This window comes from Janthinobacterium sp. MP5059B (genome assembly GCF_001758645.1).
Taxonomy (GTDB): Bacteria; Pseudomonadota; Gammaproteobacteria; order Burkholderiales; family Burkholderiaceae_D; genus Janthinobacterium; species Janthinobacterium lividum.
This window is the reverse complement of record NZ_LRHX01000004.1, coordinates 226,820-283,871: the sequence shown is the minus strand read 5'-3', so window position 1 is coordinate 283,871 and position 57,052 is coordinate 226,820. Positions and strand designations below refer to the sequence as shown.

Below are 57,052 nucleotides of genomic sequence, written 5' to 3'. Positions count from 1 at the left end.
AATCGCCGACATCACCAACCAGTATGTCGATGAAAACAAACCGTGGATCCTGGCCAAGGACGCGGACAAGACGGCCGAACTGCACGACGTGTGCACCACGGCCCTGATCCTGTTCCGCCAGCTGACGATCCTGCTGTCGCCGGTCCTGCCGGGCGTGGCCAAGAACGTGGCCTCGTTCCTCAACGACGCCGAGTTTACCTGGGCCGACACGCAAGTGTTCGGCGACGCCGTCTCGAATAGCATGCTGGGCCGTACCATCGGCGCCTACAGCCACTTGATGACGCGCATGGATGCGAAGATGATCGAAGCGCTGTTTGACGCGCCGCAAGCGGCCGCTGCCATCGCCGCACCGGCTGGCGACGCCGCGAACGACGCCGCAGCGGTCGCTGAAACACCGGCCTCCGCCATCGAGGATCTTGCGCCCGAAATCAAGATCGACGACTTCCTCAAGGTCGACTTGCGCATCGCCAAGATCGTCAACTGCGAGCTGGTGCATGGCTCCGACAAGCTGCTGCGCCTGACCCTGGATGCGGGCGAAGGCCGCTTGCGCAATGTCTTCTCCGGCATCCGTTCGGCTTACCAGCCGGAAGAGCTGGTCGGCAAGCTGACGGTGCTGGTGGCCAATCTGGCGCCGCGCAAGATGAAGTTCGGCATTTCGGAAGGCATGGTCATGGCCGCCTCCGCCGCCGACGAAAAGGCGAATCCGGGCATCTACATCCTGAACCCGTGGCCAGGCGCCGAACCTGGCATGCGCATCCGCTAAGCCCCCCACAAGGACCGATGATGAATATCGTGGTGCGCGAAGCAACGAATGCCGATGCACAGCTGATGGCCGAGCTGACCCGCGCCGCGTGGGCCGGCAAGGTGGCAGCCTCGTCCAGTGGACACCACGAGACGGCCCAGCAGGTGGAAGAGCAATTGCGCCACGGCGGCGGCTTTCTGTTGCTGATCGACGACATTCCCGCCGGTTCGCTGCGCTGGATGCCGCTCGACAGCGACCCCGCCATCTGGAAGATTTCGCGCATGGGCGTGCTGCCCGCCTACCGGGGCAGCCACGTTTCGCAGCACTTGCTGGAAGCCATCATTCATCACGGACTGTCGTGCCAGGCCGAGGAATTGCGCCTGGCCGTGCGGCGCGACCAGCGCAAGCTGATCGATTTTTATGCGGCCTTCGAATTCGACCTGGCCGAAGAACTGGAATATTCGCACGCCAACCCCGCCGAACCGGCACCGATGGTGATGCGGCGTTTGTTGCGTTATTGATTTTTAGCAATTTCGCCCCTGGACTTGCCGATACAACAACCCGCCAAGCGGCACGGCGCGGTAAAATACGGCCGGCTGACCTTACCGATAAGACACTCAGAAGAGAATATGAAACTGCCTGCAAAACACAACAACTACGTATCCGACCACACCTTGTTCATCGCTGAGCTGAAGGCCAAGAATCCTGGCATGGAAGCGGGCCAGCAAGCGGGCCGCGCCCTGCTGTGGGACAAGCCGGCCGTCAGCATCGATGAGCAGGAACGCCAGCTGGCGTCGGCCGTCAAGCAACAGGCTTACGTTTACCAGAACAAGAACTAAGATCTGGAACCGGCACGATGTTGCCTGAAGAGTCTGCAGTCACGCCGGAAGCCGATGCTCCCGGCGCCGGCGCAGTCATCGAGTCGCCCGAACCTGTCGCTGAAGGCGACGGCAGCGGCGACCCTGCAACAAAGGTAACGGACGCGGCGCCCGCCGCCGACCCGCTGGGCATCGCCCGCCTGTATGGCGAGCCGATGATGCGCATGCCGACGGATTTGTACATTCCGCCGGACGCGCTGGAAATCTTCCTCGAAGCCTTCGAAGGCCCGCTCGACTTGCTGCTCTACCTGATCCGCAAGCAAAACTTCAACATTCTCGATATTCCGATGGCGCAGGTAACCCTGCAATATCTGAAATATGTCGACCAGATCCGCGTGCGCAACCTGGAACTGGCCGCAGAATACCTGTTGATGGCCGCCATGCTGATCGAAATCAAGTCGCGCATGCTCTTGCCTTCGCGCAAGAGCGACGTTGAGGAAGATGGCGGCGACCCCCGTGCCGAACTGGTGCGCCGCCTGCTCGAGTACGAGCAGATCAAGCTGGCCGCCTACGACCTGAATGCCATCCCGCAGTTCGAGCGCGATTTCGTGCGCACGCAGATCTTCATCGAGCAAAGCCTGACGCCCACCTGGCCCGACGTGGAACCGGTGGATTTGCAGCAGGCGTGGCTCGACGTGCTGAAACGCGCCAAGCTGACCCAGCATCACCGCATCAGCCGCCAGGAACTGTCCGTGCGCGAGCACATGTCGAGCATCCTGCGCCACTTGCAATCGTCGCGCTTCGTCGAATTCAGCGAGCTGTTCGACATTGCCGGCGGCGTGCCCGTAGTGGTGGTCAACTTCGTGGCCCTGCTGGAACTGGCCAAGGAAACCCTGATCGAAATCACGCAGGCAGAACCGTTTGCCCCCATCTACGTCCGGCTGGCGTATTCGCCCGCCTGATATCCTTCCCTTTGTCACTGACCACCGTACAACGGGGTTTTAGCGAAAGCAATCCATGAAAATTATTTCCGACATCGAAGAATTGCGCGACCAGCTCAGCGGACAGCTGCGCACGGCGTTCGTCCCCACCATGGGCAACCTGCACGAAGGCCATCTGTCGCTGATGCGTCTGGCGCGCAAGCATGGCGACCCCGTCGTCGCCTCGATCTTCGTGAACCGCCTGCAATTCGGCCCGAACGAAGACTTCGAGAAATATCCGCGCACCATGGCGGCCGACATCGCCAAGCTGGAAAAGGAAGGCGTGTACGTGCTGTTCGCGCCCACGGAAAAGGAACTGTACCCGGAGCCGCAGGAATACCGCGTGCGTCCGCCCGATGACCTCGGCAATACCCTGGAAGGGGAATTTCGCCCCGGCTTCTTCGAAGGCGTATGCACGGTCGTCACCAAGCTGTTCTCGTGCGTGGGTCCGCGCGTGGCCGTGTTCGGCAAGAAGGATTACCAGCAACTGATGATCATCCGCAACATGGCGCGCCAGTTCGCGCTGCCGACGGAAATCATCGCCGCCGAAACCTACCGCGCAGACGATGGCCTGGCCTTATCGTCGCGCAATATGTATCTGTCTGAAAGTGAACGGGCGGAAGCGCCGGAACTGTTCAAGGGCCTTAATTTCGTCGCCGAGGAAGTGCGCAAGGGTAACCTGGCCGTCGCTGAACTGGAACAGGCCAGCATGCAGCTATTGAACAGCCGCGGCTGGAAATCGGACTACATCGCCGTGCGCAAGCGCGCCAACCTGCAGGCGCCAAACGCCGCCGAACTGGCCGCCGGCGAACCGCTGGTGGTGCTGGCTGCCGCCAAGCTGGGCCAGACCAGACTCATCGACAACCTGGAAATTTAAGCGCCATCTCCAAGCGTCACCTCGACGGGGCCATTCGGCCCCGTTGCTTTTTCTTACTTCTCCATCCCCACCAGCTTGAGTTCCGCAAACAGCGGCTTGTTGCTGCCGCGTGCCGCTTGCAACATGTCATAGCTGGCCGCATCGAGCACGATTTCCTCTCCCGCCCACAGCTTGCGCTGGTGCGCAGGCAGCCTCAGGCTGCGCAGGATGGCCCGGACCTGGGCCGGATCGGCCGCCAGCAGGCGGATGGCGCGCGCATGGCGCTGCGTGCCCGTGAGTATCGGCAAGCCGCCCTCCGGGCCATTCTGGCTCAGGCTGACATAATCATGGCCGCCCACGCGGTGCAGATATGCATGCCGGCCATCAGCTTCGACAGGCAACGGCGCGGCCGGTTCCTGCATTTCGACAGACGCGACAGGCGCAACGGCGGTTTGTTCAAGGCTCACGCCACAGGCCGCCAACAGGGCCGTGCTCAGGGCAAAAAATAATACGGGTGCTCGGCGCATCGTGCGCTCCTTCTTGTCGGGGTCGGGGACAGAGGTGGAATACTGCAGCGATCATGGGCCAAATTATTTGACGTGTAAAGTTAACTTTAGGAAATATTTCATTCCTTTGCGCAATGACTTATGCTCGGCGGGATCTTGCCTGTCCATATCAACCTGGCCGAGAACAATTGTTAATGAAATTTGCACACTGAAACCATCATCACCATCTTTATCCATGAACCAATAAAGATCACAATGGCTGCACTGGCTCGCAGCGATAGCATGCGGGCTTCCCACCACGACAGGAGAGCAGCCATGAACACCACATCCCCCCCCGCCAAGGTCGCCATCGTCACAGGTGCTTCGCGCGGCATCGGCGCGGCCATCGCCCGCCGCCTGGCACGCGACGGCATGCAGGTCGTCATCAATTACGCCAGCGGCAAGGATGCGGCGGATGAGCTGGTGGCGGCCATCGTGGCCGGCGGCGACGCCGCCATCGCCGTCCAGGCCAACGTGGCTGATGCGGGCGAGGTGCAAGCGCTGTTCGATGCAGCAGAAGCAGCTTTTGGCGGCGTCGACGTATTGGTCAACAACGCCGGCATCATGCCGCCCATGCTGCCGGCCCTGGCCGACACGGACGACGCCACCTTCGACAGCCTGTTCGCCATCAACGTCAAGGGCAGCTTCAACACCATGCGCCAGGCGGCGACGCGCTTGCGCCACGGCGGCAGCGTGGTCAACTTCTCCACCAGCGTGATTGGCCTGGCCCTGCCCGGCTATGCCGTCTACGGCGCCACCAAGGCGGCCATCGAGACGATGACGAATATCTTTGCCAAGGAATTACGCGGCAAGAACATCACCGTCAATGCCATCGCCCCCGGCCCCACGGCCACCGCCCTGTTCTTGAACGGCAAGACGGAAGACACGATACAGCGCATGGGCAAGATGGCGCCCCTGGAACGGCTGGGCACGCCGGACGACATCGCCGCCGCCGTGGCTTTCCTGGCAGGACCGGATGGCCGCTGGGTGAATGGACAAACGTTACGCGCGAATGGCGGTCTGGTCTGAGTTTTTTGCGGACAAAAAAAACGCTGCCAATTCGCACTGGCAGCGTTTTTTTTGATAACGGTCAAACCTGGATTAAGCGCCGGCTTTTTCCAGCTTCTCGAAAATCTTGTTCAGCTTTTCATCGAGGGTCGCGGCCGTGAACGGCTTGACGACATAACCGCTGGCGCCAGCTTGCGCGGCGGCGATGATGTTTTCTTTTTTCGCTTCGGCGGTCACCATCAGCACGGGCAGCTTGGCCAGTGCCGGATCGGCGCGGATATGCTGCAGCATCGTCAGGCCATCCATGTTTGGCATGTTCCAGTCCGAAACGACGAAATCGTACGATTCCGCGCGCAGCTTGGCCAGGCCCATCACGCCGTCTTCCGCCTCATCGACGTTGGCATAACCCAGTTCCTTCAACAGATTCCGGACAATGCGGCGCATCGTCGAAAAATCGTCAACGACTAAAAATTTCATCTTTGGATCAGCCATGAATAACTCCGTTGTTTCTGTAGCGGTTTGTTAATAATATCGACATGAATGCCGACATTATGGTCGACACTACGGCAGCAAGTTGTAGGATAGCATTTTCGTTGCTTTTAGGCGAACAAACTTGCCTCAGATCATATAAAACGTGGCTTACACGCGCAAAGCACGCATGCCATGCGCAGCCAGGTGTCCCAGCACCATGCCAGGCAGCGCCGTCAAAGCGCCGACCTCATGCGTAGCACCGACAGCGATCGCCTCGCGCGGCATGCCGAACACCACGCAACTGGCTTCATCCTGCGCAAAATTATACGCTCCTGCGGCCTTCATCTCCAACATGCCTTGCGCGCCATCCTTGCCCATGCCGGTGAGGATCACGCCGACGGCATTTTTACCGGCCGATTGCGCGGCCGAACGGAACAGCACATCAACCGACGGGCGGTGGCGGTTCACCGGCTCGCCCTGGTCGATCTTGGTCATGTAATTGGCGCCGCTGCGCGTCAGGGTCAGGTGCGAATGGCCGGGCGCGATATAGGCGTGGCCCGGCAGTACCCGTTCGCCGCCTGCCGCTTCCTGCACCGAGATCTTGCACAGCGAATCGAGGCGGCGCGCAAACGAGCGTGTAAAGCCTTCCGGCATGTGCTGCGTGATCAGGATGCCGGGGCAATCGGAAGGCATCTGCATGAGAAATTCGCGGATCGCTTCCGTGCCGCCTGTGGACGCGCCCACGATGATCAGCTTTTCGCTCGACGTCAATGGGCTGCGCAGCGCAGGCAGCGGTGCAGCCACCTTGTCGCTGGCCGACGGCAGGGTGCGCGCGCGGATGCGCGCCTTCGAGGCGGCGCGGATCTTGTCGGCGATCATGTCCGTGTACTCGCGCATGCCGCTCTGGATGGAGATCTTCGGCTTGGTGACGAAATCGACGGCGCCCAGTTCCAGCGCGCGCATGGTGATTTCCGAACCGCGTTCGGTCAGCGACGACACCATCAATACCGGCATCGGACGCAAGCGCATCAGCTTTTCCAGGAAATCGAGGCCATCCATCTTCGGCATCTCGACGTCGAGGGTCAGCACGTCGGGGTTGGTCTGCTTGATCATCTCGCGTGCCACCAGCGGATCGGGCGCCGCGCCCACCACTTCCATGTCGGGCTGGCTGTTCACGATTTCCGTCATCACGCTGCGGATCAGCGCCGAATCATCCACGATCAATACTTTGATCTTCATAGTTATCCTTCCAGGCCTTGCGGCCCTTCTTCTTTATTAAATTAGTACACCGGACAAAACCATCGCAGGCCGCAAAGAACGGCGCGCAGCAGGCTTGCTCTGGCGTTATCAGAACAGTTCGACCTCGCCGCCCACCGGCGCAACTTTCAAACGGCTGGCGTAATCGAGTTCGCGGCGTACCAGCGTATCGTTATGCGTCTGCATCAGCTTTTTCACCAGCACCTTGCCGCTGCGGGGGAAAAAATACACCTTGCGCGGGTGGATGTCGTTCAGGTCTTCCGCCACCACGCGCATCTTTTCCGCCTTCAGGTAATTGATGACGAAGGCCGCATTGCGTTCGCCCACGTTGATCGCCGTGAAGCCGCGCAGCACGGCGCCGCCGCCGAACACTTTCGCTTCCATGTTCTCGCGCCGCGCACCGGCCTTCAGCAAATCGTTGATCAGGATTTCCATGGCGTAGGTGCCATAGCGCATCGACGCGGAAATCGGGCTATTCGGATCGCTGCCGCCATCGGGCAGCATGAAATGGTTCATGCCGCCCAGGCCCGTGACGCGGTCGCGGATGCAGGCCGAGACGCAGGAGCCGAGCACGGTGACGATCAGCATGTCCTTGTTGGTAAAGTAATACTCACCAGGCAAGATCTTGGCGGCGTCACAATTGAACGTCCTGTCGTAATAGACGTTAGTGGCAAATTGCTCTTTGGATTCCAGGCTCATATTTCACTCTCATGTACGATGCGACGATGCCTTGGGCGCGGCGCCCCGAGGCTGATCGAGCTCATAGACTGTTTTACCGCGCAGCTTCAATGAATCCGACACGTACAGGAAATTCTCCGAATGGCCCGCGAACAGCAGGGCATCCGACTTCATCAATGGCACAAAGCGCGACAGGATCTTGCGCTGCGTCGCCTTGTCAAAATAAATCATCACGTTGCGGCAGAAGATGACGTCGAACTGGCCCGTCAATGGCCAGCTGTCGGCCAGCAGGTTGAGCGGCTTGAAAGTGATCATCTGGCGCAGTTCCGGGCGCACCCGCACCTGTCCCTCGCGATCGCCCTTGCCGCGCAAGAAAAAGCGCCGCGCACGGTCGGCCGGCATCTTGTCGAGCCGGTCCAGGTTGTAGACGCCATTGGCGGCCGTGGCCAGCACGTTCGTGTCGATGTCCGTGGCGATGATGGTGACCGGCGGCGTGAGCGTATTGAACGCCTCGCACACCGTCATGGCGATCGAATACGGCTCCTCGCCGGTGGAACTGGCCGAACACCAGATGGTGATCGGCCCGCTCAGTTTTTTCACATGCTCGGCCAGCAGCGGGAAGTGATGCGCCTCGCGGAAGAACGACGTCAGGTTGGTCGTCAGCGCATTCGTGAACGCTTCCCACTCGTCGCCCATGCGGCCAGCTTCCAGGTCGTCCAGGTAACGGACGAACGAGGAAATGCCGGTCGCGCGCAGGCGCCGCGCCAGGCGGCTGTAGACCATCTCCTGCTTGCTGTCGGCCAGCGCGATGCCGGCCCGCTTGTAAATCATGGCGCGGACCCGTTCGAAGTCCTTGCCAGTGAAATCAAATTCCTTGACCGAATCCGTTTTAGTTTGCGGCATTTTGTTTTTACCTCTCTATGACTACTCTGACCAATGCCTTTGCAAGTATAACTAGCGGGACCGGGTTGGCGTCAGAACTCTTCCCAATCGTCGCCGCCGGCCGCCGCCAGCTTTTTCGCGGGCGGTGGCGTGCCGGCTTGCGCCGTCGTTGCCAACCGCCGTGTCGTTGCCGCCACGCTCGGCGCCGGCCGCGCCGCCGCCTTGACTACTGGCGCGGGCACGGGCATGGCCGCCTGCGCCGCGCTCTCGCCATCGAGCTTGAAGATGCTGACGGCGTCGGCCAGTTTCTGCGCCTGGTCCTGCATGCTTTCAGCCGCCGCCGCCGCCTCCTCGACCAGCGCCGCGTTTTGCTGCGTCATCTGGTCCATCTGCGCGATGGCCTGGTTGACCTCTTCGATGCCGTGGCTCTGTTCCTGCGTTGCCGCCGTGATCTCGCCCATGATGTCGGCTACCTGCCTGATCGACGTGACGATCAGGCCCATGGTCTGCCCCGCCTCGTCCACCAGGCGGCTGCCGGCATCGACCTTGTCGACCGAGTCGCCGATCAGGCCCTTGATCTCTTTCGCCGCGCCAGCCGAGCGTTGCGCCAGATTGCGCACTTCCGACGCCACCACCGCAAAGCCCCGTCCCTGCTCGCCTGCGCGCGCCGCTTCGACGGCCGCATTCAAGGCCAGGATGTTCGTCTGGAACGCGATGCCGTCGATGACGCCGATAATGTCGACGATCTTGCGCGAACTATCCTTGATGGAACCCATGGTATCGACCACTTGCGCCACCACCTTGCCGCCCTGCTCCGCCACCGACGATGCCGACACGGCCAGCTGGTTGGCCTGGCGCGCATTGTCCGCGTTCTGCTTCACGGTCGACGTCAGCTCTTCCATCGACGATGCCGTCTCTTCGAGCGAACTGGCCTGCGTTTCCGTGCGCGCCGACAGGTCCGCATTGCCGCTGGCGATCTCGCGCGACGCCACGGTGATGGTGTCCGTCCCATTGCGCACGTCGCTGACCGTCTGCACCAGGCTTTCGTTCATGTCCTTGAGCGCCTGCTGCAGCGCGCTCGTTTCATCCTTGCCTTCGACCACCACGCGCGACGTCAGCTCGCCGGCAGCGACCTTCTGCGCCACGGCCAGTGCGCCAGACAGCGGCACCGTGATCGAGCGCGTGATGAAGATGGCGCACCAGGCGCCGATCGCCACCGCCGCGCCGCCCAGGATGAACAGTACCGTCATCAGGCGCGCATCGGCCGCCAGCGAGTCGTCCATGAAGCTTTGCTGCGCCACGTGCTGCAGGTCGAGCAGCTTGTTGATATCGGCCAGCGTCGTCTTGTTCAAGGGGTCGATGCGGGTGGCAATCACCTTCGCCGCGCCCTCGCTGTTAAACGCCAGCACCTGTCCCATCGCTTCCTTGAAGGCCGCATCGACGTCGCCGTCGACCTTGGCGATATTGGCCAGCAGCGCCTTCTCGCCCTCGGACAGGCCCAGGCTGGACAGCTTGCCGCGCGCGCCGTCGTACAGCTTGCGCTGCTCGCGCACCTTGCCCTCTTCCGCCTGCATCAGCCCCACATCGCCCTGCAGGCCGATATTGCGCATGGCGATACCGGTTTCCAGCATCGCGCTTTTCATCAGCGATGCCTGCGTATTCTTTTCGCTTGCCAGCTCCAGGCCCGTGAGCAACTGGGCCTTGTTACGGTAATTCAGTGCATTCGCCGAAACGATCACTACCACCAGGATGGCGAGGATGCTGCCAAAACCTATCCCCAGCCGGGTGCCTATCTTGAAATCGCGCAAACTCATTACAGTCTCCAATATTTATGTGAACGGCGCCCGTTCAACCGGACGGCGCCGTGTTGTGGCCTGGTCTCTGACGGACCTTGCAGCCTGCCGGCGCGCCTCTGCTCGCGCCGGTACATGCATATCTGTAGTGATTCTTTGCGTGCCAAAACGGCGGCGCACCGGGCGCCGCCTTGCTGCCATGCGGCCGTTTAAGCCGCCAGCTTGTCGATCAGGCCCATCTCGCTGCTCGACATCAGCTTGTCGATGTCGACCAGGATCAGCATGCGCTCGTCGATGGTGCCCAGGCCGATCATGTAGTCGGTCGAGAAGGCGGTGCCCATTTCCGGCGCCGGTTTCACCTGCTCCGGCGTCAGGGTGGTGACGTCGGAAACGCTGTCGACCACCATGCCGACGATGCGGCCGCCGATGTTCAGGATGATCACCACCGTGAACTGGTCGTACACGGGCGTGCCCAGGTTGAACTTGATGCGCATGTCGACCACGGGAATGATGATGCCGCGCAGGTTGATCACGCCCTTGATGAATTCAGGCGCGTTGGCGATGCGGGTGACCGCTTCGTAACCACGGATTTCCTGGACCTTCAGGATATCGATGCCGTACTCTTCGGAGCCCAGCGTAAAGGCCAGGAATTCACGGCCGGCGATGTCCTTGCCGTCGCCCGCATTGCTTCCGGATGTTTGTTGAGTATCTGACATGGTGCGTTTTCCTATCTTTATCTATCGGTATTACGAAAAAATGGACTCGTCGGCCAGCTGGCGAGAGGAACGGATCAGGGCGGCGACATCGAGAATCAGCGACACGCCGCCATCGCCCAGGATGGTGGCGCCGGAAATGCCCACCACCTTACGGTAATTCGATTCGAGGTTTTTCACCACGACTTGCTGCTGCCCCACCAGGTCGTCGACGAACAGGGCCGCCTTGCGCCCTTCCGTCTCGAGGATCACGCAGATGCCTTCCGAGGGACTGGTAAAGCGCGGCGCGATGTCGAACATCTGGTACAGCGGAATCAAAGGCAGGTATTCGCCGCGCACCTTCACCACCTGGCCTTTACCGCTGATGTCCTTGATATCCTCAACGGCCGGCTGCAGGGATTCGATGACAAAGCCCAGCGGCAAAATATACACTTCGTCGCCGACTCTGATCGACATGCCGTCCAGGATGGCCAGGGTCAGCGGCAGCGAGATGGAAATCGTCGTGCCGAAGCCCTTCGCCGAACGGATATCGACGACGCCGCCCATGGCGCTGATATTGCGCTTGACGACATCCATGCCCACGCCGCGGCCCGACACGTCGGTGACCGCTTCGGCGGTGGAAAAGCCGGGCGCGAAGATCAGCTGCCACACGTCGGCATCGCTCATCGTCTCGGATACGTCCAGGCCCTGCTGCGCGGCCTTGGCCAGGATGCGCTCGCGGTTCAATCCCGCGCCGTCATCGGACACTTCGATGATGATGTTGCCGCCCTGGTGGCTGGCCGAGAGGAACAAACGGCCCGCTTCGGTCTTGCCGGCGGCCACGCGGGCGGCCGGCATTTCCACGCCATGGTCGATACTGTTGCGCACCAGGTGCGTGAGCGGGTCGACGATGCGCTCGATGAGGCCCTTGTCCAGTTCCGTGGCGGCGCCATTCGTGATGAAATCGACCTTCTTGCCCAGTTTCGTCGCCAGGTCGCGCACCATGCGCGGGAAGCGCGAAAAGACGAAATCCATCGGCATCATGCGGATCGACATCACCGCTTCCTGCAAGTCGCGCGTATTGCGCGTCAGGTGGCTGACGCTGTCGAGCAGCTTTTCATGCAGCATCGGGTCGAGCGCGCTGGCGCGCTGCTCGATCATCGCCTGCGTGATCACCAGTTCGCCCACCAGGTTGATCAGCTGGTCGACTTTCTCGATCGAGACGCGGATCGACGACGATTCGGCGCCGGCCTTGTCGCCCTCTTTCTTGGCCGGTTTCTTTTCCTGCTCCGCTTCGGCCACGGCGCTGGCCACGACCGGCGCGGCGGCAGCGCTGGCGTTGCCCGCCTTGGCCGCGTCGGCGCGAATCTGCTCCAGGGGCTGGAAAAAACCATAGCCCTGTTCGGCGTCGCTCTGCACGCCGGCGGCGGCGCGGATATCCTCGAGCGGCTGGAAGAAGCCATAGCCAGGATCGGCTTGACCCTGCGCACCAGGCGCGCCTGGCAGCGGGTCGAAGAAGCCGTAGCCCTGGGCTTTTTCCTGCGCCGCGCGGGCCGCATCGGCTTCGCCTGGCGCCAGTGGCGGCGCCTGCGTGATCACCATGTCGTCCGGGTTGAGCACGAACGAGCAGATGGCCAGGATATCATCCAGGCTTTCATGCGTCGTCACTTCCAGCACCTTGCGCGCGTCGGGCAAGGTCGACACGGCAACGTCGCCCAGCAAGCCCAGTTCGGCCGCCAGCGCATCGACTTCGCGCGGCTCCATTGCCGGCAGTTCCAGGCGGATGCGATGGCCGCCGGCATGGCTGACGGCGGCCTTTTCCGCCGTATGGAAGGCTGGCGCGACGGGCGTGAGCGCGGCCACGGGCACATCCTGCGAAAACGACTGCAGCATCATGCGCACATTGGCCACGGCATCCTGGTCGACGGCGCTGCCCAGGCGATGGCCGTCGAGCTGCATCTTGAGGATATCCTTGGCCGCCAAAAAGGCGTCGACGTGTTCCGCCGTCAGAGCCATCTGGCCCTGGCGGATACGGTCGAGCAGCGACTCGAGGATGTGCGTCACCTCGCTCATGTCGGAGAGGCCGAACGTCGATGCGCCGCCCTTGATCGAATGGGCGGTGCGGAAAATGGCATTCAGGTCTTCGGCGTCGGGCGCCGCAATATCAACGGCCAGCAGCAGCCGTTCTTTTTCAGCCAGCAGTTCTTCGGCCTCATCGAAAAAGACCTGAAAAAACTGGCTAATATCGATGGTCATAGGGTGACTCCGTCAATTGCATCGTTGTGCTGCGCGGCTGGCATCAGCCGATCACCTTCTTGACCACTTCGATCAGGCGTTGCGGATCGAAAGGCTTGACCAGCCAGCCATTGGCGCCGGCGGCACGTCCCTTCGACTTCATCTCGTCCGACGACTCCGTCGTCAGCATCAGGATGGGTACCTTCTGGTAGGTCGGCAGTTCGCGCAGCAGCTTGATCAGCTCCAGGCCATCCATGCGCGGCATGTTCTGGTCCGTCAATACCAGGTCCACGGTTTGCAGCTTGGCTTTTTCCAGTCCATCCTGGCCGTCGACGGCCTCCACCACCTGGTAACCGGCGGCTTTCAGGCTGAACGCCACCATCTGGCGCAATGAGCTGGAATCGTCCACTGCAAGTATCGTTTTGGCCATCTTTGCTCCCACTTATTCCGGGCATCCTGCCCGAGTATTTGATTAATCAATCCATGCAATCACAAGCGTTCCGCACTGGCATGCTAGAACAGCTCGATGTCGCCACTTTCCAAATGCTGTTGACTGACAGCCTTGCGCAGCACGCTGCGCAACTCCAGGCTTTGAATCGCCAGCGCCATGCTGACCCGCCCCAGCAGGGCGACAATTTCTTCATTGTCGCTCTCCGGCAACATCTCCGCGCCATGCTCGCCCAGGGTTCCGAGGAACTCCCGCAAGCCCGTCACGCGCTTCAAGGTGCGCTCGATCAGCTGGCTGGTCATGTCCTGGAACTGCAGGCTGGTGATGGCGGCATTCACATAGCCCCCCACCTCATCCTGCAATGCCAGCAATTTTTCCCGCTGCTGCTCGGCTGGAATACCGCCGTCGAGCAACAGGGCGATGGTATCTTGCTGCGCAGCAACGGCTGCGTGTATCGCCATGAAATTGAAGGACAGCTTCTCGATCGCCTCTTCCAGCAAGATGCCGGTCTGCACCAGGTCGGTTTCCACCTCCGTCAAGTGCTTGCGGCCATGGTCCGACACGCCAGACAGCAGGCGCTTTACATGCGAGCCAAGTATTTTCTTTCTTGTCATAAAGGTCTCATTGTTTCAATACACCACGCGTCGACAGCCTTGCGTGTTATTTTTTCGCCGCTACCGGGCTGGGGGCTGGTGCCGCCGCGGGGGGCGCACCGGCCGCCAGCCCGGAGGCGACAGCGGCGGAAGCGGCATCGGTCACCGGCAGCTCGATCGCCGAGCCATCGCGCAGGACATTTTCCTCCGTGCGTTTGTTCATGACGATGATGCTGATGCGCCGGTTGATCGGATTGAAGGGGTCGAGCTTGTCCAGGTGGGCGGCCGAGCCCAGTCCCACCACGCGCAATACTTTCTCTTCCTTCATGCCGCCAATCACCAGTTCGCGCCGTGACGCATTCGCGCGGTCGGCCGACAATTCCCAGTTGCTGTAGCCGGCATCGCTCATGTAGGGCGTCGAATCCGTATGGCCGGACAGGCCGATGCGGTTCGGCACTTCATTGAGCACGAAGCCGATGGCGTGCAGGATTTCCTTGGTGTACGGTTGCAGATTCGCATTGGCGAGCGCAAACATCGGACGGTTCTGCTCGTCAACGATCTGGATGCGCAAGCCTTCGCTGGTGATATCGAGCAGCAGCTGGTTCTTGTATTTTTTCAGCAGGGGATTGGCGTCGATGGTCGCTTCGATGCGCGCCTTGAGCGCCTGCAGGCGCTTGCCCTCCTCGCGTTCGAGCGCGGCCTTGGCGGAATTGAGGTCGAACGATTTGCGCTGCTGCTCTTCCTGCGCCTTGCGCACTTGTCCATCCTGGCGCGACAGGTCCTGGCCGCCGCCCTGGATGACGGAATTGCTTTCGCCGCTGCCGGAACCGCCCGCCATCGCCACTTTCAAGGGCGTCTTGAAGAATTCGGAAATGCCGTTCAAGTCGCCCTTCGAGGTGGAGCCCAGCAGCCACATCAGCAGGAAGAAGGCCATCATGGCCGTGACAAAGTCGGCGTAGGCGATTTTCCACGCCCCGCCATGGTGTCCGCCAGCCGTCTTCTTGATACGCTTGACGATAATCGGGCGCATGCCTTCATCGGCCATGGCGTCCCCCTTCCGTGTGCTGCAAATGACTCATGGTGTCCAGGCGTATATTCACTGCTTACTTCGTTTTCGATTTCTTGATGTGGTCTTCCAGCTCATTGAACGTCGGGCGCTCGGTCGAGAACAGCACCTTGCGGCCGAACTCCACGGCCAGCGCCGGCGCATAGCCGTTCAGGCTGGCCAGCAGGGTCACTTTCACGCACTGGAACATCTTGCTCGACTCTTCCAGCTTCTGCTCCAGCAGGCTGGCCAGCGGGCCGACGAAGCCATAGGCCAGCAAGATGCCGAGGAAGGTGCCGACCAGCGCGTGCGCGATCAGCATGCCCAGCTCGGCTGGCGGGATGCCCACCGATTCCATCGTGTGCACCACGCCCATCACGGCGGCGACGATACCGAAAGCGGGCAAGCCGTCACCCACCTTGGCGATCACGTGGGCCGGCACGGCGCCTTCGTGATGGTGCGTCTCGATTTCGTTGTCCATCAGATTTTCGATCTGGAACGCATCCATATTGCCCGATACCATCAGGCGCAGGTAATCGGTCATGAATTCGATGATATGGTGGTCGGCCAGCACGGCCGGATACTTGGAAAACAGCGGGCTTTCTTCGGGCTTGTCGATATCGCCTTCGATCGACATCAAGCCTTCCTTGCGCACCTTGCTGAGCACTTCAAACAGCAGCGACATCAGTTCCATGTACAGCTCTTTGGTATAGCGCGAACCCTTGAACAGGCTGGGCAAGGCGGCGATCGTTGCCTTGATGGCCTTGTTATTGTTACCAACAAGGAAGGCGCCCAGGGCGGCGCCGCCGATCATCAGCAACTCCAGCGGCTGGAACAGCGCCGCCAGATGGCCGCCGGCCATTGCGAAGCCGCCAAAGACCGAGGCGCAGACGATGATGTATCCGATTATGACTAACAAGTGCCCTGACTCCCAATAATGGCCGGTGCTGTGTGCCCGGCATGTTCAAACCTGTTCCTGTCTTCTGGCGGCAGCGCCGCCGGCGGAGACAGCGGCAAAAAAAAGCAACCGGAAGTTAATTGAAATGCGCTGCTTTTCAATGCAATTCCGAGAAAATGCCGTGTGGAACTACAATAACGTGAGATTGCCCCACGGGCAAGCAAATAACGCAGACAATTGCTTAAAAGCACCATATGTAAAGTAAAGGGCCACCCTCTGTGGCGGCGATGGTCTTATCGGGTTCGCGTGCCGCAATCTGGAATTCGTAACTAAGAAGCATGCTACCGGGCAACATTTCCCTTTCCGCCTTGCTCCACAGGGCCCCCATCGCCGCCGGCGACAGGTAGGCAAACACGGCGTCGTAGCGGCCGAAATCGAGCGCCTCGTAGTCGCCGCGCAGGAAGCGCGCGCGGCTGCCCGCCAGCCATGCGCGCAAGCGGCTTGCCAGCCACGGCAGCGGCGCCAGCTCGATGCCGGAAAACTGCCCGTCGGGGCGGCGCCGCGCCAGATCGAGCACCAGGCCGCCCAGGCCGCTGCCGATATCGATCAGCCGCACGCCGGGACGGCCCGCGATCAGCTCCGCCACCGCCTGCCACACCTTCGACCCCGACGGGTAAAACGGCACTTGCGTGCGGAACGTGGACCAGTACAGGCTCAGCAGGAAAACAAAGGCGACCAGAAACACGGCCGGGGGCAAATCGAGCCAGCTGGCCGCCAGCAAGGCGGGCGCAAACAGCAGGCCGATGGCACACCACCAGCGCGCCAGTCCCGCGCGCCACGTGATGACAGCCGCCAGCACGCCCTGCACCAGCGCCACGGCCGGCAGCGACATGGCCATGCCCGCGCGTGCCAAACCATATACCAATAGCAACATCAAGGGAAAGGCCAGCACCTGGATCAGGATGGCCTTGAGCGCGGGCGCGCGCAGGATCTGTTGCAGCATGGAATAACCAAAGGAGGAAAACGCCAGTGTAAGCGAAAGCAGCATGAAAAAGCCGGAGTGCGGTCAGGCGACCGGCTCCGGCTTGCTCTCTGTCTTATCTATGTACGGCTCAGGCAACCACGCCCGGCACGGCAGCGGCCGCTTCATCGCGCGCTTTCTTGGTCTTGCCGGCACGCGAAGGCATGTGGCACAGGCCGCACACATAATCGGCGTTCAGGTCGAGGCAGTTGACGACAAACTTGCCGCCGCACTTGCCGCAGGGCGCCATGTCCAGCATCTTGCTGCTGAAAAAGCGCACCAGGGTCCAGGCCCGCGTCAGCGACAGCAGCGGCTCTTCGCCCGCTTCAGGTGGCATTTGCTCCAGATACAGTTTATAGGCTTTCATCACGGCTTCGATGCCCGTGGCGCCGGCGTGGTCGACGAGGAATTTATGGATATTGATGAACAACGAGGAATGGATATTCGGTTGCCAGGTAATGAACCAGTCGGTGGAAAACGGCAGCATGCCCTTGGGCGGCGAAACGCCCTTCAATTCCTTGTACAGATTCAGCAGGCGTTCGCGCGACAGCGAGACTTCCGTCTCCAGCAGTTGCAAACGGGCGCCCAGCTGTATCAATTCGATGGCCAGCTGGATTTCCTGCGCTTCCGATACGACACTTTTTTTGGCCATGCTGTGTACTCCACTACTGACTGATACTGACTGATACTGCCTAACAAGGTTGCCAGAAAAATGTTCAGGGCAAGGCGCGTTGCCGACGACAGTACGAATGTACGGCGAGGCAATGCAACACCGCCATGGACGTTTTGATGGGAACCTTAGGCGATTTCTTCGACGCCCTGGCCGGCCATCAGGATGGCAGCATGCGACTGGGCCAGCGAGCGGTCTTTATTGTAGTTCGTCAACATGCCCAGGATGGCGCTGTCGTCGAAGCGGAAGCGGGCCAGCATCATGTTGCCGCCAGCCAGTTTCAGGATCTGCGCATTGCTCATGCCTTCGATCAGTTCGGCGATTTCGGCGGCAATGCCCAAACGGAAGATGGCCGTTACTTTGTCCGCACGAATCATTTGCTGGGCCAGCATCAGGTAGCTCAGGTTAGCGTCGCGAATCTCAGCCATCATGTCGTTAGCAGTCATTTCCATCTCCTCAATCCGTTGAATTCAGCTGGCGTTGTGTGTTGCCAGTGAGATACATTCTGCAGGAGCAACATTAAACGCAACAGAGGCGTAGCGCTGTATTTTTGGTCGGGGAATAGCGGATGGGATCGTAGGTGTTTGTCTGACAAACACTGCTCGATCATGGTCGCACGCCAGCAACGGCGCGGATGTGGGAGGTTGGCCCTGTACCGGATTTGCCCGACTTTTGGCCTGTAAAAAATATCACTTTTTTACAACAACTTGATAAGAATCAAGCCTGTCTACTGAGATAACGGCCGCCCTGGCAGGAACTTTAGGGCTTTTTTAAAAAATATTTAAAATATTTCCAGCGCTGCCCTGACCGATTACCGGCGTTCATGTATGTGTTGTCGGCGGCGAATCGCAGAACTTTAGGGTTTTTTGAAAATATTTTTAAAAATCGTGATTTCTTTCGTTGACGCCCCACAAGCGGGCATTTTTCGCCGTCTTTCCATGCCCGGAACCGCGCTTCGCGGCAAGGATTTGCTACACTGCCACTTCCGCGTGATACTTTAAGCCTCAAGCAATATCATGCCATCCAGACAAGTATCAATATGAAAGCCACCATGATTTCTCGACAAGACTGCAGCGCGCGCGATCTCGATGATCCTCTCGCGCCCCTGCGCCAGCAATTCGATTTGCCGCAGGGCGTGATTTACCTCGACGGCAATTCCCTGGGTGCGCGGCCGAAGGCGGCGCTGGCCCGCGCCCAGCACGTCATCACGGCAGAATGGGGCACGGACCTGATCCGCAGCTGGAATACGGCCGGCTGGTTCGACCTGCCCAAGCGCCTGGGCGATCGCCTGGCTCCGCTGCTGGGCGCCGCCACGGGCGAAGTGGTGATCACCGACACCACCTCCGTCAACCTGTTCAAGGCCCTGGCCGCCGCCCTGCAGATGCAAGCCGGCGATCCTGCGCAGGCCGCGCGCAGAATCATCGTCAGCGAACGCAGCAATTTCCCCACCGACCTGTACATGGCGCAAGGCCTGGCCGCCTGGCTCGACCGCGGCTACCAGCTGCGCCTGGTCGACAGCCCCGACGAACTGGCGCAAGCCATCGATGCCGATTGCGCCGTCGCCATGCTCACGCACGTCAATTACCGTACGGGCTACCAGCACGACATGGCCGCCATCAGCAGCCATTGCCACGCGCAGGGCGCGCTGGCGCTGTGGGACCTGGCCCATTCGGCCGGCGCCGTGCCGCTGGACCTGAACGGCGCCGGCGCCGACCTGGCCGTCGGCTGCACCTATAAATACCTGAATGGCGGTCCCGGCTCGCCCGCCTTCATCTGGGTGCCGGAAAAACACCAGGCGCGCTTCCGCCAGCCTTTGTCCGGCTGGTGGGGCCACGCCACGCCGTTCGCCATGGAGCCGGGCTTCGCGCCCGCCGACGGCATCGCCCGCGCCCTGTGCGGCACGCAGCCGATACTCTCGCTGGCCCTCGTCGAATGCGGCCTCGATATCTTTGCGCAAACGAGCATGGAAGCCATCCGCCGCAAGTCGCTGGCCCTGACTGACCTGTTCATCGCGCTGGTGGAACAGCGCTGCGCCAGCCATCCGCTGGGCCTCGTCACCCCGCGCGAGCATGCGCGGCGCGGCAGCCAGGTCAGCTTCACGCACCCGCACGGCTATGCCGTGATGCAGGCGCTGATCGCGCGCGGCGTGATCGGCGACTACCGCGAACCGGCCATCATGCGCTTTGGCTTCACGCCCCTGTACACGAGCTTTGCCGACGTGTGGGATGCCGTGGAAATCCTGCGCGACATCCTCGACACACTAGCCTACGACATCGCCGCCAAGCGCGATGCGGTCACCTGAGCCATCCCATGAGCGACGACAAGAATATGAACAAGGAAAACACCAGCGGCTGCCCCATGCATGCCGGCGGCCAGGATGCGCAGTGGCACGGCGCGCAGATGGATTTCAGCGAATCTATGAGCTACGGCAACTACCTGGCGCTGGACCGCATCCTCACGGCCCAGCATCCGCTGTCGCCGAACCACAACGAGATGCTGTTCATCGTGCAGCACCAGACGAGCGAATTGTGGATGAAGCTGATGCTGCACGAGATGCACGCCGTGCGCGCCAACCTGCAAAGCGGCGACCTGGCGCCCGCCTTCAAAATGCTGGCCCGCGTGGCGCGCATCATGGACCAGCTGGTGCATGCCTGGGACGTGCTGGCCACCATGACGCCGCCCGAATACACGGCCATCCGCCCCTACCTGGGCGCCTCGTCCGGCTTCCAGTCCTTCCAGTACCGCGAAATCGAATTCATCCTGGGGAACAAGAACGCCGCCCTGCTCAACGTGCATACGACGGCGCCGGAAAACTACAAAGTGCTCGACGCCGCCCTGCGCGCGCCATCCGTCTACGATGAGTCGATCAAGCTGCTGGCGCGCAGCGGCTTGCCCATCTCCGCCGAGCGGCTGAACGCCGACTGGACCCTGCCGACAACCTCCGACGCGTCGGTAAAGGCGGCGTGGCTGGAAGTCTACCGCGACCCGTCGAAACACTGGGCCCTGTACGAACTGGCCGAAAAGCTGGTCGACCTGGAAACGGCCTTCCGCTTCTGGCGCTTCCGCCATGTGACGACGGTCGAGCGCATCATCGGCTTCAAGACGGGCACGGGCGGCACGGCGGGCGTGAGCTATTTGCGCAAGATGCTCGACGTGGTATTGTTCCCGGAGTTGTTCGCCTTGCGTACCGAACTTTAAGGAGCATCGATGTCGCCTCTCGTCCTGACCCTGGCCGGCCTGTGGAATTCCGGGCCGCAGCACTGGCAAACCCATTGGGAAGCGCGCCACCCGCAATGGTCGCGCGTGCCGCACCGGGAATGGCAGACGCCGGACAAGGACGAATGGGTGGCGGAACTCGATCGCGCCATCGCCGCCTGCGAGCGCCCACCCGTGCTGGCCGCCCACAGCCTGGCTTGCACGCTGGTGGCCCATTGGGCGGCCAGCGGCTCGCCGCACAAGATCGCCGGCGCCTTCCTCGTCGCTCCCAGCGATGTGGAAGCGCCCTCCTACCCATCCGGCACGACGGGCTTTGCGCCGATGCCGCTGCAAGCCTTGCCGTTTCCCAGCCTGGTGGTGGCCAGCGGCGATGATCCCTACGTCAGCTTCGCGCGGGCACGCGCGTTTGCCGCCGCCTGGGGCAGCGATTTCACCATGATCGGCGACGCCGGCCATATCAACGGCGACGCCGGCTACGGCCCCTGGCCGGACGGCGAACAGCTGCTGCTGGATTTTTGCGCCGCGCACCAGCCTTGAACCAGGGCGCGCACGATAGGGGCGTATTTGCCCACAAGTAAGAACGCAGGCAGAATCGTGGCCTTTCCATTGCGGCGCCCCGGCGCCAGCCCCACGATGAAACGTCTGCTTCTGCCCTTGCTGCTCTGCTCCGCCCTCGCCCACGGCGCGCCCTTTTATGAAGGCAAGAACCTCGCCCATCCTGCCATCAGCGCCTCGCAGGACAGCGGCCTCGATATCGCCTTCCTCAAGGAAAAAGAAGGCGTCAACGGCTATTACTGCGAGTGCAAGAGCGGCAGCGCGAAACCCATTTTGCTCGACCAGTTCGGCAACGCCGTCATCCGCTCCGTCTTCTACGCGTCACTGGACCAGGAGACGGACGACAGCGTGCAAACCATGCTGGTGCTGCTGCGCCAGGGCGACAAGAACGGCTTGCGCGCCTACCGCTACCATCGCAGCTCCGGCAAATACCGGCGCCTCGATGGCTTGCAGCCAGCCTTGAACCGCATCGTGGCGCAAAGCAGTGCTCCCAACGCGGGCCAGGTCAAGGCCGCGCTGGCCAAGCTGGCGCCGATGGACTACAGCGTCCCGCGCGGCAAGAGCGGCAATGCGGACTTCGACGCCATCGACCATACGCAAGGCACCATCGTCGGCTACTACAGCGATGACGGCAAGCCCGTGGCCAGTGCCGGCAAGGACGCCATCACCTACAAGAAAACCTTCCAGAAGAAAGGCGAGCGTTTTCTCACCGCCAGCTACACCCTGTACAGCGATGCGGGCGCGGGCATCCTGCCCAACTACCGCCTGTGGCAAGTGACGTGGGAAACGGCGCCAAAGCAATTCACCGGCAGCGCAGATGGCCCGTCCGTCATCTACAGCCTGGCCTGGGACGACGGCTCGGTGGTCGAGCGGGGCGAGTACGTGAAAGGCAAGCGCCAGGGACTGTGGGTACGCGAAGGCATGCACGAAGGCAGCGAAAAGGGCCATTACGTCAACGGCCTGCAGGAAGGCATGTGGTACTTCAATTATCCCAGGCAGAGCGAGAGCGGCATATACCGGGCCGGCAAGCGCGAAGGCCGCTGGACCGTCGTCAACTATGCCGATGCAGAGGAAGTGACGGGCTTCGACACCTATGCGGGCGGCCAGCTGAACGGCCCGCACGAACGCAGCATGGGCGGCAAGCTGCAAACGCGCGGCAACTACGTAAACGGCACGCGCCATGGCGCGTGGATCACGGAAGACGGCGACGGCAGCTTTATCGACGGCTTGCGCGACGGGCCGTGGAAGCTCAAGCTCAAGGACAAGGTCACGCAAAGCGTCACTTTCGTGCAAGGCAAAAAACAGGGCGAGGCCCTCGACAAGGATGCGCAAGGCGCGCTGCGCGTGCGCGACCATTACCAGGCGGGCGTGCTCGATGGCAGCCGCACCCGCTATCTGGGCCCGGCCGGCAAGGAATACGTGGTCTACACGGCTACCTACCACAACGGCCAGCTCGATGGGCGCGAACAGGCGTTCGACGACAGCGGCAAGATCCTGCGCCTCGATACCCTATGGGACAACGGCAAGAAGCAGGGCCTGGACGCGCGCTACTACCCGAACGGCAAGCCGGAACGCCTGGCTGTCATCGACCAGGGCCGCCTGCTCACGCACCTGCGCGAGTACTATGAGGACGGCCAGCTGCTCAACGACATCCACCGCTGCACCTTCAAGGAGTACGGCAGCACGCGCGACGACGTATGCGAGTACCACCACATGTACTACCCGGACGGCAAGCCGCAGTATTACTATGCATTCCAGTACGGCCAGCGCCAGGAAGGCTATTCGAACTACCCGAACGGCAAGCGCAAGGACGAACTGCTGGTCGACCGCGCCGCCGACACCTCCGTCGTCAACGCCTATTACGAAAGCGGCCAGCTCAAATGCACGGAGCCGCGCAGCGGCCACAGCACGCGCACGGTGAATGGCCAGACCATGATCAGCTATGGCTCGGCCGACCGCGACGGCGACAATATCTGCTACCACCCGAACGGCAAGGTGGCCAGCATCTACACCTTCCGCAAGCGCGTGCTCGTGGAGTGCGGCAAGCGCTACGACGACACGGGCAAGCAGACGTTCCCCGGGCCGGAAGGCTGCCCGCCCCCCAGGAAGGTGGACTACCCGATAGGACTATGACAATGACGCAAACAAGACAGCCGCAGCGCATCCAGAATCCTGAGCGCATCGACGCCGCGGCGATCCGCGCCGCCATCGCCAGCGGCCAGCAGGTGCTGGTGCAGTTCGATACCCTGGCCGAGCCGGGGCCGCTGCTGGCCGACCTCGACGCCCTGGCCGTCACCTGCGGCACGGCGCTGACCATCCGCATCTACGGCTATGACCCGAGGGTGTTCGATGCCCGCATCCTGCGCGCGCTGCCGCATGTGGCCAGCCTGTCCATCGATTGCCACCGGCAAGCCATCCATCTGGAAGTGCTGGGCGAGCTGCGGCATCTGAAGCGCCTGAGCCTGGGCGTCTACCAGCTGGCGGAGGGCGACATCCTGCAGCTGGATAATTTGCGCGGCCTCGAATACCTGAACCTGGGCGAATCGGCCAAGAACAATATCGACCTGGCGCCCCTGCGCCACTACGCGCAGCTGGCCAGCCTGGTCCTCGAAGGCCACAGCAAGCATATCGACACCCTGGCCGGCCTGCCGGCGCTGCACGAGCTGTCGCTGTACCGCATCAAGAACAAGGTGCCGCTGGATTTCATCTCGGCGATGGACCGCCTGGACAGGCTGCTGCTGCAATTGGGCGGCCGCGAATCGCTCGCCCACATCGAGGCGCCGCTGTTGAAGAAACTGGAAGTGATACGCGTGCGCGGCCTGGAAACGCTGGGCGACATCGGCCGCTTCCCGCTGCTGCAGGCGCTATGGGTGGAGGACCAGATCAAGCTGCGGCAGATCGTGCTGGGGGCCAATCCCGTGCTCGAACGCCTGGACCTGCACACCTGCAAGACACTCGACAGCCTGCCCGGCCTCGCCGCCCTGCCCGCACTGCGCCAGCTGTCGGCATCCGAGACCATGCTCGACGTCGACGCACTGCTGCAGGATATGCCCGCGTCGCTCACGCACGTGCGCCTGCGCACGGGCAAAAAAACACGCGACGACGCCATCGCGGCGCAGCTGGCGCAACTGGGCTACGACAGCGCGCGCGCAGTATTGACCTAGCGGACCTGGCGGCTGGCTACCAGCTTGCGCTGCCACAGCGCCACGTCGATCATCACGCCATCTGCGCCCGTGTTGCGGATGTAGACCCTGTAGCTGCCCTGCCCCATGTCACCATCGAGGTAGGCCGTGCGTTCGTTTCGCTGCAGCCTGGCGCCCTTGGCCAGCTGGCGGTAGCGCTCGACCACCGTGTCGAAGCTGGCATAGCTGCGCAGCGCCACTTCCAGGTCGCGCGGAGGGCGGCCTTCGGCATGGTCCAGCACATTGTTCTGTTTCTTGCCCTTCAGCGTGAGCGGATAGGCAAACACGCCGGCGCCGGCCGACGTCAGCACCGTGGATTTATCGAGCAGCAGCGGCAGCAGCGCCGGCGGATACGCGGGCGGCAGCTGGGCGCGGTTCCAGCCCGGCAAGGCCGGCTGCGCCAGCACATATTCGACGCTGGCGATCTTCTGCCCGTCGGCGCCCGCTTCCTTGTCGCCCGCGATCAGCGCCAGCATGGGCGGCAATTGCCGGGCCCAGGCCAGCAAGGGCGCCGCATCCCCGACCAGCATGCCCTTGCGGTGGAACACCGTCAGCACCGCATTCGGATCGGGATTGCAGACTTTCGCCAACGGCTGCCCCTCCAGGCGGCAATGCCCGTTGACCAGGCCAAAGGCGATGATGGCGCCGCGCTTGTCGAGCAGCATGGCGCCGCGTTCGCGGCCCTGCTTGCGGTCATTCATCGAGGCCAGCAACTGGCGGCTATCGGCCAGCACGCTGCGCGTGGCGTCGCGCTTTTCGCTGATCGCTTCAAGCGCCTGCGCCAGCAGCAGTTCATCGTCTTCCGTGTAGCTGCCGCGCGCGTAACCGAAGAAATCGAACAGGGCGGCGCGCACTTGCGGGTCTTCGCTCAGGCGCGGCAAGGGGCCGCCTGTCAACAGGGAGGACAGGCTTTTCCCGGCCGGCGCCGAGGGTGCAGCCGTGGCGCGGGCAGGCTGGGAAAGGACGCAAGCCGCTGCCAGCAAGGCGCCGCCCAAGGTGCGGTAATTCGAAAAAATGATATGCATGATTCTGTCTGTCGGTGATTTGACCGCGATTCCGGCCACGCATGGCGCGCCGGCGATTCTAGCATGGCGCCAGTCCCCATGCGGTGCGGCTGGCGGACGGCGCGTGTGCCGGCGCGGCTGTTATGATGGCCGCAATGACGATACCAACCCACGCCTCGCCCCTGCTTGTCCTCCTGCCCGGCATGGATGGCACGGCACGGCTATTCCACCGTTTTGACGCCGCCTTGCGCGCCCAGGCCGCCATCGACACCCAAGCCATCGCCTATCCGGCCGCGCCACTCGATTACGCGGCGCTGGAAGCATTCGTGCGCGAGCGCTTGCCGCGGGACCGCCCCTTCGTCGTGCTGGCCGAATCGTTTTCGGGCCCGCTGGGCGCCGCCCTGCGCGCCGAGCCGCCGCCTGGCATGCGCGCCCTGGTCCTGTGCAGTTCATTTGTGCGCAATCCGCGCCCGATGCTGGCGCCGCTGCGCCACCTGCTCGGCCTTGGTCGTCCTTTGGCCTTGGCCACTGCCCGGCTTCGCCCTGCGCCAGGCGCTACTGGCGCCCTGCTCCACGCCGCAGTTGCAGGATGAACTGGCAGCGGCGCTGGCGCAAGTGCCGCCCAGCGTGCTGCGCCAGCGCCTGCGCGCCGTGCTGGAAACAGACGCCTCGCGCAGCTTCGCGCGCGGCACCTTGCCCGTGCTGTATCTGCGCGCCCGCCACGACCGCCTGGTGCCGCCCGCGAACGCCGTGCAGATACTGCGCCTGGCACCCGACGCGCAACTGGCCGACATCGCCGCGCCGCACATGCTGCTACAGGCGGCGCCGGAAGCGGCGGCCGTCGCCGTCACCGCCTTTCTCGCGGGCCTGTCAGCCGCGCAGGTATCCGCTTAAACGCGCGCTGGCCAGCACGGCCAGCCAGCTCACGCCGCCCGACAACACGCTGAAGTAGATGGCCCGCAGCGGATGCTGGGGCAGCAGATACGCGAGCACGGCTGCACTCAGCAGACCGCACAGCGCAGGCTTCCACCAGCCGGGCGGCAGCAGCGCCAGCAGCAGATTCGTGCCCGCATACACGTAAAACACCAGCAGCAGGGCCAGGCCACCGGCCACGCCGGGCGAGCCCAGGCTGCCAAACAGCTGCGTGTACAAATAAAACCCTAGCCAGCTCAATGCGATAAACAGCAGGCAGCCCAGCGCATGCGCGCCCAGGCCGGCCATCAGGCGAATCACGGTTGCTTGAGTACAGGAATGAAGCGGTGGCCGCAGGCATGGCACATGAAGGTACGCGCATACTTGTCCTGCAAGGCGGCGGCCTCCTTGTCCCAATTGGCGACGAAGGTCGTTTGCGACAAGGCGATGGAGGCGATGCCCCCTGCCACGAAGATCCAGAACAGGCCATTCGCGCCGGCCTGGTAAAAGACGACGGCGGCGATGACAAAAATGATCACCCCCAACACGATCAGCCCTGCCTTCTGGTGGGTCTGCATCGTCGGCCCTGCGGCCTGGCGCGACAGCAAGGTCTGGCTGCGCGTACGCGCATGGCCGTGGATGAAATCGCCATCGATCCTGCCCGACATATGGGTAGAGGTGCCGGAGATGCCGGAGGCATGCACCATGGAGAGGCGTTGAACGTTGGAACTGTCACATGCCGGGCAATGCGCCATTGCTTTTTCCATAAAATAAAATAATCGCGCACTGTAGCATAAAAAAAAGCCGGCCCTTTCACGCAGAAAGGGCCGGCTTGCTTACGTCGACAGCCAGGCGTTTACTTCGCCGAATTGAGCAGCAATTCGTTGAGGCGTTTCACGAAGCTGGCCGGGTCGGCCAGCGAACCGCCTTCGGCCAGCATGGCCTGGTCGAACAGGATGTTGGCCCAGTCGCCGAACTTGCCGCCTTCGGCATCTTCGTATTTCAGGCGCGTCACCAGCGGGTGGTTCGGGTTGATTTCCAAAATCGGCTTCGATTCCGGCGCGCTCTGGCCAGCGGCTTTGAGCATGCGCAGCAGGTTGCCCGACAATTCGTTTTCATCGGCCACCAGGCAGGCTGGCGAATCGGTCAGGCGGAACGTCACGCGCACGTCCTTGGCCTTGTCGGCCAGCACGGTCTTCATCTTGCCCACCAGGTCGGCGTACGAGGTTTCCGTTTCTTCGTGCTCTTTCTTTTCCGCTTCGTCTTCCAGCGCGCCCAGGTCCAGGCCGCCTTTTGCGACGGAGACCAGTTCCTTGCCTTCGAAGTCCTGGATAAACGACAGCATCCATTCATCGACGCGGTCGGTCAGCAGCAGCACTTCGACGCCCTTCTTGCGGAAGATTTCCAGGTGCGGGCTGTTCTTGGCGGCGGCGTAGTTGTCGGCCGTGACGTAGTAAATCTTGTCCTGGCCTTCCTTCATGCGCGCCACGTAGTCGGCGAACGAAGTGATTTGCTCGTCGCTGTCGTTGGCCGTCGACGCAAAGCGCAGCAGCTTGGCCAGGCGTTCCTTGTTGGCCGCGTCTTCGCCGATGCCTTCCTTCAGCACCTGGCCGAATTCCTTCCAGAAGACGGCGTACTTGTCCTTCTTGTCCTGCTCGTCGGCGTTCGCCAGTTCTTCCAGCATGCCCAGCACGCGCTTGGTCGAGCCTTCGCGGATCACCTTGACGTCGCGCGACTCCTGCAGGATTTCACGCGACACGTTCAGCGGCAGGTCGGCCGAGTCGATCACCCCGCGCACGAAGCGCAGGTAGGTCGGCATCAGCTGCTCGGCATCGTCCATGATGAAGACGCGCTTGACGTACAGCTTGATGCCGCCGCGCTTGTTGCGGTCCCACATGTCGAACGGCGCCTTGGCCGGGATGTACAGCAGCTGCGTGTACTCGCTGCGGCCTTCCACGCGGTTGTGCGTGTGCGTCAGCGGCGACTGGAAGTCGTGCGACACGTGCTTGTAGAATTCGTCGTACTGTTCCGGCGTGATGTCGGCCTTGTTGCGGGCCCACAGGGCGCTGGCCTGGTTGACGGTTTCGAATTCGTCCTTCAGGACGGTTTCTTTTTTCTCGTCGTCCCACTCTTCCTTCTGCATCACGATCGGCAGCGAGATATGGTCCGAGTATTTGCGGATGATGGACTTGATCTTCCAGCTCGACAGCAATTCGTCCTCGCCTTCGCGCAGGTGCAGGATGATGTCCGTGCCGCGCGACGGCTTGTCGATCGATTCGATGCTGTAATCGCCTTCGCCGGCCGATTCCCAGCGCACGCCTTCGGAAGCGTCCACGCCGGCGCGGCGCGTTTCGACGGTGATCTTGTCGGCGACGATGAAGCCCGAATAGAAGCCCACGCCGAACTGGCCGATCAGGGCCGCATCCTGCTGCTGGTCGCCCGACAGCTTGCCGAAGAATTCCTTGGTGCCCGACTTGGCGATGGTGCCCAGGTGCGAGATCGCCTCGTCACGGGTCATGCCGATGCCGTTGTCGGAAATGGTGATGGTGCGCGCATCCTTGTCGAAGCTGACCTTGATCTTCAATTCGTGATCGTTGCCGTACAGGGCGTCGTTATCGATCGCTTCAAAGCGCAATTTGTCGGCCGCGTCGGACGCGTTCGAGATCAATTCGCGCAGGAAGATCTCCTTGTTCGAGTACAGGGAATGGATCATCAGGTGCAGCATTTGCTTCACTTCGGTCTGAAAACCCAGGGTTTGCTTTTCGGAGACAGCCATTTTTACCTCATAGTCTTGTGGATGGGACGGATTCTACGGAGTTGGGGATGGTACAAGCGATTTCAAGAGCCCCCGGCAAATGTGCTGTTTTAACCCAGTGCGCGGGCGAAAAACGCCCAGATGCGCTCGTCCTGCACCGTGGCCAGGTTCAGGCGCATGCGGGTCGATGGCAGCTGGCGCGGCGAAAACAGGCTGCCCGGCGCCAGCACCAGCCCCTCGGCCAGCGCCTTCTCGGCCAGGACATTCGTGTCGCAGCCCGCATCGGCCCACACGAACATGCCGGCCGGTGCGGGATCGAAACGCAAGCCCGCCTGTTCGACCTTGCGGTACGTACACTCGCGCACCTTGTCGAGCCGCGCGCGCAGGCGCTCCGCATGCTTGCGGTACAGCCCCTGCGAGAGGATCTTATACACGACGCGTTCGCCGATGTCGCTGGTGGTCAAGGTGGCCAGCATCTTGCGGTCGGCCAGGCGCTGCGCCCGCTCCGGCGACGTGGCGATGAAGCCCACGCGCAGGTTCGCCGCCAGGCTCTTGGAAAAGCCGCCCAGGTAAATCACGCGGCGCAACTGGTCCAGCGCGGCCAGGCGCGTGGCCGGCTGCACCAGACCGGCTGCGCCCGGGTGCATGTCGCAATAGATGTCATCCTCGACGATGAGGAAATCGTGCTGTTCGGCCAGGCGCAGCACCTGGAACGCCTTGGCTGCCGACAGCGAGGTCGAACTGGGGTTGTGCAGCACCGAGTTGATCACGTACAGCTTGGGACGGTGCAGCGCCGCCAGCTCGGCCAGCACGGCGATATCGGGGCCGTCACCCAGGCGCGGGATGCCGATGACGTTCATGCCCATGGCGGCAAAGGCGCCGAACATCAGCCAGTACGCGGGATCGTCGACGAAAATGGTGTCGCCGGGGCGGGCGAACTCGCGCGCCACCAGGTCCAGCGCCTGCATCACGCCCACCGTGGTGACGATCTGCTCGGGCGGACAGGCGATTTCCAGTCCCGCCAGTTTCAGTTGCAACTGCTGGCGCAGGGGCAGGAAACCCTGCGGCGTGCCGTAGCCCAGCAGCAAACTGCCAGGCTGGCGGCTGACGTCGCGCAAGGCGCGCGCCACCAGGTCGCCATCGAGCCACTCGGCAGGCAGCATGCCGGTGCCGGGCGCGGGGATGGCCGGCGTCTGGCGGAACATGTTACGGATCAGCCACACCACGTCCATCGGCTGCGCCACCGCGTCCTGCGCGCCAGCGGGCGGCGCCGGCGTATTCAGGGGCGAGCGCTCGCGCACGAAAAAGCCGGCGCCGCGCCGCGATTCCAGGTAGCCGCGCGCCACCAGCTTGTCGTAGCTGGCCACCACCGTGGCGCACGACACGTCCAGGCTGGCGGCGCACTGGCGGATCGAGGGCATGCGCGCGCCGCCGCGCAGCAGCTTGTCGTCGATGCGCGCCGCCAGCGAGCGCGTGATCTGGTCGATCAGGGTTTCGCCCGAGGCGCGCGACAACAAGGGAAGTGTATTGCTCATATGACCATGACAGTATGTGGAATTATGCGTGAAAGTGTATTTGTACTGTATTGCTATTGAGCCCTAGGATAGCAGTACCGGGCGCATTCATCCACATCTGCCCGTCTTTATTCCACGCCACCCGCACCAGGACAGCCATGCCATCGCACGCCACCACCTCCCCCAGTTCCCTCCCGCGCCTCGGCGCCGACCGCACAGGCCTGTTGCTGGGCTTGATCGCCGTCGCCCTCTTCAGCCTGACCCTGCCCTTTACGCGGCTGGCCGTGGCCGAACTCGACCCCACTTTTGTCGCCCTGGGCCGCGCCCTGGTGGCCGCCGCCCTGGCCGGCCTGTGGCTATGGCAGCAGCGCGCGCCTATGCCTCGCCGCGAACAGTGGCTGCCGCTGGCGCTCGTGTCGCTGGGCTGCGTGCTGGGTTTTCCCTGGCTGACCTCAATCGCCATGCGCAGCCTGCCCGCCTCGCACGGCGCCGTGCTGGTGGGCATTCTGCCACTGGCCACCGCCGTGTTTGCAGTGCTGCGCGGCAAGGAGCGCCCATCGCCGGGTTTCTGGCTGATGGCCCTGCTCGGCACGGCGCTGGTGGTGGCCTTCGCGCTGCGCCAGGGCGGCGGCAGCTTCCACCTGGCCGACTGGCTGATCTTTGCCGCCGTCCTGCTGGCTGCACTCGGCTATGCCGAAGGGGGGCGCCTGGCGCAAGCGATGCCGGGCCAGCATGTAATTTCCTGGGCCCTGCTGCTGGCCGTGCCTTTTGTCTTGCCCGTGGTACTGTGGAACGCCTGGCCGCAGCGCGCGCTGATGGCGCAGGCCAGCGGCGCGGCCTGGCTGGGCTTTGCCTACATTTCCGTGTTTTCCATGTTTATCGGCTTCTTTTTCTGGTACCGGGGCATGGCACTGGGCGGCGTGGCGCGCGTGGGACAAACGCAGCTGCTGCAGCCCTTCCTCACCCTGGTGGGCGCGGCCGTGCTGCTGAACGAGCCGTTGACGGGCGAAAGCCTGCTGTTTGCCGGCGCCGTGATCGCCGTGGTAGGCATAGGACGCAAGCTGAAGTAAAGTGCCTTGACGCCCATTTGCAACGCCGTTGCGCGTGCGGATGGGCAGAGCAGCGTGCAAGCCGTACAATACCGCAGCACCATGGCGACGCCTATCCGGCGCCGCTTGCGCACGCACCGCCACAAGCGGGCCAACAAATCCAGCCGGCGCAGCTCGGCATCTTCTGTGAGACTCGTATGAAAATTGAAAATCCGAATCCGATCCAATGGCGCTTTGCCGAACGCGCGGAACAGCTGCAAAGCTCGTTCATCCGCGAAATCCTGAAGATCACGCAGCGTCCCGAGATCATCTCGTTTGCTGGCGGCCTGCCCTCGCCCGCCACCTTCCCCGTGGAAGAAATGAAGACCGCCTTCGACAAGGTCCTGTCGAACAATGGCAAAGTGGCCCTGCAATACGGCCCGACCGACGGCTACCTGCCGCTGCGCCAGTGGATCGCCGACTCGCTCTCCAGCAACGGCAGCACCATCATGCCGGAACAGGTGCTGATGACGTCCGGCTCGCAGCAGGCGCTGGACTTGCTGGGCAAGGTCCTGATCGACGAAGGCAGCAAGGTACTGGTGGAAACCCCCAGCTACCTGGGCGCCCTGCAGGCGTTTTCCGTCTACCGTCCCGAATTCGTTTCCGTCGACACCGATGACGAAGGCCTGGTGCCGTCGTCGGTCAACCCCGTCGCCGATGGCGCGCGCCTGCTGTACGCACTGCCGAACTTCCAGAACCCGACGGGACGCAGCCTGTCCGTGGCGCGCCGCGTGGAGCTGGTGGAAACCTGCGCCCGCCACGGCCTGCCGCTGATCGAGGATGATCCGTACGGCGCCCTGAGCTACAGCGGCGAGCCGTATCCAAAGATGATCAACATGAATCCGGACGGCGTGATCTACATGGGTTCGTTCTCGAAAGTGCTCACGCCGGGCATCCGCCTCGGCTACGTGGTGGCGCCGATGCCGCTGGTGCGCCGCCTGGAACTGGCCAAGCAGGCGGCCGACCTGCACACGTCGCAGCTGACGCAGATGGTCGTGCATGAAGTGATCAAGGATGGCTTCCTGGACCGCCATATCCCCAGCATCCGCAGCCTGTACGGCAACCAGTGCCAGGCCATGCTGTCGGCGCTGGAAGAGCACTTCCCGGCCGGCGTTACGTGGACCAGACCGGAAGGCGGCATGTTCATCTGGGTCACCCTGCCGAAGCACATCGACGCGATGACATTGCTCGATGAAGCCATCGCCAACAAGGTCGCCTTCGTGCCGGGCGCGCCGTTCTACGCGAACACGCCGGAAACGCACACCTTGCGCCTGTCATTCGTGACGGTGCCGCCGGAACGCATCCGCGAAGGCATCGCCATCCTGGGCAAACTGATCGCCGCAAAAATGTAACTCGCCTCTTCACGCCCCGCTGCCGCGGGGCGTGTCACTGCTGCCCCCAGCGCCAAGGGGTACGCATCTTTTCCGCTAAAAACCGCCTTCACGATGGCAACTTCGTGTATTTATTCATAAAAATATTAAAATAATAATATTTTACCGCCTCGTGCACCATCGATTTTTCCACCCAAAAAATTAGCAAAGCGGTATGATTTGACCGCTGTATCCGATTTGAACCCAGTCAGCATCACTTAAAGTGCAGCAAACGCTGGCATCGCAAAGTACATCGAGAAGGCCGGAAGCAATGAGTCCAGGCAGTGTGGAGCATTCCCAGAGGCGCAACGCCGCCATTTTGATTGTCGATGATGCGCCGGCCAACCTTGAGCTGCTGCGCAAGCTGATGAGCGAACAGGGTTATCAAACCTATGTCGCCACGTCCGGCGAGCGGGCGCTGGCGATCGCCCAGCGCGCCCACCCGGACCTGATCCTGCTCGACGTGCTGATGCCGGACATGGACGGCATCGAAACGTGCCGCCGCCTCAAGCAGCATCCGCTGACGCAGCGCATTCCCGTCATCTTCATGAGCGCCAAGACGGAAACGGAAGACGTGGTGGCCGGCTTCGACTGCGGCGCCGTCGACTACATCAGCAAGCCGCTGCGCATGGCCGAAGTGTGCGCGCGCGTACGCGCCCAGCTGCAGATCCGCAGCAACAATGAAAACCAGCAGGAACAGGCCGAGCGCCTGCGCACCATCGTCAACAACATGGCCGAGGGCTTGCTGATCATCGAAGCCGATGGCCGCATCCAGTACACCAACCCGGCTTGCGACCAGTACCTGGGCTACCGCGAAAACGAACTGGCCGGACGCTCCATCGGCGAACTGCTCAGCCCCCTGGTGACGCAGGAATACCTCGATTACTTCGCCATGTACGCGGCCAATCCCGAGAAGGCGCACAACCACGGCACGCGCGAAGTGGCGATCCGCCACCGTAACGGCGAGACACTGTGCATGGACCTGACCCTGACGCCCATGTATCTGCGCCAGCCCCTGTATATCGGCCTGCTGCACGACATCACGCACCACAAGCAGTCGGAAGATGCCTTGCAGCGCGCCGCCTACCTCGATCCGCTGACAAAAATCGCCAACCGCCGGCATTTCGACAGCTTCCTGGAAAAGGAATGGCAGCGCGCCGTGCGCGGCGGCGGCGCCCTGTCGCTGGTGGTGCTCGACGTCGACCACTTCAAGCTGTACAACGACAGCCTGGGCCACCCGGCCGGCGACAGTTGCCTGCAGCAGGTGGCGCAGGCCATCGCCTCGCACGCCGCCCGCCCGGGCGACCTGGCGGCCCGCTACGGCGGCGAGGAATTCGTCCTGCTGTTCGCCGACACGGATGCCGAAAGCGCCCTGCACCTGGCCGAAGCCATCCGCGTGCACATCGAGGCACTGCAATTGCCGCACCCCCGATCTGGCACCTCGCCATGGATCACCGTCAGCATCGGCGTGGCGACCATCCACCCGCACCAGCTGGACGACCGCAAGGTGCTGTTCGTCGCCGCCGACCGCGCCCTGTACGTGGCCAAGGAAGAGGGGCGCAACCAGGTGCGCGCCACGCAGTCGGGCAGCACGGCCTGGGAAACGGTCAAGGCGCTCGTTTTACGTTAGAACTTTCTCGACACGCTCAGTTTCGCATTGCGCCCCACGCCCGTCACGGCTTCACTCAGGTACGGCATGTAGTTGCGGTTGAAGACATTATCGACCGTCAAGCGTACTTCCGTGCCGCGCCACACTCCCTGCCTGCCATGCCACGAAGCGAACAGGGTGTGCAGCGCATAGCCTTTCGATGGCGGCAGGCGGTAGACATTCCCCACCGGCAGGACGCGGTCCTGTTTCGCCACGAAGCGGCCCTGCCAGCCGATGCTGGCCCCGAGGTCGGGCATGCGCCAGCCCAGGCCCGCCATCAATTTATCCGGCGCGATGGTCGACACGGGTTCGTCCTGGCCCCACGGGTCGCGCTGGGAACCGGTGCGCGTGCCGCGCTGCTTCGACAACGAAGCGCTGGCAAACAGGCGCGGCGAGTTGTAGTAGGACTCGACTTCCACGCCCTGCGTGTGGAAACCGGCCAGATTGCGGTAGGACGACAGGGCTGGCGGCACCTTGCCCGATCCCGGCACATAGCCTTCGATCAGGATGCCCAGGCGCGGGCCGATATTGTCGCTGACCTTGTTGCGGTACGCCGTCAGGCGCAGCTGCACGTCGTCGCGCTCCATGAATACGTTCTGCCGGTGCAGCATGACGCCCGTGCGCACGGCCGTCACCCGCTCGACGGCCAGGTCGCGGCTGGTGCCCGGCGTCGATGAACCGAGCCTGGACGACACATAGTATTCGTTCGAATACATCTCGTCGATCGTCGGCGCGCGCCAGGTGCGGCTCAAGTCGCCGAACAGCGCCACGCTGCCCGACGCCTTCCAGAACAGGCCCAGGCGGGGAGACCAGTCCTCGTGCGTCTTTTCGCTGAAGTCGTGGCCAGCCGCCGCCAGCGGGCTGTTGTAGCGCGACGCCTTGTTCGGCACGCCCTCGGAAACGACCCGGTCGTGGCGCAGCGCCGCCGTCACCGTCAGGTCACCATACGTCATCGCATCCTGCAGATACAGGCCCGTGGTTTCCTGGCGCCCGGCCGGCATGTAGTAGGGCTGGAAGTAGCCGTAGTTGTAGCTGGGATCCTTCAGCGCCGTCGACGACGGGTAGTACATCAGGGTGTCGCGCACGTTCTTGTGCCATTGCAGGCCCGTTAGCAGCACGTGCGAAATGGCGCCCGTCGTAAACACGCTTTCGTTGCGCACCTCCGCAATGCGGTCCACGTACGAGGCCCAGCTCTCGTTGCCCAGGGATCCCAGGTAGGAGCCCAGCGAAGCGGACGGCAGGCGCTTGTCATGCTGGTCCGTGTGCGAATAGCCGGCGCTGGCCGTCAGCTTGATCCATGGATTATCCTGCGGCGCGTACTGCCACTTCACGGAATACGTATCGTCGTCCTGGTCGCGGTATACGGCCTTGCGCTGCCACGCCTCTTCCAGTCCGTACTTCCGGATCTCCGCCTCGGTCGGCGTGGGCACGTCCTCGCCCATGGCGGCAAACGGGCCCCAGCCCGTGCTGCCGCTCTTCATCGCCGTCAGGGTCAGGAGCTGTTCCGGCGTCAAACGGATATTCAGCTTGGCCAGGCTCGATGGCGCGTCGATGGCGGAAAAGCGGAATGGCTTGCCATCAGGTTTGCGCAAATCGTCGGACTTGCGCTGCGTGGTGAAGGCCATCGCATCGAAGCGGCCATCTTCCGTGCGGCCGTAGACGGCCACGGTGGCGTCGTTTTCCGCATTGTTCGAATGGCGCGAGTACTTGAGCATGGCGCCCACTTTCTCGCCGCCTTCCAGCAAGTCTTGCGCATCCTTGGTCTCGACCGTGATGACGCCGCCGAAGCCGCCATTGCCGTACAAGCTCGTATGCGCGCCCTTGTTCACCTCGATCTGCTTGATCAATTCCGGCTCGATGAAGATGGAACCCTGGCGGTATTTTTCAAAGCCCTTGGGCACGCCGTCGAGGATGACTTTCACGTCCTGGACTTTATTGAAGCCCCAGATATTGAGACTCTGGCCGCTGGGACGTGCCGTGCCGGCCAGGTCCACGCCAGGCAAGGTGTCGAGCAAGGACGCGACATTGTCGGCCTGCTGGCGTTCGATATCGGCGCTGTTGATGTACGAACGGCCGGCCGTGCCGGCGCTGATGGCGTCGCCAAACACGCTGATGGCGGGCATCTGCACGGCGTCGGCCTTGTCGGCCATCGCCGCCGCCCACGCATGGCCGTGCGCGCCGCCCAATGCCAGCGCCAGCGCGGCGGCCAGCGGGGTCAATCCATTTTTGCTGCTCTTCATCGCTATCCTTGCCTGGGTTTGCTTACTGCTTGATGCTTCTGGAATGAAAAAATGCTGGGGCAGAGGAAGGCGGTGCACGATCAAGCGGCGGCGTTGAAGGAAGCGTTGCGGCGAACTCTGCCCGCGCGGACACGCCGCCGGCGCATGGCCGGCGGCGCACTGCAGTCACCGGGATAAGTTGCCTTAGTGAAATGCGGAACACATCATATATCAAAATGCGAATGATTCGCAATACGATTTAATGCGTAGTTATTCCGGATAGCCTGTGATGTCGGCGATCTCGCGGTACAGGGGCTGCAGCCGCGCATACATCTTGCGGTACACGCGCCGGTACAGCTGTTCGTAGATCTTGCGGTGCTCGGGATGCGGCTGGAATACCTTGCCCTTGCGCGTCATCGCCTGCACGGCGGCGGGAAAGTCCGCATGCCAGCCCAGGCCCACGGCGGCGGCGATGGCCGCGCCCAGGCCCGAACTTTCATACACGTGGGCGCGCGCGGCCGGCAAGCCGAAGATGTCGGCCGTCAGCTGCATGGCAGAGTCGCTTTGCGAACCGCCGCCCGCGATGCGCAGCTCCGTGATGGCGATGCCGCTGCGCTGCTCGATGCGCTCCTTGCCTTCGCGCAGCGCATACGCGAGGCCTTCGAGGATGGCGCGGTAGATGTGCGCGCGCGTGTGCACGTCGCCAAAGCCGATCATGGCACCCTTCGCTTCCGGGCCCGGCACCTTGATGCCGGGACTCCAGTACGGCTGCAGCATCAGGCCCATCGACCCGGGCGGCACGGCGTCGACCAGGCGGTCGAACAGCGCTTCGGCGGACAGGCCCGTGCCGTCTTCGGCGGCCGCCGCCCGCTCGCGGTCGCCGAACTGCTCCTTGAACCAGTTGACCATCCAGTAGCCGCGGAAGATCTGCACTTCCGTGCTGTAGGCGCCCGGCATGGCGGCCGGGTACGGCGGAATGAAGCGCGTCACTTCCACGTACTTGCGGTTGGTGGTGTTGATGGTGGCCGTGGTGCCGTAGCTCAGGCACGCCACGTGGGGTTCGACGCAGCCGGCGCCCAGCACTTCGCACGCCTTGTCGGCGGCCGCCGCCAGCAGGGGCGTGCCTTCCGGAATGCCCGTCGCCGCGGCGGCGGATGCCGTGATGGCGCCCATGCGCGTGCCCGGCGTCACCAGCTCGGGCAGCATGGAGCGCTTGATCGCCAGCGCCTGCCACTTCCAGTCGAAGCGCCCGGCCCACGCATGGCGCTTGTAGTCGAACGGGATGTACGCCACTTGCGAGCCGGTCGAATCGACATAGCGCCCGCAGAGGCGATGGTTCAAGAAGCCCGACAACAGCAGGAATTTGTGCGTGCGGCGCCAGATGTCGGGCTGGTGCGCGCTGATCCAGTTGATCTCGGCCTCGCGGCGGAAGTAAGCAATCGTGCCATCAAGGCGCGTGGCGCGGAAGGCGGCGCGCCACCATGGCGCCAGTTGCGGGATGTCGCGCGTGCTGCGCTGGTCCAGCCAGGTGATGGCGGGCCGCAAGGGCTGCCCCTCCTCATCCACATTGACGACCGTGCCGCGCTGCGTGGTCACGGCCACGCCGGCCACCGAGGATCGATTGATGTCCGTGCCGCGCCACAGCTGCTGGCATGCTTCGCACACGGCTTGCCAATAGCCGTCGGCGTCATGCTCGGCCCAGCCGGGGTGGTCGGAATAGTACGCTTCCAGGAACACTTGCGCCTTGGCCGCCAGCTTGCCGTCCCGGTCGAACAGCAGCGCGCGCACGCTTTGCGTGCCATTGTCGATGGAGAGGATATACGGACCATCGTCCGCCAGGGAAGCCATGGCTTATGCCACGCTGGCCAGCGCGGCGCGCAACGCTTGCAGCAGCGCCTGCGGATCCTTGTCAGGCTGCGCGCTGAACACGGGCGCTTCCCAGTCCTGTCCCCGCACGGCCACCACGCGCAAGCGTCCCTGTTCGCTCCATGCCGGATACCAGCCCACATCGACGATGTCGCCATTCGCGCACGTGATTTGCAGCAGGTCTTCGCCCAGGTCGTCGGCGAGGGCATCCACGGGCAGGCGCAAGTCCAGCGGAGACAGGCTGTCGTAGGTGATGCGGGCGTCGCCCAGTGCCAGGGGCTGGCCAAACAGGGTGGTCTCGATGATGTTCTCCTCTTTTATAGTTTTTATCGTTGCTTCATGCGCCTTGCGGCACGCTGTAATGGCGGCGCCACAGGGCAAGGTAACGCTGCAGCTCTTCCTCCCAGCGCGCGTCATCCCAGCCCAGTTCATGCTGGCAGATGGCGCGCAGGCGGGGCATGATAGCAAGCGCACCGCCTGCCAGCTGCAAACCGAGGCGCGTGCGTCGCAGCAGCAGGTCGTCCAGGTGCTGCACGTCTTCCATGCGCGCGCCCCAGCGCAGCTGCGCCCACAGGGTCTGCGTGCCGGGAATCGGCGCCAGTTCGCCGTCCTGCGCCGCATCGCCCAGCGCCTGCGCGGCCGCGCCATGACGGCCCAGCAGGCGCTCGCGCTGCTCGCCGTCGAGCGCCAGGGCCTTGCCCGACAAGGGCGGCGTGGCGTCAAAAATCGGCAAGGGGCGCAAATCCGCCTGCCAGCCCGGCAGCAGCGGGGCCGCGCGGCGCAAGGCGTCGAGGGCGATCACGCGGAACGTTGTCAGCTTGCCGCCCGCTACCGTCAGCAAGCCGTTTTCCAGCCATAGCGCATGTTCGCGCGCTTCCTTCGACGGGTCAAGCTGGCCGCTGCCGATCACGGGACGCACGCCGGCAAACGTGGCCAGCACGTCGCCTTCGCCCAGCGCCAGCTGCGGGAACTGCCACTGCAATGCGTCCAGCAGATATGCGAGTTCGCCGCGCGTGATGGCCGGCTCCAGGTCCAGGCCGGCGCCATGGTCGACATCGGTGGTGCCCACCAGGGTCACGCCCTCCCACGGATACGCAAACACGGGACGGCCATCGTGCGGATGCATCAGGCTGATGGCTTGCGCCAGCGGCAAACGCCACGCGGGCAGCAGCAGATGGCTGCCGCGCAGGGGCCGCAGTTTCGGCTTTTCTCCCACCTGGCCGCGCAAGGCGTCGGCCCAGGCGCCCGTGGCGCTGATCACCAGGCGCGCACGCACGGTGGATACCGTGCCATCAAGCGCATCGTTCAACGTGGCGCCGGCGACCTTGCCGTCGTCATGCAGCAGCGATGCCACGCCCAGGTAATTGACGGCCACGCCGCCATGGCGGCGCGCCTCCTGCAGCACGCGCAGCACCAGGCGCGCATCGTCCGTCTTGGCGTCCTGGTACAGCATGCCGCCCTGCAGGCCGTCGCGCCGGATATGCGGCGCCAGCATGGCAAAGTCGGACGCATCGACATAGCGGCGCGCGCGCCGCCCCGCCATCACGTCATAGATGGCCAGACCCAGCATGAACTGGCGCCGCCCCGGCTTCCTGCCCGTGTAGTCGCCAAAGGCAAAACCCTGCGGTTCGACCAGCCCCGCCGCATCCGTCAGCAAGGCTTGCCGCTCATGCACCGACTCGCGCGTCATCGCGAACTGGCCCTGCTTCAGGTAGCGCAAGCCGCCGTGCACCAGCTTCGACGAGCGGCTCGACGTGCCCCAGGCGAAATCGCGCTGTTCCACCAGCAGCGCCGTCAAGCCGCGCCGCGCCGCTTCCAGCAGGATGCCGGCGCCCGTGATGCCTCCGCCGACGATCAAGATATCCCACTCGCGCGCCAGGATCCCAGGCAAATCCCCCCTGTTCACGATGGGCCTCCGGCGTCAGGCAGCAGTTTGCCGGGGTTCATCATGCCTTGCGGGTCGAACTGGCGCAGCAGCGCGCGCATGGCGGCGATGCCCAGTTCTCCCTTTTCCGCCGCCAGCCAGGGCGCGTGGTCCGTGCCCACGCCATGCTGGTGGCTGATGGTGCCGCCGTTGGCGACGATGGCCGCGCTGGCCGCGTCTTTCAAGGTACGCCAGCGCGCCATGTTGTCTTCAAAGGTCGGCGCCAGCCGGTACACATACGTGGTGTAGACGCTGGCCCCCTGCGCATACACGTGCGACAAATGCGTGTAGGCGTGCACCTGCTCGCCATGCTGCGCCAGCGCATTGGCGCCCGCCTGCTCCAGCGCCGCCATCATCGCCGTGACGCGCGGCCAGTCGACGGCCGTTTCCACCGTATCGATGACATAGCCGTGTTCCCAGGCGCCGTTGCGCAGGTAGACGTTGCGAAAACGCCCCTGCTTCCACTTGTCGCCCATGTGGCGTCCCACGTGCACGCCCTTGTGCCGCCGCGCCAGCGCCAAGGCGCCGCGCAGGGCCGCGCGCGCCGTTTTTTCTTCTCCGCTGACGCCCACCATCAGCATGCATTTGCCTTCGCCGCAGCCGCGCAGGGACAAATAGCGCTCCAATAGTCCCACCAGTTTCTTGTGCCCGGCCAGGGTCAGCATGGTTTGCGTTTCCAGCGCATTCGACAGGCGCAGCAGGCACAGAGGAAGGCGCGACTGGGCCAGCGCCCGCACGGCCTCCTGCGCCTGGCCCCATTCGGTGAAAAACACGGCATGGAATGCTTCATAAGGGGGCAGCGGCGAGACGCGCACCGTCGCCTGCGTCACGATGCCCAGCCGGCCCTCCGAGCCGAGCACCATTTCGCGCAGGTCGATGCCGGCTGCCGAAGCGGGAAACGTGGGGATGCTCAGGGTGCCGGTCGGCGTTTCCACTTCGCCGCCCGCGAACAGCTGCTCGATGCGGCCATAGCGCAAGGATTGCTGGCCCGACGAGCGCGTGGCGATCCAGCCGCCCAGGGTCGAGTACTCGAACGACTGCGGGTAGTGGCCCAGGGTGTAGCCGTGCGCGCGCAGCTGCGCTTCCAGGTCGGGGCCGTACACGCCCGCGCCGAACGTGGCCAGCTGCGCTTCGCGGTCCAGGTGGCCCAGCGCGCACAGGCGCGCGAGGCTGAGCGCCAGCACGGGGCGCGGCCCCGCCGCCACCGTCAAATGCCCGGCCACGCTGGTGCCGCCACCGTGGGGAATCACGGCCACGCACGCCTGGCGCGCATACGCGAGCAGCTGGCGCACCTGCAGCGCGCTGTCGGGAAAGGCCACGCCATCGGGCACGGCGCCGATGCGGCCATGGCGTAATTTAAACCAGTCGGGCAGGCTTTGACCGAGCGCATGGCGCACGCGCGTGGCAGGCTGGGTGTCGATCAGCGGATGCGGCGCCAGGCGCGAAGCGGGCACTTGCGCACAGGCATCGTCGAAGGTGGCGTCGACAACGGCACTGCCCGGCCCCAGGCGCGCGCGCAAGAAAGCCAGCGCATCCTCGCTCAGCGCATACGTGATGCTCTCGTCCCCCCAGCCATTCCAGCGTTGCATCGACATCCCCTGTGTTCGGCCAGTTGCGCGCCACGGCGGCTTGCTATACTGTTCTTGCCTGATTTTCTTGCTAGATCAATAGCATATGCCGCCACAGACGAAGGGTATTGGTTTTTCATGACAATCGCATTGTTCCATCATGACAAGTACTGACGGCCGGGTCGCCGGCGCCTATCTGCAGCCGCTGCTCGAAGCGGCCGGCGCGCACGGCATCGCGCCTGCCAGCCTGGCGCAGGCGGCCGGCGTGGCGCCGCACAGCCTGGAAGCGTCCGCGCCCAGCCTCGCCGCGCGCGACTACGTGCGCCTGCTCGACGCGGGCGCGCAGCTGGCGGGCGATGCGCATTTCGGCCTGCACGTGGGACAGCGCGTACGCATGGGCACCTACAGCGCGTATGGCTTGATTTTGCTCAGTTGCAGCAACGTGGGCCAGGCGCTGGAACAGACGGCCCGCTATGAACGGCTGGCGCACGACCTGGGCCGCTCGACCCTGCAGCGCGATGGCGCCGTCGCCCATTACCGCTGGACCAGCAACTACCCGGGCGCCAGCCGGCACCTGGTCGACAGCGTCTTTGCCGGCATCCGCGTCTGCGGCGACTGGCTGGCGGGCATGCCGCTGCCGCCGGCCCAACTGGCGTTCAGCCACGATGGCGGCGGCGACCTGCTGCGCCACGCGGCGCACCGCGACGAATACCTACGCGTGCTGGGCAGCCTGCCCGCCTTCAACGCCCCCGCCAACACGGCCACCTTCGATGCGCAATTGCTGGACTGGCCCGTGCCGAACGCCGACGTCAGCCTGTACCCCGTGCTGTGTCAGCATGCGGAACAATTGCTGGCGCTGCGCGAAGCTGAAACAGACACTGGCGGCGCCATCGACGCGCAAGTGCACGCGGCCATCGTGGCGGGTTTGCGCCAGGGTTCGGCGCGGCTGGCCACTGTTGCCGCCGCCCTGGCTGTCACGCCGCGCACCTTGCAGCGCAAGCTGGCCGACGCGGGCACCAGCTTCCAGGCCCTGCTGGACCAGGCCAGGTACGGCCTGGCGCGCGACTATCTGCGCGAGCCGGATTTGTCGCTGGTCGACATCGCCTTCCTGCTCGGCTACCAGGAACAAAGCGCGTTCAATCACGCGTTTCGCACCTGGGCGGGCACCAATCCCGGCGCCTGGCGGCTACAGGAAATGCTTGACAAGCGGCTTGACAAGCAGCAAGCCTCTTAGGCGTGCGCGGGGCATGCGCGGCCCGTTTTCTCGCTATACTGGCGCAGTCAGGTTTTCCACGATCACTCCAACCCGCAATGCAAAGGATTAATATGCAACTCAAAGACAAAGTCGCACTGATTACCGGCGCCGCCAGTGGTATCGGCAAGGAAATGGCCATCGAATACGCGAAACAAGGCGCCAAGGTCGTCATCGCCGACCTGGCCCTGGAAGCGGCCAGCAAGACGGCCGAGGAAATCAAGCAGTCGGGCGGCCAGGCGTTTGCCGTCGCCATGGATGTCTCCAGCGAAGAACAAGTCGACAAGGGTGTGGCGGATGCGGCGGCCCACTTCGGCGGCATCGATATCCTGATCAGCAATGCGGGCATCCAGATCATCAGCCCCGTCGTCGACTACCCGTTCGATCAATGGAAAAAGATGCTGGCCATTCACATGGACGGCGCCTTCCTCACCACGCGCGCCTGCATGCGCGAAATGATCAAGGCCGGCCGCGGCGGCGCCATCATCTACATGGGTTCCGTGCACTCGCACGAAGGCTCGCCATTCAAGAGCGCCTACGTGGCCGCCAAGCACGGCTTGCTGGGCCTGGCCAAGGTGGTGGCCAAGGAAGGTGCGAAAGACGGCATCCGCGCCAACGTCATCTGCCCCGGCTTCGTGCGCACGCCGCTGGTCGACAAGCAAATCCCCGAACAGGCGGCCCAGCTGAACATCAGCGAAGAAGACGTGATCAAGAAAGTGATGCTGAAAGACACCATCGACGGCGAATTCACCACGACGCAGGACGTGGCGCAAACGGCCGTGTTCCTGGCGGCGTTCCCGTCGAACGCCCTGAGCGGCCAGTCAATAGTAGTGAGTCACGGCTGGCACATGCAATAGTGGTGACACCCGCCCACATCGGCTGCGCGGCGCGCTATGCGGCCTGTGATGCTCGCTGTGCTCCAGCACAGCTGCGCGTCTCGGCCACATATCGCTGCCGCTCGCGATGATGTGGGCGGGCGTTGCCGCGTAAGCGTATTAACCTTTCCGTATTCCACCCGAAAGCTTTTCCTTGCAAGACAACACTTACCGCCACCCGCGCGCGGGCTGGCCGGGGCGCCTGTTTGCCGCGCTCGCCAATTCCACTCGTTTCGCCAACCTGCGCCAGGCCGTCATGTCGCGCCTGCCCTTCCTGACCCTGAACAGCGACGTGCGCGACGTCGTCTACGTAAGCTGGCTGGTCGACGCCGCTGCCGCGCAGCAACTGCTGCCCGCCGGCGCGACCTTGTGGCAGCGCGACGGCAAGACGCCATTTACCGTGCTGACCTACCGTCACGGGCATTTCGGTCCTGCCCTGCCGGGTCCTCTGCGCAAGCTGCTGCCATCGCCCCTGCAAAGCAACTGGCGCCTGTACCTGGACCACACGCCGCCGGGCGCGCCGGCCGTACCCTGCGTGTACTTTTTGAAAAACATCATGGACAGCTTGCCGCATGCGCTGGGCACGCGGCTGTTCAGCGACATCCTGCCGACCCACCTGGCCGACGGCATGACGCTGGAAGTTACGCCCACGCAAGTCCGCTGCAGCATTGCAGGCGGCGCCGGCAGCGCGCCATCGCTGGACGTGCAGGCGGACATCGTGGCCGACCATACCCTCGATGCCGACTGGCAAGCGCTGTTCGGCAACTGGCGCGACGCCGTCGCCTTCCTCGCTTGCCAGGATGCGGCCATTGCCCACGTGCCGCGCAACGGCAAGCTGGTCTTCGGCGAAATCGACTTGCCCGTTGATGTGGATCAAGTGCAAGCGCTGACGGCCTTGCGCGCCGACTGCGGCTTGCTGGGGCAGTTACCGTCCGTCTCGAAGCCGTTCGCCTTTCTCGTCCCCAGGGTTCCCTTCAAGGCGCTGTCAGAGCGGCTGCTGTAGCGCGGTGGCGGCGCGGCGCTCCGGCGCCCGCACGGGCGTAGCCGGGCCGCCGCGCCGCCGTTCCAGCTTGAACAGGGCCATCGCCTGCTCCAGCTGCAAGGTCTGGTCCTGCAGCGAGGCGGAAGCGGCCGCCGATTCCTCGACCAGCGCCGCGTTCTGCTGCGTCACTTCATCCATTTGCGTGACGGCCATGTTGACCTGGCCGATGCCGTGGCTTTGCTCGCGCGAAGCCGAGGCGATCTCTTCCATGATGCCATGCACGCCCTGCACGGCGCCCAGCATTTCGGCGCTGCTGGCACCCGCCTGCTGCGCCAGCTTCGCGCCCGCCTGCACCTGCGCCAGCGACGCCGTGATCAATTGCTTGATTTCCGTGGCCGCCGCCGCGCTGCGGTGGGCCAGGCTGCGCACTTCGCCCGCCACCACGGCAAAGCCGCGCCCCTGGTCGCCCGCGCGCGCCGCTTCCACGGCCGCGTTCAGGGCCAGGATATTCGTCTGGAAGGCGATGCCTTCGATGATGCCCGTGATGTCGCCGATCTTCTTCGATGAAGCGTCGATGTCCGCCATCATGTTGACCATCTGGCCGACGATCTCGCCGCCGCGCCCTGCCAGGCCGTGGACCTTGCCCGCCATGTCGCTGGCCTGCACGGCGTTGCCGCTGTTTTGCTGCACCGTGGCCGCCAGCTGCTCCATGCTCGACGCCGTCTGCTGCAGGGCCGACGCCTGCGCTTCCGTGCGGCCCGACAAGTCCATATTGCCGGCGGCGATTTCCTGGCTGGCCATGCTGATGCGCAAGAAATTGCCGCGCACGTCGCCGACGATGGAATGCAGGTTCACGCGCAACTGGCGCAGCGAGCGCAGCAACTGCCCCATCTCGTCGCGCCGCGTGGTATCGAGCTCGCCCGTCAGGTCGCCGCCCGCCATCACGTCGCAGGCCTGGCGCGCCCGCTGCAAGGGTTGCAGCACGGCACGGTGCAAACTGTGCCAGAAATACAAGGTCGCGCACAGGGCCACCACGGACAGGCCCGTCAGCCAGCCGCCCGCGCCGGCCGGCAACGCCCCCGCATTCCACGCCAGCTGCAGCAGCAATACCAGACTCAGCAAGCCCAAATTCCAGCCGATGCGCTTACCCAGCGGCAGGTCGCGCAGGCTCGCCAGCCTGGCCAGCCAGCCAGTCCGCACGGCAGCGCCCTGGCTGATGACGATGCCATCGGCCTGCCCCGCCTTGATGCGCGCGTACAGGGCGGATGCCTGCGCCACCTGCTGGCGCGTGGGCTTGGTGCGCACGGACATGTAGCCGACGGCCACGCCGTCTTCCACCACCGGCGTCACGTTCGCCAGCACCCAGTAGTAATCGCCATTCTTGCAACGATTTTTCACCATGCCGCTCCACGAGCGGCCCGAGCGGATGGTGGCCCAGAAATCGGCGAACGCTTCGACCGGCATGTCCGGATGGCGCAGGATGTTTTGCGGCGCGCCGATCAATTCTTCCGCACTGTAGCCGCTGACGGCGATGAAATACGGGTTCGCATACGTGATATTGCCTTGCAAGTCGGTAGTCGAGACGATGGTCTCGGTATCGCTCAGGTTGATCTCGGTAGCAGTGACGGGAAGATTGAGTCGCATGGTCGTATCCTTGGCTGTAGCCCGTGCGGGAGCGGGAAAGAAGCAAAACGCCGGACAACGCCGCGCCGGCGGCAGTCCGCATCGATACATTAATTTTAATATTTAATTATTAATTTAAATGGGCAATTTTTACTGGCGAAATTGCCTTGCGAATCTGCAAAGATTGCAGGTGGCGGCGTAGCCGCAGGGGAATGGGGAGAGATACCGGAACAAGGCGATTGTCCCGGCGGCGTAGCGTTTAGCGTGGCACGTAACGCCAGTTGCCGTTTTCCAGCATGAACGTCAGTTCCGTCTTGATGCCTTCCGGACGGCTCGGCACGCTCAATTCCGTATCGCATACGAGATAGCCCGTCTTGCGCTTGACGTCGCACTCATTGACGGCCTTGACCTGCATGGTCGTCTGCGCTTCCTGCATCTGCACATCCTTGGCCGCTTCCGGATTGCGCGCCACTTCGTCCTTGGCCCAGCTTCGGATCATGGCTTGCGCCTCGGCCGGCGACGGTCCCGCGAACTTGGCGTCCTTGCGCTCGACGCCCACCCAGGTACCGTTCTCGTTACGCAGCGGCAGCACCATGAAAGCATCGCGCATGCCGGCGCTCATGGCGACCAGGCACACCACTTCGCCCGGCACTTCCTGCGAATCCTGGCAGCCGGTCAAGCTGGTGACCTTGACGGCGATCGGTACCGGCACAGTCGATTGCATTTTGGCCCGGGTCTTGGCTACGCCCGCCTGCACGGCGGCGTGGATTTGTTCGAGCGTCGGCATGGTGGCCGCCTGGGCCGGCAAGGCGGCAAACAGGGCGGCGGCGGTCAGGGCGAAGGAAGTCAGGCGCATGGGTGTCGAGAGTAGTGATCAAAGGCCGGCAGTCTAGCACTTTGCATCAAATCAGCTGTTTCTATAGGGAATTATCCACGGCATCGGGTGCGAGAAAGGCCCCGCCCGCGTCCGCCTGTCCGCGCAGCCGCAAGCCAATGGTTCGCAGCATCTCGACCAGCTCGCGCAAGCGCAGACCCTCGTCCGTCAGTTGGTACTCGACCTTCACGGGCACTTCCGCGTAGATCGTGCGCGTCAGCAAGCCCGCCTCTTCCAGCGCGCGCAAGTCCAGGGTCAGCATGCGCTGCGAGATATTCGGCACGGCGCGGCGGATTTCGCTGAAGCGCTTCGGCCCCGCCATCAGATAGCTGAGCAATACCACTCGCCAGCGCCCGCCCAGCAGTCGCATGGCTTCTTCCACGGCGCAGCCGGAGACATTGTCTTTCATGGTTCGCTTCCCATCTGGTATAAAAAATGTACCTATACCACATTATTCTGCCTTCTTCCAAATAGTAACCATCACGATTAGACTCCCCTTCTTTCCTCTCAACGGAGCTCCAGCATGGAAACCACCCTGATCTACAGCGTGCCGTTCGGCTGCTCGTTTGCCGCCATCGCCGCCCTCGAATGGAGCGGCTTGCCCTATCGCCTGGCCCGCGTGGAAGCGCGCGACCCGGCCAGCAAGCAGCATCCCGCCTTTCTCGCCATCAATCCGCTGGGCCAGACGCCGGCCCTGCTCACGCACGCGGGCGCGCCGCTGCTGGAAAGCATGGCGATTCTGCTGCACCTTGCCGCCCGCGCACCCGCCAGCGGTCTGGGCTTTGCGCAAGGCACGCCGCAATACGATCGCCTGAACAGCGTGCTGTCCTTTTTGCACACGACCTTCCACGCCGCCTTCATGCCGGCCTTCCAGGCATCGCGCGCGGCACCGGACGATGCGCGCGCGGCCGTGTGGCGCGAGATGGCCGTCGAGAAGGTCAACAAAAGCCTGGCGCACCTGGAGCGCCTGCTCGCTGGCCGCGCCTGGCTGGCCTCGGACACGGCACCGACCATCGCCGACGCCTACCTGGCCGCCACGGCGCGCTGGGCCGAACCGCTGCAGCTGGCCAGCCTGGCCGATTATCCGCACGTGGCGCGCCTGCTGGCCGCGCTGGAACAGGACCCCGGCATACGCTTTGCCCACGCCATCGAGGCGGGCTTGCCGGCCGCCAGCCAGGGCGGCTTCCTGGGCCACGTGGCGCTCGACCAACTGGCACTGCCGGCCGGCTAACCGGCGGTCAACTCCCGCAGCAAGCGCGTCTTTATTGCTATGATGTCGGGCTGCCGGCGGTACAGCCGGCCACGTCAATACCATATCGATAACGTCGTCATAAGAATCGGGAGTTTGAATGAGTTTACGTCTGCTGCTCTTGGGAGCATTCAGTGCCGCCATGGCCACCACCGCCGCCATCCCTGCGCTGGCCGCGCCGCGCGGTTTCACCGTGGAAGACATGGTGGCCATGGAGCGCGTGGGCAGCCCCGTGCTGTCGCCGGACGCCACGCGCGTCGTCTATACGGTGCGCACCACCAACCTGGACAAGAACCGCGGCAACACGCAGCTGTGGATGATCGACCTGCGCGCGCCGAACGCCGCGCCGCGCCAGCTCACGCGCGGCGATGCCAGCGCCAGCGACCCGCAATGGTCGCCGAACGGCGACGCCATCTACTTCCTCTCTGGCCGCTCCGGCTCCTCGCAAGTGTGGCAACTGCCCCTGAACGGCGGCGAAGCGGCCAAGGTCACCGACCTGGCGCTGGACGTGGACACCTACCGCTTGTCGCCGCAGGGCGACCGCCTGGCCTTCAGCATGGGCGTCTTCCTCGATTGCGCGGACATCGCCTGCACGAAGAAGCGCCTCGATGAAAAAGCGAAAAACAAGGCGACCGGCATGGTCTACGACCAGATGTTCGTACGCCACTGGGATACCTGGGCCGATGGCCGCCGCAATGCGCTGTACTCGGCGCCGATCGACGCCACCGGCAAGGTCAGCGCCGCGCCGGTGAGCCTGAGCGGCACCCTGGACGGCGACGCCCCATCGAAACCGTTCGGCGACAATGGCGAATACCATTTCAGCCCGGACGGCAAGACGGTGGCCTTCTCCGTGCGCGTGGCCGGCCGCACGGAATCGTGGTCGACCAACTTCGACGTCTACACGATTCCTGCCGCTGGCGGCCAGGCGCCACGCAATCTCACCGCCGACAATCCGGCCTGGGATGCCAAAGCCACCTGGTCGCCCGATGGCCGCACCCTGGCCTATGTCGCCATGACCAAGCCTGGCTTCGAAGCGGACCGTTTCCACCTGGTGCTGATGGATGTCGCCACCGGCAAGAAGCGCACCGTGGCCGATGACTGGGACCGTTCCGTGGCCGACTTCCGCTGGACGCCTGACAGCAAGGCTTTCCTCGTCGCCGCCGATGACGTGGGCCAGCACCGCCTGTTCCACATCGACGCGGCCAGCGGCAAGGTCGCTGCGCTGACGGGCAAGGGCGCCGTGGGCGACTTCGACGTGCGCGGCAATACCATCGTGCTGGCGCAAGCCAACCTGGCCTCGGGCGCGCAGCTGTACACGCGCAAGCTCGACGCGAAGTCGGAAAACGCGCCGATGGTCCAGCTGACGAAGCAGAATGCGGCAGCCCTGGCCGACGTGCGCTTCGGCGAATATGAGCAGTTCTCGTTCGCGGGCGCGAATGGCGAAACCGTCTACGGCCACGTGATGAAGCCATGGAATGCCAAGGCCGGTGAAAAGTATCCGGTCGCTTTCCTCGTCCACGGCGGCCCGCAAGGCAGCTTTGGCAACAGCTGGAGCTACCGCTGGAATCCGCAAGTGTATGCGGGCGCCGGCTACGCCACCGTCTTCATCGACTTCCACGGTTCGACCGGCTATGGCCAGAAGTTCACGGATTCAATCAGCGGCGACTGGGGCGGCAAGCCGCTGGTCGACTTGCAGAAGGGCCTGGAAGCGGCCACCAAGAAATTCCCATGGCTGGACCGCGAGCGCAGCTGCGCGCTGGGCGCGTCGTACGGCGGCTACATGATGAACTGGATCGCCGGTAACTGGCCGGACGGCTTCAAATGCCTGGTCAACCACGACGGCGTGTTCGACAACCGCGGCATGGCTTACGCAACGGAAGAACTGTGGTTCACGGAATGGGAAAACGGCGGCCCCTACTACGATGCGCCAGCCAAGCACGAGCAGTTCAATCCCGTCAACTTCGTGAAGAACTGGAAGACGCCGATGCTGGTGGTCCAGGGCGACCTGGACTTCCGCATCCCCACCGCGCAAGGCCTGGGCACCTTCACCGCACTGCAGCGCCAGGGCATCCCGAGCAAGCTGCTGGTCTTCCCGGACGAGAACCACTGGGTGCTGAAACCGGCGAACTCGCTGCTGTGGCATCACACGGTGCTGGACTGGCTCAATACCTACACCAAGAAGTAATCGGATGAATGTCGGATTACGGCCTTTGGCCTCGGCGGCCCCGCCTAATCCGACCTACGTTCGCTCTTCATAACAAAAAAGCCGCACGGTGCTTCCCGGCACCGCGCGGCTTTTTCCATGCGTAGGTCGGATTAGCGGCGCGCGCGCCGCGTAATCCGACACATCCACCATCGTTCAATACGCGGTGAGCGCCTTGGCAAACTTCACGATCCACAAGCGGCTTGGGCGTTCGCGGTCGTCGCCGCGCGCCACGCGGATGGTGTTGGCGGCATTGCAGCCGGCGGCGCTGCTGGTGACGATAGTACCGCTGGCATCGACCGTGCACTTGGTCACGTCGGCATCCGCCACTTCCACGCCATTCGCGTCAAAGATCTTCGTCTTCAGGCCGAAGTCATTGTCGTTGGCCAGCGCGATGGTGGAGTCGTCGATCAGGGTCAGGCCTTCCGCCTTTTCCGCCGCCCAGCCGATGGCATTCAAGTCCAGCAGCAGGGTTTTCTTCAGCGGCGTGACGGCGGCCCAGTCGGCGCCGTTGACGGCCGCGCCGCCCATGCTGCTTTTTTCCAGGTCCGAGGTCGTCGCGTTGAAGGCAGCGGCCGAGATATCGGTGGCGCCCTTCAATTCGACCAGCATCAATTTATTGAACACCTTGCCCGACGGCGCAGCGCCCTGCTCGATGACGAGGAACTTGCCGCCGCCCAGCGCCACCATGTCGCCCAGCTTGGCGTTGCCCGTGCGGCCGTCCTGGTAGTCGGCCGCATTCAGCGGATAGGCGAACATCTTGCCGCTGGTGCCCGTCGTCGGGTCGAATTCGATCCAGCGCGTGAAGCGGGCGAAGCGCTCGACCTGCTCATTCTTCTTCGTCACCGTATATGGCGCCGTGCCGTCGGACAGGGGGCTTTGCAGGAAGGCATACAGCTTGTCGTTGCTCGTATCTAAGGTCATGCCTTCCATGCCGCGGTTCGCGCGGCGCTTGGCGAACAGGGTTGGCAAGCCCTTGCCCGGTTCGTATTTGGCCTGGATGATGCCGGTGGCCGCATCGATCTTGATGATGAAGGGGCCGTATTCGTCCGAGACCCACAGCGCATTGCGCTTCGCATCGACGACGATGGCTTCCGAATCGAGGCCGCCCGCATTGAAGACAGCCTTGCCCGCCGCATCGAACTTCATCGCATCCATGACTGGAATCTCGGCCGAATTGCCGACCGCGCCCACGGGCACGGGCAAGCCCGAGCTGTTGACGGTGGCCGACACCTTGATCGGCGTGCTCGACGCCAGCACGGCGCCGTTCTTGCCCACCGTGAGTACCCCGAACGAAGGCGTGAAGCTGGGCGACGGGAAGATTTTGCTGCCGATGGTGCCCTTGCCAGATGGATCGGGCACCAGCGGGCCGTCGCCGTTCGGGCCGCGGTCCGTCAAGCCATAGAATTCCAGGTCGCCGGCCGCATTCTTGCCCTTGTAAGCCAGGCCAGAGCCGTACGACGGCAGGAAGCCGTTCGGGAATTCGCCCTTGATCTTGGCGTTGGCGCCTTCGTACGGCACGTAGAATTTATCGGCCGCCTGTATCTGGTAGCGCGTCACGGTGACTTTCACTTCGCCGACCGGATTGGCTTGCGTCAGCGCCTCGTTGACGGGCGCGCCCGCTTTCGAGGCCAGGGTGTCTTCGAAATGCTCGCGCACGAGGGCGCGGCGCTCCGCATCGACCGTGCGGCCGGCGAATTTCCCGCCCACCGCTGCCAGATGCGCGGCCAGGGCCGTGTTGAAAACGGCCGGGGCGGCGGCAAAGTCCAGCGTCTTGCCGGCCAGCGCCGCCTTCACTTCGGCCGTCAGCTTGATGCCGTTCGACGGATCGCTGTCGTCATCGAGCAATTGCAGCGCCAGCAGGCGGTTGACGACCTTGTCGTCCGCCACGTTCGTGCTGGCGGCCAGCGCCAGCGGCGTGACGACGGCGCCGCATGGCGCCGAGCCCAGGGCCAGGCCGCCCACGCTGAAGGCGACAGTATCGCCCGGGTTGCACATGAATTCTCCCTTGGCATTGGTGCTGGCCTTGGCCGCGCTGCCCGCCACGTAATCGAGTCCTTCCACCGCGCCATCGAGGAACACGCCCGTCTGCGCCACGGGCTTGGAAGGCTCCGCCGGCGGATTGTCGCTGCCGCCGCACGCGGCCAGGGTCAGGCCGGCGGCGATGGCCAACAGGGTCAGTTTCGGGATCGACGTTACAGCAGTGTTCATGCATTCCTCGGCTAAGGTGGGTGGGATAGCCGTGGAGCATAACCAGTCAAAGTGACAAGCCCGTGACAGTCGTCAGGCCTGTGGCATATCCGCCACGGGCCCGCCGATGCCGCCAAAACGGCCATCTGCCTGGCGCCGGAATTCCTTGGGCGTGACGCCTTTCACCTGCAAGAAGCGGCGGTTGAAATTGGCCACGTTCTGGAAACCCACGTCGTAACAGACGTTCGACACATAGTGATCCGTATCCATCAGCAACTGGCACGCCTTGTTGATGCGCAGGCGGCTGATGAAATCCGTGAAGCTGTTACCCGTCGCCTTGCGGAAGAAGCGCGAGAATTTACTCAGCGACATGCCCACCTGATCGGCCAGCATTTCCGCCGAAATCGGCTCGCGGTAATTGTCCGTGATGTAGTTGAGGACGGAGTTGACCTTGGCCAGGGTGGCGTCATCGTCGTACGAGCGCAGGGAGGCGGTCGACAGCAAACGGTAATTGGCCGTGCGCGCCAGCTTGCTCATCAGCTGGACGAATTCGGCGAAGCGTTCGGCGCCATGCGTGGCGCGGATGCGCGCCAGGTGCTGCTCGGCCTCGTGGCCCATGTCGAAAAACTCCACGCCATAGCTGGAGCGCTCGAGCAGCGGCAGCAGTTCGCGCAGTTCGGGGATGACGCGCGCGGCACCGGCCAGCGGCGCATGGGCAAATTGCACGATCATGTCGCGCAAGGCCACGCCGCCTTCGGGCATCACGTTGGAAATCCAGTTGTGCGGCAATCGCGGGCCCGTCAGCACCAGGTGGCCAGGCGAGAATTCGCCGATATAGTCGCCCACGAACAATCGTCCGCTGGTGGCGACGATCAGGTGCAGCTCATATTCCTCGTGACAGTGCCAGCGCACGCGCGAGCTGGGATAGCCGTGTTCCAGGTAATTGATGATGCCATCGTAGCTTTCCCGTTCCAGCTCGGGCGCCTTGCGCTCGCTGTCCTTCTGCCATAGGTGTTCCATGCTTGTCTCTCTCAGGCTGTCCCCGCCTGTGCCATCCAATGTACCTCAAAAAGCCTCAGGCGCCAAAACGGCCCAGCGCCTGCTGGCGAAACTCCTTCGGCGTCATGCCCTTCAATTCCAGGAAGCGCCGGTTGAAATTGGCCACGTTATTGAATCCCGCCTCGTAGCAGATGTTGCTGACATAGCGCTCCGTCTCCATCAGCAGCTGGCACGCCTTGTTGATGCGCAGGCGGTTGACGAAGTCCGTGAAACTGTTGCCCGTGGCGCTGCGAAAAAAACGCGAAAACGTCCGCTCGGGCATGTCCACCTGCTCGGCCAGCTGTTTCAGCGAAAACTGGCTGCTGTAATTGTGCACGATGAAGTTGATGGCCGAACTGATGCGCGCCAGGGCCACGTCGTCGTCGCTCGACTGCATCGGCACCGTCGACAGCAGCTGGTAATCGCTGGTCTGCGCCAGTTCGCCCAGCAGTGTCAAAAATTCGATGAAGCGCGGCAGGCCATTGCTGTCGCGGATGCGCTGGAAACGCCGCAGCGACTGTTCGCTGACGCCAAAAAATTCCACGCCGTGCAAGGCGCGCTGCAGCAGCGGAAAAATATCCTTCAATTCGGGAATGGCGGTGGCCATCGACGCCAGCGGCGCATGCGAAAACTGGACCACCATGTCGCGCAAGGCCACGCCTTCCGGCGGGGTGTCGAGCGAGACCCAGTTGTGCGGCACGCGCGGTCCCGTCAGCACCAGGTGGCCGGGGGTGAACTGGCCGATGTAGTCGCCGACAAAGACCTTGCCGCTGCTTTCGACGATCAGGTGCAGCTCGTACTCGTCGTGGTAATGCCAGCGCACCAGCGAATTCGGAAAGCCGTGCTCCAGGTAGCGGATGAAGCCAAAACTGCCTTTCGGCTCGAAGCCTGGCGTGGCGTCGCGCTGCTGTTCCAGCTCCATCTGCGGCAGTGAGGCATCGGCTTTGCGTGGCATGGCGCGCCCTCCCCCGTCAGGCGACGATCTGTTCCAGCGCCGCGCGCGCACCCATCCCATACAGGCTGGCCAGCGACTGCCCCACCGCCTGCGTAAAGGCTGGTGTGTCGCTCAACTCGCCGAACAGCTCGCGCAGCGACAGCAAGGCCGTCGCGTCCGTCCCGCCCTGCAGCGCCAGTGCGCGCAGGCGCGCCGCATACGGGTCGTTCAAGGGCAGCTCGCGCCCCTGCTCGTCATGGCCTTCCAGGTAGCGGAACCAGCACGCCACGGTAAACGCCAGCAGCTTGATGGCGCCGTCACGGGCCAGTGCTTCGCGCACGGATGGCAGCACGAATTTCGGGATGCGCGCCGAACCTTCCGTGCCGATGCGCGCCAGCTGGTCGCGCACGGCCGGATTCGAAAAGCGCTCGATCAGGGTAGCCTTGTACCGCTCCAGGTCGATGCCTTCCACTTCATCCAGCAAGGGCGTCACTTCCTCATCCATCATCTGGCGCACGAGCAGGCGGATGCCAGGATCGTTCATCGCTTCGTGCGCAAACGTGTAACCGAGCTGCATGCCGATGTAGCACAGGGCCTGGTGGCTGGCATTCAAGAGGCGCAGCTTCATCTTTTCATATGGCAGCACGTCGTGCGTCATCTGCGCGCCCACCAGCTCCCAGGCCGGCCGGCCCTGCGGGAAGTCGTCTTCGATGACCCACTGGCGGAACGGCTCGCACACGACCGGCCAGGCGTCGATGATGCCAAAGCTGTCGCGCACCAGCGCCCGGTGTTCATCGGTGGTGGCCGGGGTGATGCGGTCGACCATGCTGTTGGGGAAGCTGCCATGCGTGGCCAGCCAGCGCGCCAGCTCCCCGTCGCGCAGGGAGACAAAGGCCAGCAGCATCTTGCGCGTCACGTCGCCATTGTTTTGCAGGTTATCGCAGGACATGATGGTAAACGGCGCCAGGCCCCGCTGGTGGCGTACGGCCAGCGCCGCCGCCAGATAGCCGAACGAGCAGCGCGGCGCCTGCGGGTGCGCCAGTTCATACACGATATCGGCATGACCGGCGTCGAATTCGCCCGTGCCCTGGTTCACATAGTAACCACCCTCGGTGATGGTCAGCGCGACGATGCGCGTACCAGGGTCGGCCAGCTTTTCCAGTACGGCTTGCGGCTCGTCGGGCGCATACAGGTATTCGCCAATGCAGCCGATGATGCGCGCGCTGTCGCCGGCCGCGCTGCGCTCGACCACCGTGTACAAGCCATCCTGCGCCCGCATGGCGTCGCGCATGGCCGCGTCATGCGCCAGCAAGCCCACGCCGCAATAGCCCCACTGCGCGTGCTGCTGGCCATGGCCCTGCAGTCCGAGTAAATCATCG

53 protein-coding genes (2 of these 53 cut by a window edge) are annotated in these 57,052 nt (G+C 63.6%); 21 read left to right on the top strand and 32 right to left on the bottom strand.

The features are described from left to right. From metG to panC, 5 genes are all read left to right on the top strand, one after another. Positions 1–763: the 3' portion of a methionine--tRNA ligase gene (gene metG / locus JAB1_RS03620; protein ID WP_070278821.1), read on the top strand. It extends 1,397 nt beyond the left edge of the window; 763 of the gene's 2,160 nt are visible here — the last part of the coding sequence; the start codon falls outside the window, past its left edge; its stop codon occupies positions 761–763. 20 nt (positions 764–783) lie between these two features. Then, on the top strand, positions 784–1,263 hold the full coding sequence (locus JAB1_RS03615; protein WP_034778216.1) for a GNAT family N-acetyltransferase: 480 nt from the start codon (positions 784–786) through the stop codon (positions 1,261–1,263). A gap of 108 nt (positions 1,264–1,371) precedes the next feature. Beyond that, positions 1,372–1,581 carry a DUF3460 family protein gene (locus tag JAB1_RS03610; protein ID WP_034778041.1) on the top strand — a complete coding sequence of 70 codons (210 nt, stop codon included), beginning with the start codon at positions 1,372–1,374 and terminating at the stop codon, positions 1,579–1,581. A gap of 17 nt (positions 1,582–1,598) precedes the next feature. Then, on the top strand, positions 1,599–2,522 hold the full coding sequence (locus tag JAB1_RS03605; RefSeq protein WP_070278820.1) for a ScpA family protein: 924 nt from the start codon (positions 1,599–1,601) through the stop codon (positions 2,520–2,522). Positions 2,523–2,577: 55 nt separating this feature from the next. Further along, positions 2,578–3,417, top strand: a complete 840-nt coding sequence (panC, locus tag JAB1_RS03600; RefSeq protein ID WP_034778037.1) for a pantoate--beta-alanine ligase — start codon at positions 2,578–2,580, stop codon at positions 3,415–3,417. A 53-nt stretch (positions 3,418–3,470) separates the two neighbouring features. Here panC and JAB1_RS03595 read toward each other — a convergent pair whose 3' ends face one another. Further along, a complete protein-coding gene (locus JAB1_RS03595) occupies positions 3,471–3,923 on the bottom strand; it encodes a hypothetical protein (protein ID WP_139144204.1) in 453 nt (150 codons plus the stop codon). Positions 3,924–4,217: 294 nt separating this feature from the next. Between JAB1_RS03595 and JAB1_RS03590 the strand changes: the two genes are divergently transcribed. Next, positions 4,218–4,970 carry an SDR family oxidoreductase gene (locus tag JAB1_RS03590; protein WP_070278819.1) on the top strand — a complete coding sequence of 251 codons (753 nt, stop codon included), beginning with the start codon at positions 4,218–4,220 and terminating at the stop codon, positions 4,968–4,970. A 72-nt stretch (positions 4,971–5,042) separates the two neighbouring features. Here the strand turns inward: JAB1_RS03590 and cheY are convergent, their stop codons facing one another. The 14 genes from cheY to flhD all read right to left on the bottom strand — a co-directional run bounded on the left by cheY (position 5,043) and on the right by flhD (position 18,078). Next, positions 5,043–5,441, bottom strand: coding sequence for a chemotaxis response regulator CheY (gene cheY, locus JAB1_RS03585; RefSeq protein ID WP_010396677.1), 399 nt, complete (start codon positions 5,439–5,441; stop codon positions 5,043–5,045). A 147-nt stretch (positions 5,442–5,588) separates the two neighbouring features. Then, complete coding sequence (locus JAB1_RS03580) at positions 5,589–6,659, bottom strand: chemotaxis response regulator protein-glutamate methylesterase (protein WP_034778028.1); 1,071 nt, start codon at positions 6,657–6,659, stop codon at positions 5,589–5,591. 108 nt (positions 6,660–6,767) lie between these two features. Further along, on the bottom strand, positions 6,768–7,376 hold the full coding sequence (gene cheD / locus JAB1_RS03575; protein ID WP_034758343.1) for a chemoreceptor glutamine deamidase CheD: 609 nt from the start codon (positions 7,374–7,376) through the stop codon (positions 6,768–6,770). A gap of 9 nt (positions 7,377–7,385) precedes the next feature. After that, positions 7,386–8,258 carry a CheR family methyltransferase gene (locus tag JAB1_RS03570; protein WP_070278818.1) on the bottom strand — a complete coding sequence of 291 codons (873 nt, stop codon included), beginning with the start codon at positions 8,256–8,258 and terminating at the stop codon, positions 7,386–7,388. Positions 8,259–8,329: 71 nt separating this feature from the next. After that, on the bottom strand, positions 8,330–10,051 hold the full coding sequence (locus JAB1_RS03565) for a methyl-accepting chemotaxis protein (RefSeq protein WP_070278817.1): 1,722 nt from the start codon (positions 10,049–10,051) through the stop codon (positions 8,330–8,332). Between the two features lie 188 nt (positions 10,052–10,239). Continuing rightward, complete coding sequence (locus tag JAB1_RS03560; RefSeq protein WP_034758356.1) at positions 10,240–10,746, bottom strand: chemotaxis protein CheW; 507 nt, start codon at positions 10,744–10,746, stop codon at positions 10,240–10,242. Between the two features lie 30 nt (positions 10,747–10,776). Beyond that, positions 10,777–12,978, bottom strand: coding sequence for a chemotaxis protein CheA (cheA, locus tag JAB1_RS03555; protein WP_034778020.1), 2,202 nt, complete (start codon positions 12,976–12,978; stop codon positions 10,777–10,779). 43 nt (positions 12,979–13,021) lie between these two features. Then, positions 13,022–13,387, bottom strand: coding sequence for a response regulator (locus JAB1_RS03550; protein WP_034758362.1), 366 nt, complete (start codon positions 13,385–13,387; stop codon positions 13,022–13,024). A gap of 83 nt (positions 13,388–13,470) precedes the next feature. Then, positions 13,471–14,019, bottom strand: a complete 549-nt coding sequence (locus JAB1_RS03545) for a hypothetical protein (RefSeq protein WP_034758366.1) — start codon at positions 14,017–14,019, stop codon at positions 13,471–13,473. Positions 14,020–14,065: 46 nt separating this feature from the next. Continuing rightward, positions 14,066–15,043: a flagellar motor protein MotB gene (motB, locus tag JAB1_RS03540; RefSeq protein WP_034778017.1), complete on the bottom strand. Its 978-nt coding sequence runs from the start codon at positions 15,041–15,043 to the stop codon at positions 14,066–14,068. 58 nt (positions 15,044–15,101) lie between these two features. Further along, a complete protein-coding gene (motA, locus tag JAB1_RS03535; RefSeq protein ID WP_034778015.1) occupies positions 15,102–15,962 on the bottom strand; it encodes a flagellar motor stator protein MotA in 861 nt (286 codons plus the stop codon). A gap of 220 nt (positions 15,963–16,182) precedes the next feature. Continuing rightward, positions 16,183–16,944, bottom strand: coding sequence for a class I SAM-dependent methyltransferase (locus JAB1_RS03530; RefSeq protein ID WP_070278864.1), 762 nt, complete (start codon positions 16,942–16,944; stop codon positions 16,183–16,185). Positions 16,945–17,053: 109 nt separating this feature from the next. Continuing rightward, a complete protein-coding gene (gene flhC / locus JAB1_RS03525) occupies positions 17,054–17,614 on the bottom strand; it encodes a flagellar transcriptional regulator FlhC (RefSeq protein WP_034778011.1) in 561 nt (186 codons plus the stop codon). Between the two features lie 146 nt (positions 17,615–17,760). Further along, positions 17,761–18,078, bottom strand: coding sequence for a flagellar transcriptional regulator FlhD (gene flhD / locus JAB1_RS03520; protein ID WP_034758381.1), 318 nt, complete (start codon positions 18,076–18,078; stop codon positions 17,761–17,763). 605 nt (positions 18,079–18,683) lie between these two features. Here flhD and kynU point away from each other — a divergent pair. From kynU to JAB1_RS03495, 5 genes are all read left to right on the top strand, one after another. After that, on the top strand, positions 18,684–19,934 hold the full coding sequence (kynU, locus tag JAB1_RS03515; protein ID WP_070278862.1) for a kynureninase: 1,251 nt from the start codon (positions 18,684–18,686) through the stop codon (positions 19,932–19,934). Positions 19,935–19,942: 8 nt separating this feature from the next. Further along, complete coding sequence (gene kynA, locus JAB1_RS03510) at positions 19,943–20,830, top strand: tryptophan 2,3-dioxygenase (RefSeq protein WP_070278816.1); 888 nt, start codon at positions 19,943–19,945, stop codon at positions 20,828–20,830. Between the two features lie 9 nt (positions 20,831–20,839). Then, entirely contained in the window at positions 20,840–21,385 is a 546-nt protein-coding gene (locus JAB1_RS03505) for an alpha/beta hydrolase (RefSeq protein WP_034778004.1), read from the top strand. Between the two features lie 96 nt (positions 21,386–21,481). After that, the gene (locus tag JAB1_RS03500) at positions 21,482–23,536 is read left to right on the top strand and encodes a hypothetical protein (protein WP_070278815.1); all 2,055 of its coding nucleotides are present in this window, start codon (positions 21,482–21,484) and stop codon (positions 23,534–23,536) included. Between the two features lie 2 nt (positions 23,537–23,538). Beyond that, entirely contained in the window at positions 23,539–24,567 is a 1,029-nt protein-coding gene (locus JAB1_RS03495) for a hypothetical protein (RefSeq protein ID WP_070278814.1), read from the top strand. Here the strand turns inward: JAB1_RS03495 and JAB1_RS03490 are convergent. Further along, positions 24,564–25,610, bottom strand: coding sequence for a hypothetical protein (locus JAB1_RS03490; RefSeq protein WP_083299545.1), 1,047 nt, complete (start codon positions 25,608–25,610; stop codon positions 24,564–24,566). The two genes, JAB1_RS03495 and JAB1_RS03490, sit on opposite strands and share 4 nt — an antisense overlap. Before the next feature lie 134 nt (positions 25,611–25,744). Here JAB1_RS03490 and JAB1_RS30190 point away from each other — a divergent pair, with 134 nt between their 5' ends. Together JAB1_RS30190 and JAB1_RS30185 are read left to right on the top strand one after the other, a co-directional pair. Continuing rightward, the gene (locus JAB1_RS30190) at positions 25,745–26,182 is read left to right on the top strand and encodes a hypothetical protein (protein WP_254671957.1); all 438 of its coding nucleotides are present in this window, start codon (positions 25,745–25,747) and stop codon (positions 26,180–26,182) included. Then, a complete protein-coding gene (locus tag JAB1_RS30185) occupies positions 26,172–26,483 on the top strand; it encodes a hypothetical protein (RefSeq protein WP_254671953.1) in 312 nt (103 codons plus the stop codon). The genes JAB1_RS30190 and JAB1_RS30185 overlap by 11 nt, the downstream gene beginning before the upstream one ends. On the opposite strand, the gene JAB1_RS03480 is transcribed toward JAB1_RS30185, so the two are convergent. The 4 genes from JAB1_RS03480 to JAB1_RS03465 form a co-directional block, all read right to left on the bottom strand. After that, complete coding sequence (locus JAB1_RS03480; protein WP_139144425.1) at positions 26,460–26,822, bottom strand: hypothetical protein; 363 nt, start codon at positions 26,820–26,822, stop codon at positions 26,460–26,462. The genes JAB1_RS30185 and JAB1_RS03480 overlap by 24 nt on opposite strands. Continuing rightward, positions 26,819–27,208 (bottom strand): hypothetical protein, encoded by a 390-nt coding sequence (locus JAB1_RS03475; protein ID WP_139144424.1) that lies wholly within the window; start codon positions 27,206–27,208, stop codon positions 26,819–26,821. The genes JAB1_RS03480 and JAB1_RS03475 overlap by 4 nt, the downstream gene beginning before the upstream one ends. 149 nt (positions 27,209–27,357) lie before the next feature. Continuing rightward, complete coding sequence (gene htpG, locus JAB1_RS03470; RefSeq protein WP_070257762.1) at positions 27,358–29,277, bottom strand: molecular chaperone HtpG; 1,920 nt, start codon at positions 29,275–29,277, stop codon at positions 27,358–27,360. An 89-nt stretch (positions 29,278–29,366) separates the two neighbouring features. Further along, complete coding sequence (locus JAB1_RS03465) at positions 29,367–30,791, bottom strand: PLP-dependent aminotransferase family protein (protein ID WP_071653291.1); 1,425 nt, start codon at positions 30,789–30,791, stop codon at positions 29,367–29,369. 137 nt (positions 30,792–30,928) lie between these two features. Here JAB1_RS03465 and JAB1_RS03460 point away from each other — a divergent pair, with 137 nt between their 5' ends. From JAB1_RS03460 to JAB1_RS03450, 3 genes are all read left to right on the top strand, one after another. Then, the gene (locus JAB1_RS03460; protein WP_034777990.1) at positions 30,929–31,840 is read left to right on the top strand and encodes a DMT family transporter; all 912 of its coding nucleotides are present in this window, start codon (positions 30,929–30,931) and stop codon (positions 31,838–31,840) included. A 176-nt stretch (positions 31,841–32,016) separates the two neighbouring features. After that, the gene (locus JAB1_RS03455; protein ID WP_070278801.1) at positions 32,017–33,210 is read left to right on the top strand and encodes a PLP-dependent aminotransferase family protein; all 1,194 of its coding nucleotides are present in this window, start codon (positions 32,017–32,019) and stop codon (positions 33,208–33,210) included. Between the two features lie 289 nt (positions 33,211–33,499). Continuing rightward, a complete protein-coding gene (locus JAB1_RS03450) occupies positions 33,500–34,858 on the top strand; it encodes a diguanylate cyclase (RefSeq protein ID WP_070278799.1) in 1,359 nt (452 codons plus the stop codon). On the opposite strand, the gene JAB1_RS03445 is transcribed toward JAB1_RS03450, so the two are convergent. From JAB1_RS03445 to JAB1_RS03425, 5 genes are all read right to left on the bottom strand, one after another. Further along, positions 34,855–37,116, bottom strand: coding sequence for a TonB-dependent hemoglobin/transferrin/lactoferrin family receptor (locus JAB1_RS03445; protein WP_070278797.1), 2,262 nt, complete (start codon positions 37,114–37,116; stop codon positions 34,855–34,857). The genes JAB1_RS03450 and JAB1_RS03445 overlap by 4 nt on opposite strands. A gap of 249 nt (positions 37,117–37,365) precedes the next feature. Next, positions 37,366–38,943, bottom strand: coding sequence for an FGGY-family carbohydrate kinase (locus JAB1_RS03440; RefSeq protein WP_070278795.1), 1,578 nt, complete (start codon positions 38,941–38,943; stop codon positions 37,366–37,368). A gap of 3 nt (positions 38,944–38,946) precedes the next feature. Then, on the bottom strand, positions 38,947–39,342 hold the full coding sequence (locus tag JAB1_RS03435) for a hypothetical protein (RefSeq protein ID WP_070278793.1): 396 nt from the start codon (positions 39,340–39,342) through the stop codon (positions 38,947–38,949). After that, positions 39,299–40,867, bottom strand: a complete 1,569-nt coding sequence (locus JAB1_RS03430) for a glycerol-3-phosphate dehydrogenase/oxidase (RefSeq protein ID WP_070278791.1) — start codon at positions 40,865–40,867, stop codon at positions 39,299–39,301. The genes JAB1_RS03435 and JAB1_RS03430 overlap by 44 nt, the downstream gene beginning before the upstream one ends. Further along, positions 40,864–42,474 carry an FAD-binding oxidoreductase gene (locus JAB1_RS03425; RefSeq protein ID WP_070278858.1) on the bottom strand — a complete coding sequence of 537 codons (1,611 nt, stop codon included), beginning with the start codon at positions 42,472–42,474 and terminating at the stop codon, positions 40,864–40,866. Before JAB1_RS03425 ends, JAB1_RS03430 begins: the two co-directional genes overlap by 4 nt. Positions 42,475–42,613: 139 nt before the next feature. Here JAB1_RS03425 and JAB1_RS03420 point away from each other — a divergent pair, with 139 nt between their 5' ends. From JAB1_RS03420 to JAB1_RS03410, 3 genes are all read left to right on the top strand, one after another. Further along, positions 42,614–43,687, top strand: coding sequence for an AraC family transcriptional regulator (locus tag JAB1_RS03420; RefSeq protein WP_070278788.1), 1,074 nt, complete (start codon positions 42,614–42,616; stop codon positions 43,685–43,687). A 92-nt stretch (positions 43,688–43,779) separates the two neighbouring features. Further along, positions 43,780–44,562, top strand: a complete 783-nt coding sequence (locus JAB1_RS03415; protein ID WP_034777971.1) for a 3-hydroxybutyrate dehydrogenase — start codon at positions 43,780–43,782, stop codon at positions 44,560–44,562. Between the two features lie 172 nt (positions 44,563–44,734). Next, complete coding sequence (locus JAB1_RS03410) at positions 44,735–45,583, top strand: DUF2071 domain-containing protein (RefSeq protein WP_083299544.1); 849 nt, start codon at positions 44,735–44,737, stop codon at positions 45,581–45,583. Here the strand turns inward: JAB1_RS03410 and JAB1_RS03405 are convergent. The 3 genes from JAB1_RS03405 to JAB1_RS03395 form a co-directional block, all read right to left on the bottom strand. Further along, positions 45,566–47,206 carry a PAS domain-containing methyl-accepting chemotaxis protein gene (locus tag JAB1_RS03405; RefSeq protein ID WP_070278783.1) on the bottom strand — a complete coding sequence of 547 codons (1,641 nt, stop codon included), beginning with the start codon at positions 47,204–47,206 and terminating at the stop codon, positions 45,566–45,568. The two genes, JAB1_RS03410 and JAB1_RS03405, sit on opposite strands and share 18 nt — an antisense overlap. A gap of 238 nt (positions 47,207–47,444) precedes the next feature. Continuing rightward, positions 47,445–48,041, bottom strand: coding sequence for a hypothetical protein (locus JAB1_RS03400; protein WP_070278781.1), 597 nt, complete (start codon positions 48,039–48,041; stop codon positions 47,445–47,447). Between the two features lie 61 nt (positions 48,042–48,102). Next, positions 48,103–48,468, bottom strand: a complete 366-nt coding sequence (locus tag JAB1_RS03395; RefSeq protein WP_034777962.1) for a helix-turn-helix domain-containing protein — start codon at positions 48,466–48,468, stop codon at positions 48,103–48,105. Between the two features lie 114 nt (positions 48,469–48,582). Here JAB1_RS03395 and JAB1_RS03390 point away from each other — a divergent pair, with 114 nt between their 5' ends. Continuing rightward, a complete protein-coding gene (locus tag JAB1_RS03390; protein ID WP_070278779.1) occupies positions 48,583–49,290 on the top strand; it encodes a glutathione S-transferase family protein in 708 nt (235 codons plus the stop codon). Positions 49,291–49,450: 160 nt separating this feature from the next. After that, positions 49,451–51,493, top strand: a complete 2,043-nt coding sequence (locus JAB1_RS03385) for a S9 family peptidase (protein ID WP_175445011.1) — start codon at positions 49,451–49,453, stop codon at positions 51,491–51,493. A 174-nt stretch (positions 51,494–51,667) separates the two neighbouring features. Here the strand turns inward: JAB1_RS03385 and JAB1_RS03380 are convergent, their stop codons facing one another. The 4 genes from JAB1_RS03380 to JAB1_RS03365 form a co-directional block, all read right to left on the bottom strand. Beyond that, the gene (locus JAB1_RS03380; protein ID WP_070278775.1) at positions 51,668–53,722 is read right to left on the bottom strand and encodes an esterase-like activity of phytase family protein; all 2,055 of its coding nucleotides are present in this window, start codon (positions 53,720–53,722) and stop codon (positions 51,668–51,670) included. A gap of 72 nt (positions 53,723–53,794) precedes the next feature. Further along, on the bottom strand, positions 53,795–54,721 hold the full coding sequence (locus JAB1_RS03375; protein ID WP_052139843.1) for an AraC family transcriptional regulator: 927 nt from the start codon (positions 54,719–54,721) through the stop codon (positions 53,795–53,797). A 55-nt stretch (positions 54,722–54,776) separates the two neighbouring features. Next, entirely contained in the window at positions 54,777–55,694 is a 918-nt protein-coding gene (locus tag JAB1_RS03370; RefSeq protein WP_070253872.1) for an AraC family transcriptional regulator, read from the bottom strand. Positions 55,695–55,710: 16 nt separating this feature from the next. Continuing rightward, on the bottom strand, positions 55,711–57,052 hold the 3' portion of the coding sequence (locus JAB1_RS03365) for a mannitol dehydrogenase family protein (protein ID WP_070278773.1). Its footprint extends 146 nt past the window's final position; 1,342 of the gene's 1,488 nt are visible here — the last part of the coding sequence; its start codon lies off the right edge, out of view — the gene reads right to left on this strand; it ends in the stop codon at positions 55,711–55,713.

Excerpts from the sequence above, each read along its gene's own strand:
- JAB1_RS03615 (WP_034778216.1), top strand. The coding sequence starts at position 784 with ATGAATATCGTGGTGCGCGAAGCAACGAATGCCGATGCACAGCTGATG.
- JAB1_RS03610 (WP_034778041.1), top strand. The coding sequence starts at position 1,372 with ATGAAACTGCCTGCAAAACACAACAACTACGTATCCGACCACACCTTG.
- JAB1_RS03605 (WP_070278820.1), top strand. The coding sequence starts at position 1,599 with ATGTTGCCTGAAGAGTCTGCAGTCACGCCGGAAGCCGATGCTCCCGGC.
- panC (WP_034778037.1), top strand. The coding sequence starts at position 2,578 with ATGAAAATTATTTCCGACATCGAAGAATTGCGCGACCAGCTCAGCGGA.
- JAB1_RS03595 (WP_139144204.1), bottom strand. The coding sequence starts at position 3,923 with ATGCGCCGAGCACCCGTATTATTTTTTGCCCTGAGCACGGCCCTGTTG.
- JAB1_RS03590 (WP_070278819.1), top strand. The coding sequence starts at position 4,218 with ATGAACACCACATCCCCCCCCGCCAAGGTCGCCATCGTCACAGGTGCT.
- cheY (WP_010396677.1), bottom strand. The coding sequence starts at position 5,441 with ATGGCTGATCCAAAGATGAAATTTTTAGTCGTTGACGATTTTTCGACG.
- JAB1_RS03580 (WP_034778028.1), bottom strand. The coding sequence starts at position 6,659 with ATGAAGATCAAAGTATTGATCGTGGATGATTCGGCGCTGATCCGCAGC.
- cheD (WP_034758343.1), bottom strand. The coding sequence starts at position 7,376 with ATGAGCCTGGAATCCAAAGAGCAATTTGCCACTAACGTCTATTACGAC.
- JAB1_RS03570 (WP_070278818.1), bottom strand. The coding sequence starts at position 8,258 with ATGCCGCAAACTAAAACGGATTCGGTCAAGGAATTTGATTTCACTGGC.
- JAB1_RS03565 (WP_070278817.1), bottom strand. The coding sequence starts at position 10,051 with ATGAGTTTGCGCGATTTCAAGATAGGCACCCGGCTGGGGATAGGTTTT.
- JAB1_RS03560 (WP_034758356.1), bottom strand. The coding sequence starts at position 10,746 with ATGTCAGATACTCAACAAACATCCGGAAGCAATGCGGGCGACGGCAAG.
- cheA (WP_034778020.1), bottom strand. The coding sequence starts at position 12,978 with ATGACCATCGATATTAGCCAGTTTTTTCAGGTCTTTTTCGATGAGGCC.
- JAB1_RS03550 (WP_034758362.1), bottom strand. The coding sequence starts at position 13,387 with ATGGCCAAAACGATACTTGCAGTGGACGATTCCAGCTCATTGCGCCAG.
- JAB1_RS03545 (WP_034758366.1), bottom strand. The coding sequence starts at position 14,019 with ATGACAAGAAAGAAAATACTTGGCTCGCATGTAAAGCGCCTGCTGTCT.
- motB (WP_034778017.1), bottom strand. The coding sequence starts at position 15,043 with ATGGCCGATGAAGGCATGCGCCCGATTATCGTCAAGCGTATCAAGAAG.
- JAB1_RS03530 (WP_070278864.1), bottom strand. The coding sequence starts at position 16,944 with ATGCTGCAACAGATCCTGCGCGCGCCCGCGCTCAAGGCCATCCTGATC.
- flhC (WP_034778011.1), bottom strand. The coding sequence starts at position 17,614 with ATGGCCAAAAAAAGTGTCGTATCGGAAGCGCAGGAAATCCAGCTGGCC.
- flhD (WP_034758381.1), bottom strand. The coding sequence starts at position 18,078 with ATGACTGCTAACGACATGATGGCTGAGATTCGCGACGCTAACCTGAGC.
- kynU (WP_070278862.1), top strand. The coding sequence starts at position 18,684 with ATGATTTCTCGACAAGACTGCAGCGCGCGCGATCTCGATGATCCTCTC.
- kynA (WP_070278816.1), top strand. The coding sequence starts at position 19,943 with ATGAGCGACGACAAGAATATGAACAAGGAAAACACCAGCGGCTGCCCC.
- JAB1_RS03505 (WP_034778004.1), top strand. The coding sequence starts at position 20,840 with ATGTCGCCTCTCGTCCTGACCCTGGCCGGCCTGTGGAATTCCGGGCCG.
- JAB1_RS03500 (WP_070278815.1), top strand. The coding sequence starts at position 21,482 with ATGAAACGTCTGCTTCTGCCCTTGCTGCTCTGCTCCGCCCTCGCCCAC.
- JAB1_RS03495 (WP_070278814.1), top strand. The coding sequence starts at position 23,539 with ATGACGCAAACAAGACAGCCGCAGCGCATCCAGAATCCTGAGCGCATC.
- JAB1_RS03490 (WP_083299545.1), bottom strand. The coding sequence starts at position 25,610 with ATGCATATCATTTTTTCGAATTACCGCACCTTGGGCGGCGCCTTGCTG.
- JAB1_RS30190 (WP_254671957.1), top strand. The coding sequence starts at position 25,745 with ATGACGATACCAACCCACGCCTCGCCCCTGCTTGTCCTCCTGCCCGGC.
- JAB1_RS03475 (WP_139144424.1), bottom strand. The coding sequence starts at position 27,208 with ATGGTGCATGCCTCCGGCATCTCCGGCACCTCTACCCATATGTCGGGC.
- htpG (WP_070257762.1), bottom strand. The coding sequence starts at position 29,277 with ATGGCTGTCTCCGAAAAGCAAACCCTGGGTTTTCAGACCGAAGTGAAG.
- JAB1_RS03465 (WP_071653291.1), bottom strand. The coding sequence starts at position 30,791 with ATGAGCAATACACTTCCCTTGTTGTCGCGCGCCTCGGGCGAAACCCTG.
- JAB1_RS03460 (WP_034777990.1), top strand. The coding sequence starts at position 30,929 with ATGCCATCGCACGCCACCACCTCCCCCAGTTCCCTCCCGCGCCTCGGC.
- JAB1_RS03455 (WP_070278801.1), top strand. The coding sequence starts at position 32,017 with ATGAAAATTGAAAATCCGAATCCGATCCAATGGCGCTTTGCCGAACGC.
- JAB1_RS03450 (WP_070278799.1), top strand. The coding sequence starts at position 33,500 with ATGAGTCCAGGCAGTGTGGAGCATTCCCAGAGGCGCAACGCCGCCATT.
- JAB1_RS03445 (WP_070278797.1), bottom strand. The coding sequence starts at position 37,116 with ATGAAGAGCAGCAAAAATGGATTGACCCCGCTGGCCGCCGCGCTGGCG.
- JAB1_RS03440 (WP_070278795.1), bottom strand. The coding sequence starts at position 38,943 with ATGGCTTCCCTGGCGGACGATGGTCCGTATATCCTCTCCATCGACAAT.
- JAB1_RS03425 (WP_070278858.1), bottom strand. The coding sequence starts at position 42,474 with ATGCAACGCTGGAATGGCTGGGGGGACGAGAGCATCACGTATGCGCTG.
- JAB1_RS03420 (WP_070278788.1), top strand. The coding sequence starts at position 42,614 with ATGACAAGTACTGACGGCCGGGTCGCCGGCGCCTATCTGCAGCCGCTG.
- JAB1_RS03415 (WP_034777971.1), top strand. The coding sequence starts at position 43,780 with ATGCAACTCAAAGACAAAGTCGCACTGATTACCGGCGCCGCCAGTGGT.
- JAB1_RS03405 (WP_070278783.1), bottom strand. The coding sequence starts at position 47,206 with ATGCGACTCAATCTTCCCGTCACTGCTACCGAGATCAACCTGAGCGAT.
- JAB1_RS03400 (WP_070278781.1), bottom strand. The coding sequence starts at position 48,041 with ATGCGCCTGACTTCCTTCGCCCTGACCGCCGCCGCCCTGTTTGCCGCC.
- JAB1_RS03395 (WP_034777962.1), bottom strand. The coding sequence starts at position 48,468 with ATGAAAGACAATGTCTCCGGCTGCGCCGTGGAAGAAGCCATGCGACTG.
- JAB1_RS03390 (WP_070278779.1), top strand. The coding sequence starts at position 48,583 with ATGGAAACCACCCTGATCTACAGCGTGCCGTTCGGCTGCTCGTTTGCC.
- JAB1_RS03385 (WP_175445011.1), top strand. The coding sequence starts at position 49,451 with ATGGCCACCACCGCCGCCATCCCTGCGCTGGCCGCGCCGCGCGGTTTC.
- JAB1_RS03380 (WP_070278775.1), bottom strand. The coding sequence starts at position 53,722 with ATGAACACTGCTGTAACGTCGATCCCGAAACTGACCCTGTTGGCCATC.
- JAB1_RS03375 (WP_052139843.1), bottom strand. The coding sequence starts at position 54,721 with ATGGAACACCTATGGCAGAAGGACAGCGAGCGCAAGGCGCCCGAGCTG.
- JAB1_RS03370 (WP_070253872.1), bottom strand. The coding sequence starts at position 55,694 with ATGCCACGCAAAGCCGATGCCTCACTGCCGCAGATGGAGCTGGAACAG.